The sequence below is a fragment of the Tsuneonella sp. HG249 genome, from assembly GCF_053819205.1.
Map to the genome: position 1 here is coordinate 2,056,064 of NZ_JBSOQY010000001.1, position 55,806 is coordinate 2,111,869.

Consider the following 55,806-nt stretch of genomic DNA (forward strand, 5'->3'; position numbering starts at 1 on the left):
CTTTGCGAAAGCGCACGGCTTCGGCGGCACCCCGGTCATCGTGCGGCCGTCCGACGGCGCCGTGCTCGAAGGCTATCGCCCTGCTGCCGCGCTCCGCGAGTTCCTCCGGGCCGCTCCCCGCCAGACCAGCAAAGGATGACCTTCATGTCCCCTTCCAAGCGCCTCATCGTCAGCGCCGGACTCGCGGCAGTGCTAACCGGCTGCACCACGTTCGGCACCAATGTCCAGGGCGACTTCAGCTGTCGCGCGCCCAAGGGCGGCTGCGCTCCCAGCCATGTGATCGACGCCCGCGCGACCTCCGAGCTGGAACGCAATGGCTCCTCGCAAGAACTCGCGCGTGTCCGGGCCGGGGTTGCGTCCGGCGATACGGGCCGAACCTCGGAGCGCACCCTTCGGATCGTGTTCCCGGCGCATGTCGACGAGGCCGGAACGCTTCATGACGAAGCTGTCGCCTGGGCGGTAGTCGAGAATCCCCGCTGGGCCGCGGAACTGCGCCGCAAGCCCGGCGAAGGGACGGCGCCGCCGCTGATGCGCCAGCTCAGCCGGCAGCTCAAGGACGCTCAGGCCGCCTCAGACCCGGCCGCGCAAAAGGCCAACGACGAGAGCGATGCCGCCGACCTGACTTCCCCGTTCTCGCTTGCTGCGCCTCCCGTCCCGGATTCCCCCGTTGCCTCGCCGCTGGTCCTCCCCTCCACGGCGCGCGAGGCCGTCGCCGGTGCCAAGGCACCGGCGGTCGAGGGGTTCGACATGTCCCCTCCCCTGCATGATCGGACCCCTCGGCCTGGCGGCGGCGAAAAGCCGCTGACGTTCCCAACCATCGAGGCGATCGAGGCCGCCAAGGCGGCGGCCAGCAAGACCTCCACGCCCGCGGCACCCGACAAGGAGCCCAAGTGATGGCCGAGCGGCTGAACACGATTCTGGACCGGGTGCTTCGCGGGCTGCTCGGCGATGCCGAGCACGCCGAGAAGCGGCGGCCTCCGCTGATGCTCGACATGCTGTCGGACTGGCTGCCCTACCGGGTCTACGATCCGGCGAGCCGGCTCTATTTCAACGCGCGCTCGAAGGGGTTCATCCTCTCGGTGACCCCGCTGATCGGCGCGGACGAGCGCACCGGCGAGATCCTCGGGGCCTTCTTCTCCGAGGGCCTGCCGCCCGGCGCCTGCCTCCAGGTGCTGCATCTCGCCTCCCCGCGCATCAGCCGGATCGTCGCGCCCTGGTTTGCTCCCCGCTACGTCCAGGGCGGGGTCTATGAGGCGATCGCCCGCCACCGGGCCAAGCGGCTCTATGGGCTCGTCTGGGAATCGGGCTCGGCGGGCGCGCCCTTTCATGCCCGGCACCACCAGGTGATCGTCTCGGTCGGCGTACCCGCGGCGAAGTCGGTGAGCAACGAGGAGCTTAAGCAGACCCGCGACGGGCTCATCGCCATGCTGAAGTCCCTCAACCTCGGCGTCGCGGAAGTGGGGCCGCAGCAACTCATCGCCATCCTCGACGACCTGAACTCGCCGACCACGGCGCCGCAGGACGACGCGGTTCCCTACAACGCCAACGACCCGATCGCGGCCCAGGCGATCCGTCACGACATCGAGCTCGTCGTCCACGAAGACCGGATGCACCTGCGCACCGAGCGCTTCCGCCCGACGGGCAGGACAAATGACGGCGTGCCCGAGATTGGCACCGTCTATCCCGACGCCTTCGACGTGCGGCATCTTTCCGTCCGGAACATGCCGCAGCGCTGGGCGCCGTGGGAATGCGCACGCCTTATCGGCGATCTGTTCACCGACAAGCTGCGCTTTCCCTGCCCGGCCGCGACGATGCTCTGCCTCGTCTACCCGGATCAGGAAGCAGCCAGCGCCAAGGCCGGTTTCAAGTTCATGCGCACGACGAGCCTCGCGGGCACCAAGAGCGCCCGCTTCCTGCCGCGCATCGGCGAGCAGGCCGCCGAATGGCAGCATGTCCAGGCCGAGCTCCAGGAAGGCCGCCGGCTCGTCCGCGTCTTCTATGGCATCACGGCCTATTCACCGCTTGGCGCCGGCGACCGGCACGAGCGGGCGATCAAGTCGATCTACAAAGCAGCGGGCTGGGATCTCGCCGACGAGCGTTACCTCCAGGTCCAGGGCCTGCTCGCGGCCATGCCGCTCACGCTCGCCGACGGGCTCGGCGCCGACATGGAGCGCCTGAAGCGGTTCAAGACGGTGCTCTCGACGACGGCCGCCAACATAGCGCCGATGCAAGGCGAATACCTGGGAAGCGCGCACCCGCACCTCTTGTTTGTCGGCCGCCGCGGTCAGCCCTTCTTCTGGTCGCCGTTCGAGAACGACGCCGGCAATCACAACGTAGCGATCTGCGGCAAGTCGGGCTCGGGCAAGTCGGTGCTCCTGCAGGAGATGTGTGCGGCGCTCCGCGGCGCGGGCGCGCAGGTCGTGGTGATCGACGACGGCCGCAGCTTCGAGCATTCGGTCAAGCTCCAGGGGGGCCGCTTCGTCGAGTTCACGATGAAGGCCGGCTTCTGTCTCAATCCCTTCTCGATGATCGATGCCGCGCGCGCCGCCGAGGACGAGGATTATCGCCTCGACTGCTTTGCCATGGTGAAGTCGATCGTCGGCCAGATGGCGCGCCACAGCGCGAAGCTCACCGACACCGAGCGCGGGCTCATCGACCGGGCGGTCAATGCTGTCTGGAGCGAGCATGGCATGGCGGCGACAATTACCGGCGTGGGGGAGGCTCTCGCAGGTCTCGGGAATGAGGCCGCAGCCGACCTCGCGACCTCGCTCGCTCCCTACATGACCGGGGGCACCTACGGCGCCTTCTTCGAGGGTCAGGCGAGCCTCGACCTTGATGCCGATTTCACCGTCTTCGAGATGTCCGACCTTGCCAGCCGCGAGGAGCTGAGGGCGGTCGTCCTTTCCGCAATCATGTTCATGACCAGCCAGGCGATGACGCGTTCGCCCCGTCAGGTCCGCAAGCTGCTGCTGATCGACGAGGCCTGGTCGATGCTCAAGGGCGGCTCGATGGGCGAGTTCGTCGAGACCTATGCCCGCACCTGCCGCAAGTACGGCGGCGCGCTGGCGACCGCGACCCAGTCGCTCAACGACTATTACAAGTCCGACGGAGCAACGGCGGCGCTCGAGAACAGCGACTGGATGCTGATCCTCCAGCAGAAGCCCGAGACGATCGCCGATTTCAAAGCCTCCAAGCGGCTCGACATGGACGACCGCACCGAGACGCTGATCCGCAGCCTGAAGCGGTCGGGCAGCGACTATTCGGAGGTCTTCATCAAGGGACCGGAAACCGAGGCGATCGGCCGGCTCGTGCTCGACGACTATTCAGCGACTTTGTTCTCGAGCTCACCCCAGACTTTCGCTGCGATCGATGCCGAGATCGCCCGCGGCCACCAGCTCGCCGATGCGATCGAGCGGATCGCGTTTGCAGGCCGCACCTGAATCCACCCTCCAATCAAGGACCACGACACCATGCCACTTCATCTCGTCAGCCCCTTCGATCAGGCGCAGGAGTCCCCGGAGGACGACGTCTTCGACCCGCCCCCGCCAGACAAAAACTGGCGCGGCCACCTCGCCGACACCTGCTACATTCTCGTCAAGGCGGGCGGTTTCCTCGCCTCGACGTATCTCATGACGCTCGGGCTGCCGCTCCTGTTCTTCCTGATGGTCTCGGGCGGCAACGTGGAGCTGTTCTTCGCGCAGATCGCCAATTTCGCCGACCGCTTCCTCGGTGCCGATGCTGAACGCCAGGTCGGCTTCGTCAACGACCTGAAGCTCGGCCTCATCGGCCTTGCAACGCTGGTCGCCTGCCTGCGGATGCCGCGCTTCCTGTGCGAGGTCGCCGAAGGACTCCGGGAGGAAAGGCTGTGAAGAACATATTGGCAACATCGGCCCTGTCGAAGCGCCGTTTCGGCAGCAATCTCACCGCAATCGCGCTCGGACTGAGCATGATCGCCTCCACGCTCTGGGGAGTCTGGGCGACCGACAAGCTTCTGGCCCTCGAAAGGCGCGAAGTCGTCACGGTCCAGCTGAGCCGCATCATGGGCGATTTCATCGAGGCCGAGGCGCGGGCGGGACGGTCGCCGGAGGAAACCCGCGAGCGTGTCCAGGTCTATCTCAAGGCCGTCGAGGACTCGGTCGAGCAATTGGGGCGCGAGGGCCGGACGGTCCTTGTCGCCGAAGCGGTGGTGGCCGGCAGCACGCCCGACCTCACCGAGACCGTGCGCGCCGACGTCGTGCGCCGCATGGGAGCCGTTCCCGATGCGCGCCGCTGACATCCTCACTCGTTCTCCGGCATGGGGGCGCCTCGTGCTCTGGGGCGGCCTCGGCGCCGTGGCGCTCGTGCTGAGCACGCTGGCCGCCTTCTCGCGCGAGCACGCGTTGATGATCAACGCGAGCCCGAGCCTGCCCTATTGGGCGATCTGGCTCGAGCGCGGCGCCGCTCCCAATCGCGGCGACATCATCCTGTTCGATCCGCCCACCTCGCCCCTGCTGGTGAAGCATTTCGGCAAGGAGCCCAGGCCGTTCGGCAAGCGGGTGAGCGGCCTGCCCGGCGATCTCGTCACCGAAAAGGATCGCGCCTTCTTCGTCAACGGCCGCCTGGCCGCGAAAGCGAAGCTCACGAGCCGCCTTGGTGAGCCGTTGGCGCTCGGCCCGACCGGCCGGGTTCCGCCCGGCTGCTACTTCGTCACCACGGCGCACAAGGACGGCTTCGACAGCCGCTATGCGGCGATCGGATGGATCTGCGCTCCCCGTATCCTTGGCGTGGGGAGGCCGATCCTGTGAAGCCCTTGCCCGCAATGATCGCGCTCCTTGTCGCCTGCCTGGGCGCGGCAACGCCGGCCTTCGCCCGCGATTACGGTCAGCAGGGCGCTGTCTGGCCGATCGTCGAGCCCGATCTCCTCGCGCAGATCCGGGCCCGCCTGACCCATCTCGAAAAAACCGGCGAGACGGCGCGGCTCAACGAGGAGCTGAAGCGCCGCACCATCGCGCGGGTCAACCGGCCGGAGCCCGTGTCCGGTGTTGCGTCCGCCGCGGCGACGCGCAGCTGGCGCTTCGATCCGACCATCACGGTCGAGCGCAACATTGCCGACGACAAGGGCCGGGTCATCATTACCGCGGGCACGCGCGTCAATCCGCTCGACACCGTTCCGCTGCGGGCGCCGCTCGTCTTCCTCGACGGTGACGATCCGGCGCAGCTTGCCTGGGCGGCGCGCCGCTTCGGCCCAACCCGTGCCAAGCTGATCCTCGTGCGCGGTGCGCCCCTCGAGCTGATGAAGGCCCGCCAGCGACGCTTCTATTTCGACCAGGGCGGCAGCCTTGTGAAACACTTCGGCATCCGCGCTGTCCCCGCGACCGTCGAGCAGCAGGGCCGCGCCCTCGTCGTCACCGAACACGCGATCGAGCGCAAGGAGCGCGCACCATCATGAGCAAGAGAAAGCACCTGCTGTCATGGATTTGCGGGGCGATGCTCCTCGTCAGCCTGAGCGTGGCGGCGAGCACGCCAGCCCAAGCCGCGGCCGGACCCGGCCGATGCACCGGCAAGTTCGTCAACCCGATCACCGACATCTGCTGGTCGTGCCTGTTCCCGATCTCGGTCGGGGCCCTGAAGATCTGGCCGTCGAGCCGGCCCGACACCGACAACCCAGACTCGCCGGTGTGCCTGTGCGGCCTGAGGCCCGGCATCGCGATGGGGTTCTGGGAGCCGGTGCGACTTGCCGACGTCAGCATGAAGCCGTGGTGCTTCGTCAATCTCGGCGGGATGAAGCTCGACCCCGGCTTCGACATCGGTTTCAAGACGATGGCCGGGCCATCCGCCGTCGGCGGTGCGACGCAGTACAATTCGCAGTGGCACGTCCACTGGTACGCCTATCCGCTGATCTACTGGATGGAGCTCGTCGCCGATTTCCTGTGCCTCGAATCCGGCTCGGTCGACATCCTCTACATCACCGAGATCGATCCGCTCTGGCAGGACAGCGAGCTCACCGCGATCATCAATCCGGAGGCCGTGCTGTTCGCCAATCCGCTGGCGCTCGCGGCCTGCGCCGCCGATTGCGTGGCGGCGACGGCGAAGCTGCCGACTGACGCGCTGTTCTGGTGTGCCGGCTGCCAGGGAACGATGTATCCGCTGAACGGCAACGTCTCGGCGACAATCGGCCATGTCCAGGCCTCGCGCCTCGCACTCGCCCGCTTCTCCTACAAGCTCCACCGCGAACTCGTCGCCTGGGGCACGATGGGCAGCAAGGGGCTGTGCGGCAAGTATCTGATGCCGGTGATGCGCAAGCAGCAATACCGCTTCCAGGCCACCAACCCCAATCCGCAGACGAAGGGCCGCTACGCGTGCGCGCCCATCGGTGCCTCCACCACCTTCATGTCGGCAGGCCAGGTCTATCCCGCCATCGGCGAGGACATGGGCTACCTGATCTGGCGCAAACGGAACTGCTGCGCGCTATGAAAACCATCCCCCATCTCGTTGTTATCGCAGCGCTCGCGAGCGCCGCCGCCTTCGCCGGCGCCGCGGCCCAGACCGCTGAGCAAGACCTCGACCTCGAGGCGATCCGCGCGCGTGCGGCCGAACAAGCGGGCGAAGCGGATGCACTGGCGGCCAGCGCGCGCGCCCGCGCCGAGCAGCTTGCGCGGGAGGCGAGGACCAGCGCGGCCGACGCTCAGGCGCACGGCAGGCGCTTCGCCAGCGAGGCTCCCAAAAGCGTCAGGCCCGATCCGGCGCAAGCTTTCGATTTTGACAGGATGGTCGCCGATGCCGGCACGATGGCGGGCGAAGGCATGGGCGAGGCCCCACGTTTCATCGCTTTTGCCAGCACGTCGATGCCTCCGGCCGCGCTTCGCACCATGATCGACCAAGTCACCCGCGCGGGCGGCGTGGTGGTGTTCCGCGGCCTGCCACAGAACAGCGCAAAGGCGCTGACCGCCGCACTGTCGAAGGTCGCGCGGCCGGGCGAGCCGCTGACAAGCGTCGGGATCGATCCGCGGCTGTTCCGTGCGTTCGGGATCGAGGCGGTTCCGACTTATGTCGTCGCCAGCAGCGACTTCGACCTGTGCGACGGCTTTGACTGCACGACGCAGGTTCCGCCGCACGACCGCATGACGGGTAATGTGAGCGCCGCGCACGCGCTTGAGACCTTTGCGCGTGGGGGCGGTCCCGGCGCGCTCCTCGCCGCCCAGCACCTCGCCCGACTTGAAAGGCCGGCTCAATGAAACGCCTTCTCATCCCCTTGTCCCTTGCCTGGGCCTGCCTGGCGCTCGGCGGCGTCTCCCATGCCCAGAGCACGACTGAAGCAGCCAAGGCCGAAGGCAAGGCGTTCGCGCGAGAAAAGGCCGCCGACGCGCAGAACGCGGCAACGGTTCGGCCTGATGCGGCCCGCGTTCCTAATTTCGGCGGCGTGCCGAGCCAGTCGGACTATTTCGATGATCCCGAACGCATGAGCCGGAACGCCGCGAGCCAGGCGACGTCCAATACCGGCTACCGGACCATGCGGGAGTCGATGGACCGGCGCGCGCGCTTTGCGCCCCAAGATCTCGATGCGGTAATCGCGCGCAGCAAAGCGCTGAGCGAAGATCCGCTCGCCTATACGAGCGGTATGGTGATCGGCGGGTCGCAGGGCCGGTGCGTGCCCCTGCCGCCAGGCACCGGCGGCGCCGGTCGGTACATGGCGACCTGCAACACAGGCTACACCGCGTCGCAGCAGACACGGAGCTGCACGGTCCCTCTTCGGACAGCGACGAAAGTCGTCACTGAGTACCTCTATTATTGTCCCCGCTTTGATCCGGAGTGTGCGACTTTCGACCTTCCATTCTGCCGCCGCAGCGGCAGCCATCCGGGTCCATGTCTACAGGGCTATAGGGATCAATGGGGATTTCGTTGCACCGAGCCTGGTGATCCCATCGCCGAATATACCTGCTCAGAGACCGTGCCAGGACAGCGCATTATCAGGACGTTGTCGGGCACCGAAGTCACGACGACCCGCGACGAGAGCCAGTGCGCAAGCCTTGCAGCCGACAGCAGCTGCCAGCAGGAAGGCGAAACCTGCACCGACAGCGATCCCCTCACGCGTGTCGTCAATAGCGTGGCGGTCACCCAGCCCTGCTGGGCCTGGTCGCGCAGCTACACCTGCACGCAGTTCACCGAAGCGCAGGATTGCCAGACGCTGGAAAACACGTCGGGCTGCACGCTCGTGCGCGAGGATTGCCTGACCGACGAGCCATGCCGTACCTGGGAGCGGGTCTACGACTGCCCGGTCCCCGATCAGCCGGCCAGCACCAACCAGTTCATCTGCGACGGGGATGTGTACTGCATCGACGGCTCGTGCGAGACGATCGAGCGCGAAGCCAATGACGAGTTCAAGGACGCAGTCGTCGCGCTCAACGCGATGAACCAGGCGAGGCGCGAGTTCGATCCCGACACGCTCACCCTGTTCCGGGGCACGCGCAACACCTGCTCTTCCAAGGTGTTCGGCGCGCTCAACTGCTGCAAGGGCAAAGGCTTCCCGCTCATTCCGGGGATCCAGCTGCTCGTGGCGCTAGGCTGCAGCCGCGAGGAGATGCTGCTTCACCAGCGCGATGCGCAGGGTCTGTGCGCCTATGTCGGAAGCTATTGCTCGGACAGCTTCCTCGGCGTCTGTCTGACCAAGAAGAAGGTCTATTGCTGCTTCGAGTCCAAGCTCTCGCGGATCCTGCAGGAGCAGGGCCGCCGACAGCTCAACAAGCCGTGGGGCAAGCCGAAGACCGAACAGTGCCTCGGCTTCACGATCGACGAGTTCGCCCGGCTCGATCTCTCGAAGATGGACTTCAGCGAAGTCTATGCCGAGTTCACCGATGCCGCGCGCCTGCCCGATGAGCTGCAGGCGGCCACCGAAATACAACAGAAAATCGAGGACTATTATGCCCGCGCACGCCAATAAGGCCGCTCGGCGGCTCCTGGCCGCCTGCTTCGCCTTGACCGCCGTCCCGCCGCTGTTCGCTACTCCGGCGCACGCGCAGGAGCCGCCGCTCGTCGCGACCGATGACGGCCAGGACAGCTTCTACTGCGCGGAACGGCGGCTCGGCTACTGGTTCTACTGCGCCAGGCCGAGGTCGGTCCAGCAGCCCGAACTCCCTGCCCCGCCGCCGGCGAGCGCGACGAGCCAGCTCGATGCGATCACCGCGCAGCTGCGGGAGCTGAAGGCGAAGGCGATCCTTGAACCGACGCCGGCCAATGTGACGGCCTATATTCGCTTCCAGCGCGAGCAGCTGGATCGGGCCTCGCTGTTCAGCGATGTCTGGCAGCGGGCAATCTGGCAGGACCCTGAGCTCGACTATACGCTGCGCCCGTATCGACGCTCGGCAAGCGGCAGTGGCAGGACGCTCGCAATGCGGACCGCAACGCCGCGATGGCGCAGCTGTCCGAGCGCTACGGGCTGTTCTACTTCTTCGCCCAGAGCTGCGGCGCATGCGAGGTCATGTCGCCGATCGTGCAAAGCGTCGCATCGACGTGGCACATAGCCGTGCGCGCGATCTCTACCGACGGCGGTCCTTCGCGCCACTTCCCCAACTACACCGTCGAGACGAACCAGCGCACGCGCATGGGCCTCGAGCCCAAGGTAACTCCGGCGGTCGTGCTCTGGGACGCGGTGACGCGCCGGGCCATTCCCATCGGGTACGGCGTGATGTCGGCCGATGAGCTCCAGGACCGCATCTACCTCCTCACATCGAAGGAAGCCGGACGTGACTATTAGAATGAAGCGCATGGTCGCCGCGCTGCTGGCGATCACCCTCCCCGTGGCTTCCGCGCAGGCGGGCGTCGGCAGCTCGATGGATGCTTTTCTCAAGGACGTGGGCGGCGCCTCCAACGTCAACGGGCCCACGGCTTTCGAGGGACAATCGGCCGGCTATTACAGCCTGGGGAACGTCTGGACGCGCTTTCCGCAGAAGACGACCAATATCGCGAACCTGCAATTGCCGCGGGCACGCGCGGGCTGCGGCGGCATCGATATCTTCGCCGGCTCCTTCAGCTTCATCAATGCGAGCGAGATCGTCGCGATGCTCAAGGCGGTCGCCAACAATGCGGTGGGATTCGCCTTCAGCCTGGCGATCGACACCGTCTGCCCGGAATGCTCGAAGATCATGCAGGAGTTCAGCCAGAAGGCTCAGCTCATGAACAATCTCAACATCAACAGCTGCGAGCTGGCGCAGGGCCTGGTCGGTGGCATTTGGCCGAAAGGCGACCTCGCCGACAAGGCGATCTGCGAGGCGATCGGCAACTCGGAAGGCATCTTCACCGATTATGCCGCGGCCAAGCATGGCTGTGGCACCAAAGGCCAGCGGGCCAGCACCACTGCCCAAGGCGACGGCGAATACGCCGACGTCAACCCCGCGGTGCCGCGCAACTACACCTGGACCATCCTCAAGAAGTCGGCCTTCTTCTCGCCGAACGGCACGTTCGACCGCGAGCTCGCCGAATATGCCATGACGCTGATCGGCACGATCATCTACGTGCCGCCCAAGGACGATCAGGCGGGCAAGTTCGTGCCATTCGCGGGCGATGCGTCCTCGACGTTGGTGACCGCGCTGCTCGATGGCACCCCCGGAAGCAGCGTGAAGGTCTTCGACTGCGACGAGGCCGATCAGTGCCTCAACCCCACGTTCAAGACACTGAGCGTTCCCGCATCCAAGGCGCTGCGCCCGCGTGTCGCCGCGCTGATTGCCGGCATGGTCCAGGCGATCCGCGATGACACGGCAATCACCGAGGCGCAGAAGGAGCTGCTGCAGGTCGCCTCGGTGCCGCTCTACAAGATCCTCACCGTCCAAGCCGCCTACGGGCGCGGAATGCCGGTCGACGATCGCGAGACACTGGCCGAGATAGCCAGCGTCGACCTCCTGTTCGCGGTCCTCGACCGGATCGTCAGCGAAGCGGGCCGTTCGATGTCGAGCTTCATCGGCGCGGACGAAGCCAAGATAGCGATGTGGCAGAACCAGGTGAACGTGGTGCGCCAGGCGCTCGCCGACCGCCAAACCAACACGCACCTCAAGGTCAATGCCATCATGCAGATCATCGAGAAGACGGCGTTCATCGAGAACGTCCTCGCCGCCTCGATGTCGCCGGGCATGGCTGCCTCGCTCGACTGGTCGCGCGGGGTCCAGACCCGCTCCCTCACCCACTGATCCGCGCGAGGACACGAGCCATGGTCGAGGTCTTCACGGTGGGCGGCGGCGACTATCTGGTCAACGTGTTCCAGGCCGTCGCCGCCTGGACCGGCAATGGCGGCTACAAGAGCCTGATCCAGGTGGTGCTGGTGATGGGCCTTGGCCTTTCCGCCTTGACGCTGGCGTTCAACCAGGACTGGCGCGCGTGGATCAACTGGTTCCTCGGCGCGACGCTGATCTACTCGTGCCTGATGGTGCCGCGGCTCGACGTCCATGTGACCGACCGGCTCAACCCGGGCCTCGCCCCCGCCAACGTCAGCAACGTGCCGCTGGGCCTTGCACTGATGGCGAGCTTTACCAGCCAGGTGGGAGATTACCTTACTGGCTCGGCCGAGGTGGTCTTCGGCCTGCCGGGCGACCTCAACTACTCGAAGAACGGCATTATCTACGGAGCGCGGCTCTACGACGCCACGCGCAGCTTGCGCATCTCCGACCCCGAATTTGCCGCCAATCTCGACGAGCATTTCCGGCAGTGTGTGTTCTACGACGTGCTGCTCGGCCGCTACTCCATGAAGGAGCTTGCCGAAACCAATGACATTTGGACGACGATCGCACCGGGCAGCCAGGCCCGCGCGCAGCGCTTCCTCACGCGCGATCCGTCATCCGGACAAGTGACGTCGAACATCGTCACCTGCCGCGAAGCCTACAGTGCGCTGAATGGCCAGTGGACGAGTCTGATCGACGGCATGGGAACGGTGTTCGGCCGCCAGCTCTACCCGAACCAGACGGCAGCGCTCGCCAAGGCCAAGCTCTTCGCCGACCTGCCGCTGGCGTACCAGTACCTTAGCGGCGTGTCGGCCAACGCGACCGACATCTTCAAACAGACCCTCACCATCAACGCGATGAGCCAGGCCATGCACTCGATGTCGGGCAGCAGCGGCGCCGGCAATGTGGATGTCTACGCCCAGACGCGCGCCGACATTCAGACCGAGCGGACCTACAGCTCGATCGCCAGCAATGCGATGAAATGGGTTCCCCTGCTCAACGTCGTGCTGACGGTCCTCTTCTACGCGCTGTTCCCGGTCCTCTTCCCCCTGTTTCTCATGCCGAAGACCGGCCCGCTCGCCTTGAAGGGCTATGTCACCGGCTTCTTCTATCTGGCCTCATGGGGTCCCCTCTTCGTGATCCTGCACATGATGCTGATGGTGAAGGGAGCGGCTGACATGACCGCGGTTGCGGGAACCAGCGGCCTCAGTCTCGCCAGCTTCACGGGCATGGCCGACGTCAACAGCGACATCGGCGTGCTGGCCGGCTACCTTATTGCCTCGGTGCCGTTCCTGGCCGGCGGCGTCGCCAAGGGCGCGATGGCGATCTCGCACCACGCGACGAGTTATCTCAACCCGAGCCAGAATGCCGCAGAGGAAGCGGCGCGCGAGGCGAGCACCGGCAATGTCGCGCTCGGCAATACCAGCTTCGAGAATTCGAGCGTGCTCACCCGGCAGTTCGCGCAGGGGACGATCGCCCCGAGCTTCACCTACGGCGCTGGCCAAACGAGGACTTTCAGCGACACCGGGTCGATGACTACGAGCTTTGGCGAGGCAAGTTACGACCAGCTCCCGAACTCGAGCTATCCCTTCACGCCTACGCTTGGCCAGGAGTTCACCTCGCGCCTCTCGACGATGGCATCGCAGGCCCGCTCCAACAGCGAGAGCTTTGCCAACATCGCCACGGAATCGACGACCAGCGCCGTCACCAAGTTCCGCGAGCTCCGAGATCAATTCAGCCGCGGCAGCTCCTTCGAGACCGCCACCGGCCAGTCCACCTCGGACAGCATCCAGACCGCATTCAGCGAGGTCGATCAGGCATCGACCAACCTGCAGCGCCAGTTCGGGCTGTCGCGCCGTGCGGCCGACGACATTACAACCGCGTGGTTTCTGAACGGGGAAGCATCCGCGGGAATGGGGGTGGGCGGCAAGACTAGCGTGTTTAGCGCAGGGGCCGGACTCAAGGGCGGCCGTAATCAGGCGTGGACAGATAGCGACATCGGCATTGCTTCGGAGGATCGCTCGCGGATCATGGGCAGTCTTCAGCAGTTGTCCGACAGCCGCAACTGGTCGAGCGCGCGAGATGGTTTCATCCGCACGGTCAGCACATCGTCCAGCTCCTCGATCTCCACCACCGCGAGCGGTATGAACGCTTCGCTGTCCGAAGCACAAAGCTACAGCCGTGAGGCGCGGCGCGCGGAGGAGCTCGCCAACCGGCTGGAAAGCCAGGCGTCGTTCTTTGAAGGCAATAGTGCCGCCGGAAGCCTCAATCTGTCCCAAGCCTATCGTGAATGGGGTCTCGTCGAGATCGAAAGCAATCGCGACTTTTATGGAAGCGTTCGCTTCGACGACGTGTCGTTCCAACTCAGCGGGGAGGGCCAGGCGCTGCAGGCCAAGTTCATCGAGAGCTACGCTGAACAGCTTCGGGGCGGGATCGAGGATCGCCTGGTGCTTGCGCCCGGACAGCCTGTGTCCCGACCGAACATTTCCGATGCCGAGGCAGTTCGAAGCCGAGCTTCGGTGGGAGGGAATATGCCTTCCACCGTGCCGAATGTGGATCCAAGCGGTATTCGCGAAGAGGTCGAACGCGTCCAGGCGGCTGGGCGTCAGCGGATCGGCGGAGCGCGAGAGCGCCTCGATACCGTCACTAGAGATGCGCGGGGGGCTAGTGCCGAGGCAGCCGACGATGTGAAGGAGTGGTAAGGTTCAGCCGCGCAGAACGTCCCAGTAGATCACGAATCCAGCAAAGATGACAAAGAGGATGAGCACGAGGATTCCCAGACGTCTCGCCCAGGGGTCGGCCCAGGTCTTTTTCCACCTGTACTCGATTAGGCGATTCTCGCGGATTGCTTGATCGATCTCGGAAAAGCCTTCCCAATGATTGGGAAGCGGTGTGCCTGTGCGATGACGGTCGAAATGGGTCATGATGGCGTTCATCTTGCTGCTCCTTGGAACATAGCAAAAACCTGACGGCGATGGGAGGGAATTCCGCTTTAGCTCGCTTCCCACTTCCATCGTGGCGAGCGCCCTCTCTCCTCTCGGTGGCAGGAAAGTGCGCCCATACTCGACCTTCAGCGACTCCCTTGCCGATTCCAGAACCAGCTGTTCATCAAGTTGAGAATTGTCCCAATTGGGGTGTCCGCTATTGGAATGAGAGCTTGGGCGGACCAGCGTTGTCGATGTTCACAGGCGATCAGCAGGCATCACGACAACAGCTCATACGTGAGCTCCGAGATGCGAATGCCGCCCGGAGACTCCTCGATCAAGCGCCGGATTTGACGGCGGGCCGCCGGAAAATGCAATCCTGGGTCGATCGCCAGAGCCTGAACAAGCCGCACCATCTCCTGGCCGAGGGCCGCAATCTCGCGATGAGTTGCGTCGGTCGGGTCATAACTTGGGATCGGAAGCTGCCAGATGTGCTTGTCGATGTGCCGCTCGTCCTTGCCGTAGGACATGTAAGGCCGCACCATCTCCGTCGTCGTCGCGCTGTTCAGAATGGCACAGAGGAAATCGGCCTCCTCCTCCTCGTGGAACGCGGCCCAATAGAGGCTCTTGCTTATGATCGCTCGCGGATTGCGCACCTTGGCCGCCGACAAGTGCATGCCCGATGCGTTGTAGATTACCCTAAACGGCGGAATCGGAAGCTGCCGGCTGAGCTTGCTCTGGTAATTGAGCTGTTCCATCAACGTGAGCCGCTCGCTCGTCCGATTTGCCTCCCAGACCCTTTCGGCCTGATCCCACCAGCTTTTCAGGCCAAGATGCAGCTCGATCTCGCGCGACGACAGTAGGCCATTGCTTGAGCAGGGGATCACCGCGCGCAGCGGGTCGAGCACGCGATAAGGCAGCAAGCTCTCGCCCGAAAAAACCGGGCGGACATATTCGGACTCCACAACACCCTCGACCGAGGGCAGATCCTTGTAGCGCTTGTCCTCGTAATTGCTGCGCGACGAGACCACCGCCATCCGACCCGCCGGCAAGCCGAGCGGTCCAGCGGGGCGCTCGTGCACCAGGAAGAGCAAGCGCGGCGCGAACGTCGCGCCCTGGCCAAATCGCACGTCAAACGCGGATTTTGCCGTTTTCCCGACGCGGCGGATGATGCCCGGCGCCCGCTCGAGAACCGGGTTCGCCTCCTCCCATGCAAGATTGGGTTGGGGTAGCCGCCCGCTCCACACGATCGTCTGGTCGCCCAGCGGAACCGGCTCCTTGGCGCGCCGGGCGAAGACTACACTGGCGCCGCGCGGGAAGAAATGGGGCCGGATGCGGCGTAGGTCCCAGGAGCCTTCGAAAGCGAGGCTGACTGCGCCCACCGGATCGGCATAGTTGGCGCGCCGGAAACCTTCATATTGCTCGCGATCGACAGCGGCGTTGGGCAACACCATGGCAACCCGGCCGCCCACCTTCAGATAGAGCTCGGTCGCGCGCACCACGAACAGTGCCGAAAGATCCTGATGCGTGGCCAGCTCACGCCCCGCCCACAGACCGCGGCGTTCGCTCATGGTCTTGAACGTCGCTTGCATTTCCTCGGGCATGTGCCGATAGGCGAGCCACGGTGGATTGCCGATCAGCAGGTCAACGCGATTGCTCTCGCGCGCGAGCCACATTGGCCGCGCCATGTTGCGCACATAATAGCCCCAGATGTGATCACGCCCTTCATGATGCAGGCGATGCATCGTGGCGAATGTCGCTTCGATCGTAGCCTGTTCTTCGGAGCGAATGCCGAACCGCGTGAAAACACTGGCCAGCGAAGGCGGGTTACCCGACTGACTCTGCGCCGCGCGCCGGGCGAGTTCTTCCACCAGGCGATCGAATTCGCGCGCATCGGCCAGCAGCCGATCAGGGAAGCGGAGTTCCGAGCCGAACAGCTCGCGCCCGTCATCGGCCTGGATAACAAGCGCGTCGTGGCTCCACAGGTTGAGATTCTGTTCGCGCCACTGGAGGGAATCGCCGAGATAGATCGGGATAAAGATCTCGCCGCGGTCGGGCGCCGTCAGCCGTTCCCGGCCGATGGCGAGCAGATACGTGACACGGGCGAACGTGACCGCAACCGGATGGAGATCCATGCCGATCACATGCTGCGTCAGACCATCGAGCGTGTCGGCGAGCGACATGCCCGACGCTGTTGCGTGCCGGAGATAGGCCGTAGCACACTGGAACAGGAACGTTCCGGACCCACAGGACGGATCAAGCGCGCGCGTGGTGAGCGGGTCCGTGTAGACTTCCTCGACCATCGCCCGCGCCAGCCAATCCGGTGTGTAATATTCGCCGAGCTCCTTGCGCGTATCGGGCCCGATAACCGACTCGTAGAGCACCTTGAGGACATCTTCCTGGACAGCGCTCCAGTCGAAACGGAGCAGCCGCTTGGCGAGCGTTCGGATGAAGCGCTCGCCTTCCTCGATCTCGATTACCCAATCGAAGAAATCCGCCTCGACGACGCCATGGACGCCGCTCTCGATGAACTTCTCGCCAGAGAGCAGGGACGCCGCGCTTAATTCTGCCACCGGTAGCCCCAATACGGCATGGGCGATGATCTCGGCCGTGTTGACGAGCAGGGTGTGTTCGATGAACAGCTCATCATCATCGCTGAATTGGCTGCCGAGTGCAGAGGTGAGCAAGCGGGACCAGAGCTCACGTTTTACCTTGATGGTCGGCAGGTCCCGGTTGGCCCCATAGAGTGCCGCCAGCGTCGCGCGGTCGAGCGCATAGGCAGTGCTGCCCGCACCCAGCCGGGCTTCAATCTCGCGTGCATTGGGCGTGATCCCGGTGGCGGTCGCCAACACGCCTTCCAGCCAGAAAACCAGCTTCCCCACGCAGTCGGCCGAACCATCGATCTCGAGTGCGGAGACCTGCTCAAGCGCCTCGCCGATGAGGTTGAAACAGATCCATTCCGCGCCGTCGGTCAGAACACCGACATACCGGCGGCCGCTTTCCCGCGCGCGATGCGCGACGTAGCCGGTCAGCTGCTCGATAGCGTCCTCGCGAACCCGGCCCCGCCGAAGATCGCGCTTCACCTCGATCACCGTCGAGCCGACCTCGATGTCAATACGCCGCCCCCCGCCCAAGGGTGCTTCGAGCGCAGCGATTTCGATATTGCCTTCGTCGAGCTCGAACGGTGCCGTCAGCAGGAACTGCCGAAGGTCCGATTGGACCTCTGCTTCGGGGCGAGCTTGGTCGCGACACGCGAGACGGGCAACTAGATCGTTCAGCAAACCACCCTACCTCGTCCCTCCATTACACAGCCGCCCGAGCGAACCCCGGCTTTTGTCGTATCGATCAGTTGGGTGTCCAGCACTTAGCGGGCCACGTCAAAGCCGTATCGCACCGTCACAAAGTCAGAGACCATCGCATTTCGGATCGCCGCTCAGACTGAATGGCGGATCAGCTAAGTTTTGGTCGCGAACGCATGCTGCATTGTACGCTGCGAAATAAACGTCGCCTCAGCATGGAATGCCGGCTTGTTGCGCAATCGGGGCCCATGCGGTACACTTCCGGCCTAGCTCGGTTCCCACCAGTAGCTCGAGCGATAGCATGTCTCGCTGACACCAGCGAACAGCATGCTGCGCTGCTCCCACATATCGACTCCTTTACTGAATTTGGACTCGTCGTTCAGGCGGTTGTAAACATCAGCCGAAATGAATGTGCAGTAAGGGTATTCCCGGGCGTCGGACATCTTTGCGGCGAAGCTCGGAGGACGACCAATCCATATCAAATCATTATTGTTTCTGATCCCAGCGCGGACGGCTCTGCTTGTGCCTACGTCAATGCCACAAGCCTGACGTATCTTGACATCGTTTTTCTTGACCGAATTGAAGCGCGCAGTTGCTTCCGGTTCAATCAGGTGACGCGTAGCCCATTGGATTTGCAGCGCAGCTTTGACTGCGCTGCTTCGCTTAGAATCGCCAATGAACACGCCCATGACCCGGTCGCCATCAAAACTTCGAATCTCACCACCGCGCGCCCGAATGATCCTCGTAGCGCAGTCCAAGTATGCACGAATGATTTTAGCAGTGGTGTCCCAAGGACATTGCTTCGCAATCATTCCTGAACCCGCTAGGTCCGCATAGATGAAAGCGGCGTCCAGCTTTACTGCACCGTCGGCCAACGAAATGTCCTCAGAGGTTGGTACTTTCTGCCCGTCTCTCTCCTTCAACGTCTTTCCGAGAATGCCTTGAACTGAGTTGGTCAGATCGTCTTTCAGAGCCATGCTGTTACCCGTTCAACACTGGCAGGTGAGTAGACCCCGAGAATTCCACCTGGATCGGGAATCGTGTGTACGGCTATCCTAACCACGAACAGAGGTTAACTTCCAAGAGAGAGAGAAAACCCCGTAAAAGTGAGTCGGAACGAGAACGACCGTCAGGAATGTGCTCGACGACCTATTGGAGGCGCCTAAATTGACGACGATCATTGAGCGGTTCCGCGGCGACGCCGGTCGGGCCAACCTGCTGGACGCGATGATTCAGCAGGCAATCGTCGGTGGTAATCACGAGCTCGCCGCCGAGATCGCGGATCGGCTTGAACTTGTGTCTTCGTCGGAAGGCGAGGAACTCATCACGCAGGACGCCGGTGATAACGACCTGTTCCTGATCATTTCGGGATCGTTCCGTATCATGATCAACGGTCGCAACGTCGCCGTACGTGGCCGGGGGGACCACGTCGGCGAGATGGCCGTGCTTGAGCCTACGCAGCGCCGCTCGGCAAGCGTGATCGCCAACGAACCATCAGTTGTGGGCAAGCTTTCGCATCGCGACGTGACGGATATTGCTTCGCGCTACCCCGAAATCTATCGCGCAATGGCCCGAACACTCGCGCGCCGATTGCTGGAACGGAACCGGCTGGTCGGGCAGCATCGTGAGACGATCAGGGTATTCATCATCTCATCGGCCGAGGCGTTGCCGATCGCGCGGATAATCCAGAACTCCTTCGAGCACGACCCGTTCAAGGTGATTTTATGGACCGACGGCGTCTTCAGAGCCACAAGCTACGCGCTGGAAGCCCTTGAGAGCGCGGTGGACGATTCCGATTTCGCGATCGCCGTCGCCCATAGTGACGACCTCACGCTTTTCCGGGGGCACGATTGGCCCAGCCCTCGTGACAATGTCGTGTTCGAACTCGGCCTCTTCATGGGAAGGCTCGGGCGAAAGCGGGCGATTCTGATGGAACCGCGCGAGGAGAAGGTGAAGCTGCCCAGCGACTTGAGCGGGATAACAACCATTCCGTACAGCTACGAGCCAGGCAAGGACGCCGCTTCAAGCATGGCTCCTGCGTGTAACCATCTGCGAGACCACATCAATGAATGGGGGCCCTTCAACGGCTAGCTGAAGCAAGGGGTATTTATCCACGACGCCGAAGAGGCCCGACATAGGCATCCGTCAGATGTTCTGCTAACGTTCCATTCTTTGGCCGATGCCCGCCTTCGGCAGCTCGAGGTCAGGATGGAGACCGCTTACCATGGCTTGGATTGAAGATCGCGCGCGGGATAGAATCCGCAGGTTCGTGGACAGTGTTCCGCAAGGCGACATCAAGGTTGAGGACTTCCGGACCTTTCTGACCGAGGCCCGGATGCAAAAAGGACCTTCCCTCGATGCATCGACCAAGGCCGCCCTGGTCGACATCCCTCGCAATCGCGCGATCACGACCGATGCGGTTCACACCTATGCCAACCTAGTCGACTTCAATGACGTGCTGACGGAGGCCGGACGAGAGACAGAGGCTAGCCACCGACGTGCATTGGGGTTTCTTCACGCGCATTACCGCGCCTGTGATGAGCTCATTGACGAGTTCGAAATGCAGCGGGTCGATTTCCATGGATCGAGGTTGCATGCCGTGGTGCTGGTTCCCGACGGACCAGAAAACGAAGGTGAGCGTGTCCGCGTCGCGGTTACCTTCGCGGCCGCTTTCCGCGAGATGGTCGAGCGCCTAGGCAATGATCATCCCATCTTCAAAACCGGCGTGTGCATCGGCATCGACAGCGGCCCCGCCGTCGCAATCGATTCAGGGCGGAGCGACGAGCGTGAGCCGCTCTTTGTTGGCAGCCCGGCCAACCACGCGGCCAAGCTGGCAGATGGCAATTCCGAAGGGCTGAATCTAAGCCCCCGAGCTGCTGCCGCTCTCGGTCGGAGTATCGACCCGCTCGCAAAGAGCGTGATCCTCTCAGAGGACGATGAACGCAGTTTTCTGGGTGACGAGATCATCACCGCGAACATGCAGCGGAGCGGCAACGCGAGGCTCGAGAAAGCTTACGCCTCTTTCGGAGAAAGCCTCGCTCTACAAAGCACAGACACCGGCGAGGCCGTTTTTAGGTTCCATCACAAGGAACCGCCGCTGAAGGATCTGGTCTATTCGGAGCATCCGCCAAGCAACGGCGTCCGCATGGACCTCGCCTCGATCTTTGCGGACGTCGACAACTTCACCGCTTACATCGACAACGCGATCGCGACCGGAAAGATCGCAGAGGCCGTAGCCAACCTTCACGTCATTCGCGCGGAGATGGGAGCCGTCTTGCGCGACGATTTCGGCGGCAGGAAGGTCCGATATATCGGCGACTGCATACATGGGCTGCTGGCCGAAGGCGACAGGACCGAAACCGACCAGATGGCGACCATGAAAGCGGCTGTCAGTGCGGCCGCCGGCTTGCGGTCGTCTTTCGAGCTCTGTCGGGAAATGCTGTCGGGAATGGACGATCTCGGGCTTGCTATCGGAATCGACTATGGGACCACTCCAATCTGCCGCCTCGGGCTTCGGGGCGCCGCGAGCGTTCGCGTGGCGGCGAGCCGGGCCACCTGCATTTCCGAAGCAGAGCAGAGGCGCTGCAACGGCACCGAGACCGCCATTGGGGAGAGTGCGTACAAGGCATCGCCGGCGAGAGTACGTGAGGCCTTCTCCAGCGATCGCGTGATTCCCAATCTGGATACTAATACGGCTGACTTGCTGCTGGGCACCATGCCCTCACCATATATCACCGGCGGCGCGGAACCGGACGCAGTGCGCGCTCACGAGCCTGAAGCGGCTGTTCCGATGCGAGCACATGATCGAAGGTGAAATCTGCTACCCGTTACCTGGCTGACGCCGCTCCAGCCTGGTTCTCCGTCGATGCGGTCGACAGGGAAGCACTGATCGGACGTGCCCGCGTTACCAAGACCCCGTGGGTCACAAGTGGCCTTCACTTGCGCATCTTCGGCGATCCCAAGCCGAAGGTGCGCGAGGAAGTGCCCGGCACCGACCTGCCAGCCCGCTGTCCCGAGCGTCATATACAGTGGGATGAGACGTTCTGTCTTGGACTGCGGTATTTCGACGTGCGTTCCGCGAGAGAGGCCGCGCAATGGTGGGAGCAGTTGCGCCAATTTCTTGCCTGCCAAGGAGTTGCCGAACGTACCCGCATCTGGCCCCCGGGACATGCGATCGATCACGGCGACGCTGGCAAGCATCACGAGCGAGCGTTGGCTCTGGCCGCCGAAGCGGGGGTGGAAGAAGAATATGCGGCCGCACGACTGGACGAGCCTAGTTGGCTGACCGATCCAAAGCTTCATCTCTTCGACAAGAAGGGTAAGCCGATCAATGGCCGGGCCGTCTGCCCGCGCGGCTGTCGCCGTCGTGCGCGAGGCCGCCAGGTCCAGATTCTTCGTACAGACTGCTCAAAGCGCGGGCTCTTGGTAGATCTTGGTTTTACGGAACGACTACGACGCAAGGCGCTCGCCGAATACTGGCAGCACGTCTTCAAGGAGGGAACGCGCTGCTGCAGAACGATGCGTTATTGCCCGCTTGGAGAGCATGAGGACAGGTCGAAAGCCGCGGGAGGGAAAAGTCCATGAATGACATCGACATAATCCAGCGCCAACTGGATCGAGTGCTTGGATTCTTTCCGCGCGTGGAGGCGAGAATCAACGGTCTCTTCGGGGTAAACACGCTCATCCTCGCCATAGGTGCTTTGAACGTCTCCGCGTCTGATCTAAAATTGTGGTTCGTTAGTGTTCCCGGTTTTTTCGCCTCGGCCGGTCTGTTGGCGTCCTACGCTTTCCTTTACCGGGCCAACTTTCCCGACGTGAGGGGTGGCCAAGGCAGTCTTGTGTACTTCGCCGAGATCGAGAAGAGGACCGAGGCGAACTATCAGGCTGAATTACTTGCTTGCAGCGACGAGCGATTCCGTGAGGACCTCGTCGGTCAGATCTGGCGCAATTCACAAATTCTGTGCGCGAAATTCGTCTTCGTGAGGAATGCCACCATCGCGACGACCCTATCGCTCCTGCCGTTCTTCATCTTCTTGGCCGTCACGGCATCCATCCACGTTCGGCTGCCGATACTGAATGGATAATTGCGGGAGGGACAATCTCCAGGCCAGCGGACTCAAGCTTTGGCGACCGATCGCTTGGATGAGCGCGTTTAGAGCCGGATGACGGCTCCCGGCCATTATGTGCCGCCGTTCTGAGCTTGCGTGAGGTAGCACCTTACTCGTTCCTGCGTCTTGCGCCGTAGTTTCCGGCCAGCGCGCAAGTCGTCCACGAAGCGCGGATCTCCCAACGCCATCCTTCCAAACCTGCTCGGCGGAACTCTGGTCCGCGCCAAATAGCTCTCTACCTGCTCCAGAAGCTCCATCGCACTCGACTCGCATCGCTCTTGCGTTCCTGTTATGTTCCTATTAGGAAGGCGTCCTAGAGTCTAGGATCGGATTTCCTAGACGCACGCAATGGGACCGTCAGCGATGGACGATGCACGCAAAGCCCTGGACGAGCTGATCCAGCAAAAGGGGTACAATTATTCCTCCGTTTCCCGCCTTCTCGGACGCAACGCGGCCTATATCCAGCAGTACATTCGCCGCGGGAGCCCGCGGAGCCTCGACGAGCAGGATCGTGCGGTCCTCGCCCGGTTCTTCGGGGTCGACGAGAAGGTCCTTGGCGCTCCTGAGCGCCGCTCGGGACCGGTCGTCGAACTCGTCCACGTGCCCGTGCTCAGCGTCGAGGCTTCCGCCGGTCACGGGGCGCTGGCCGAGATGGAATCCAAATGCGCTCAGTTCGGCTTCGATGAGAAATGGCTGCGACGGCTGACCGCCAGCAAGGCAGCGAGCCTTTCCATCATTGGCGTGCACGGAGACTCGATGGAGCCGACCCTGCACGACGGGGACGAAGTCATGGTTGACCTTGGCGACGGCCAATCGCGGCTGCGCGACGGCATTTACGTCCTTCGCATGGACGACGCGCTCAACGTGAAGCGGATCGCGATCGAGCCTCAGGGCCGCAGGATTTCCGTGGTGAGCGACAACCCGGCTTATCCGAGCTGGCGGGGCCTCGAGCGTCGCAGCATCAACATTGTCGGACGGGTGCTTTGGTTCGGCCGCGCGCTACAGTAGTCTCGCCACCGCATGCTGACCTTCCTTGCCGCCTCGATCGTTGCCGCCGGACAGACTTTCACCTGCAGCCCGACCCATGTCTGGGACGGCGACGGTCCCATTTGGTGCGCGGAAGGGCCGCACATCCGCATCGCAGGGATCGCCGCGCGCGAGATGGACGGCACCTGCCGGACCAACCAACCCTGCCCCGCCGCCTCGTCAACCGAAGCTCGTGACGCGCTCGTTCGCCTGCTCGGCGGTGCCCGCGGACGTATTTCGACAGGGCATGTTGTCGTCGAAGGTCCCAGGCTGACCTGCCGCTCGGAAGGCTCTGCCGGCGGAAACAGAACGGCGGCCTGGTGTCGTCTGCCCACGGGCGCAGACTTGTCGTGCACGATGATCCGCACGCGCACCGTCCTTCGGTGGGACCGCTACTGGAAAGGACCGGCGTGCCGATGAGTGCCGAGCTGCACCTGCGAGGCCTCCTTGAATGTGGACCTCACGGTCTCGTACTTCGGATCGGCGGCGGGGGCGCGTGGGAAGTTGAGACGCGCCGCCGAGCACGCCGTCTGGTCGGCCAGGAGGTTGAAGTCGTTGGGCACCGCGCCGGATTCAACAGTGTCTGCTGCGATCACATATGGCTCGCCGGACAGCCCCGCCCCCGGCCGTCGAAGATCAACATCGAGTATCTCCTGGCCGCGGGGCTCGTGGGCTATGGTTTTATTGCCATACTCGCCGGTCTCGTCGGCTATTTCCGCTGATGCTCAGCGAATGGGAGCTGTGGGCCTGCGCCAACCGGGTGCTGAAGACCCACGGCGAGAACGCTCCTTTCCATGTCGCCGAGCAGATCGGAGCCTTGGCGCTGACCGGCGATGCCGACGGCGTTCGCACCTGGCAGGGGATCGCAACGCGCATCGCACAGCTTTCCGGAAAAGACGGGCAAGCGCCGCCCCATTGATCGGGCGAGATGATTGGCCCGGCCGGAGCGCGGCTAAATCCCGATTTCGAACGGCTTGGTGAGCGATCGGTCGCGCTCGGGCGGCTCGCGTTCGGGAAGCGGCGCCCTGCCCTTCGATTGCCCTTTGGAGGCGGCGTCGCGCAGCAGGTCCACCGTCTCCAGAGCCGAACGCTTCATGCCCGGATTGCGCTCGACGGCGGCTTCAAGCTTCCCCGCATTGTCGACAAACAGTGTCAAGCCGTCCCGCAGCCGGGTGATCGTCACCAAGAACGTCTGCTGGTTCGACAGATTGCGCTCGCGGCTGTCCATGACCGCAATCCCGCGGTCGGAGGTCAATCCCTGCGCCATGTGCGCGTTGAGGGCGTAGGCGAGGTCGACCCGTTCGAGCATCGGATCGTCGCGCGAAAGCTGGTGCTCGGCCCCGAGCGAGGTCTTCACCGTCACGCGCCGATCGTCGATCGCGACGATGCGGACCTGGTCGGCATTGAGCAGCCCGCGCTTGTGGTCGGTCTCGGTCCAGCGGATCCGGTCGCCGGCGTGAATGTCGAGGACACGAACCTCGAACAGCCGCAGCGCATCCTGCTCGCCTTGCGGGCGGAGCTGACCGGGCCGGAACTCGAATCGACGGCCACGCTCGTTCTCGAGCGTCACCCGCTCCCGTGCGGCATCGCTCTCGACGACGCGATACTGGCCCTTGAGCAGCTTCTGCCCGCGCTGGCGCCGGTCGACCTCGACCACCATTCCCGGCGCATAGGTGCGGGCGTAACGCAGCTCCTCGCGGGTGACGTTGATGCGGGAAAGCGTGTTCAGGCTCATCTTCGCCGCCCCCAGCTCCCCGTTCGCGCGCAGCCCGGCCTGGACCGCCTCATTGACCTGACTGCGCAAGGCCCGGCCTGAAGCATAGATCGATGTCCGCTCGCGCTCCTCCGGTGACAGGGAGAGCCAGGCAGCCGCGGCTTGAACCGCTGCGCCGTCCGCTACCTCCACGACATGCCTCCCCAGATGCCGCAGCGCCTCATCGATGTGACCGCCCTGGGCCGCGTACTGAGCCTGGCGAAGCGCCTTTTCGCGGGCGCGCACGTTGATGTTCATGACTGCGGTCTCGACGCCGGCCTGCTGCATCACATCGAAGGGCTTGCCTGCGTCGACCGCCCCGAGCTGCTTGCGGTCGCCGATGCTGGCGAAGCGGTCGAGCTCGAGCAGGTTGGCGAGCCGGACCAGCTTTTCCTTGTCGGAATTGCCGACCATCGAAGCCTCGTCGAGCAGCACGACGGTGCCGCGCATGGCGGCCCTGGCTTCGGCGAGCTGGGCCGGATTGCCCCCTTCGAGGAGGTCGCGATACCGGCGCAGGAAGCGAGAGACAGCCATGGAGGGGATGCCGGTCTCGCGCTCGAGCATCTGCACCAGCGTGTTCTGCACCGCGAGGCCAAGCACCGCCCGTCCCTCCTCTCGCAGGATGTCGGCGACGGGCTTGAGGACCGTGCTCTTGCCGGCCCCCGCAATGCCCTGGATTGCCACGATCCGGTTGTGCGAGCCGAGTAGCAGGCGCCCGGCTCCTTCCTGGCCTGCATTCAACGTCATCCCATATTTTAGCTGCGCGAGCGCCTGAAGCCGCTCGCCGGCGACGTCCGGCGGCACGATGACGGGAGCGACCCCGCGACCGCTTTCGACGCCGGCGATGATGCGCTGCTCAAGACCGATCGCATCGCGGGTCGTCACAAGCTCGCGATCAGCCCCTTTACCCTTGAGAAGATGCCCCTTGCGCAGCAACTGATCAACGCGGTGCTCGATCTCAGGCATCGATGTCGGCAGGGCGAAGCCTAGCGCCGTTCGATAGATCTCGGTGCGCGAAAACGCCGCCTCGCGTTCGCCCAGATGGCGGATGGCCGAGGCGACCGCGTGCACGGCGGCGATCTGTTCTGCCGTCCGATTCCCCATATGCGCGGGCACGAGCGCATCGCCCTCGCGCAGGCCGAGACGCTCGGCAAAGGATGCGGCGAGCGAGCGTCCGCGCTCGACAAGCTCCCGCACCGTTCGGCCAAAACCCGGCACGTTTCCGAGGTCCTGGGCGGCCCGCGCATTGGCCTTGGCAATAACGGTCGCGGGATCAAAACCCAGCTTCGCCGCGGCCTCCTTCCACTGTTCGGCCAAGGCATCGCGGTCCTCAATCCTGCCCTTGTCGGCGCGCGTCATCAGGTTCGCGACGTTGCGCGCCGCCAGCCCCTTGCCTTCCATTGTAGCCAGTCGATCGAGGATTTCCGCGCGGCGCGAACTGAAGGCCTCGCGAATAGGCCGGGGCACGCCGACGGCTTCGAAATTGCCGTGCTTTCCGAACTCCCCGACCTGATAGCCGAGCTTCTCGACCGACAGGCGGAAGCGCGCCATGGTCATCGCATTGAGCAGCGTATTGTGCTCCCAGAGCTTGTCATTCCGCAGCGCCCGCCATTTACCGTCCGGCCCCTGCGTCACATTCGCAACGACCGCGTGGAGGTGCGCGTTCGGCTCCTGATTGCGGTTGGTGTCGTGCTGGAACAGGCCGATGACGAGGTTGCCGGTCGATACCACACGCTCCCTGCCCCTCACCTTCATCCGCGTCTCGGCGAGGTTCTTCTCGGCCCAGGTAAGCGTCTCCCTAACCGCTGCGGAATAGGCGTCGAGGATCCGCCGGTCCCCGCCCACCAGCGCGAGGAGCGACCAACTCTTGGGCATCGAGAAGGTAAGATCCGTGCCTGCGCGGTGCACACGGTTGTCGCTGCCGACGCGGCTTCCGTCCGGCAGCAGGCCCTTTAGCACGGCCTCGAACTGCCTGGCCTCGATCCGACCCTCGAGGCCGAGCTCCTGCGCTCCCCTGCCCAGCCATTCACCGGAGCGATCGGCATCGGCTCGCGTGTAGTAATTGTCGGCGGCGAAGTAGTTGGCGGCGCCGCCGGCCGTGCGGACATTGGCTACCGAGAGCATGGTCCACCCCTCGGCCGAGCGGCGCGTGCCTTCATGGTCAAAGCTCCAGATCGCCGAGATCGGGTCCCTCGCGCGTCGGCGTGTCGGGCTCGGGCATGCCATCCTCAAGCATCAGCTTCCGCGCCTCGGCATCGCTTTGCCGGTCCGCAGCATTATCGGAAGCGTGCGGCCGGCTTTCGGGCACCCCAACCCTCGGAGCATCCGGACGGCCTGGCTCTCTGGCATCCCTGGCGGGGTCGTTTTCGGTAGCCGCGGCATCGGCACGAAGGATGGCATCCTTGGGAAGCGGAACGACAGGAGCAATGCGCTCCGGGTGCGCCCGGATATCCTTCGCTTTCCCGTCCTTGAGCTCGGCCTCCGATGGCCTGCCGGCACCATCCGGCAGACCTGATCGAACGTCCTGCCCGGCCTGCATCCGGGGCTCGACACTGCCTTCAGGGTTGTGCGATTCAAGCGCCAGAACGCCCTGCTTGGGAACCACCGGCTTGCCCGCGCCATCGTCGTTGGCGGACGGATGCTCCGCCTTCAGCGGCGAGGGTTCGGGAGGCGATTGAGAAGGTGGCATCTGCACCGGCGGCGTCCCCGCCGATGGCCGATCCTTGGCCCTGCCGATGAAGGTTTCGGCGACCTTCGGGCGGCTCGTCGGCTTCAGCTTGACCGGTGCGGCGGGGAAGCCATCGGGGAACTTGATGTAGCCCGACAGCCTGGGCAGGTTCATCAGCTGGTCGGGCAGGAGCAGCGGCTCGATGTGCTTGCGCGGCGTCAGGCTGACCGCGTCGCGGGCATTGTTGTAGCCGTAGGTATAGGCCTCTTCCATGTCCCGGACCTGGCGGTGACCGATGAAGTCCGAACACCAGGTCGCAGTCTCCCGGTCGGCCGTGCCCAGTATTAGTTTGGTCCGGGCGAGCGACGACAAGGTCATCGCCATGTTCTCTCCATAGACTTCCTTGAGCTTGGCGTAGGCATGGAGCCCGAGGACGATCGCCCCGCCGAAATTGCGCGCAGTCTGGAGCCCTTTCTCGAGTGCGGGCAGACGATGAAGCGCCCCGAGCTCGTCGATGAAGAACCAGCATTTCAAGTCATGCGTTCGGGCCGTCGTCATCAACGTGTTCATCGCCATGTCGAGCCAGAGCGTGAGCAGCTGCGCGCAGACGCTCATGTCGACATAGCGCGCCGAAATGAACACGACCGAGCCCCTGCCGTCGTCTTCCTCGACCCACTGGCGAACCGAGAAGCGCGGGCCTGATGTGGACAGAAGCTTGAGTACCTTGGCGTTCACGTTGAACACCGCGCGGATCGATTCCGCCATCCGCGCCGCTTCCGGAGCGGTCAGCGGATCGGCGATCGTTCCCCGCATCATCGCATGGACCCGCGAAAGATCGGCGGTCATCAGCTCCCGCGCCAAGGCGTCGTTCGTGCCCCTGCCTTCGGCCACCAGCTTGAGGCAGAACTCGACGAAAAGAGCACGGGCGGCGATCACCCAGAACTGCGCTTCCCCGCCCCCGTCATGAGGCACCAGGGCTTCGGCGGCTGCCCAGAACTCGCCCTCGCTGCGACACTCGTCGAACAAGCTCCAGTGCGGGCAGCGGGCGTCGAGCGGGTTCAGGATCACGTCCCGCCGGCTGTCGTGGAAGTGCTCGATGAAGGCGCCAGTTAGATCGAAGACGACGCAGCGCTGCCCCTTTGCGCGAGCTTCTGCGATCATGTCCGACATGGCGACCGTCTTGCCCATGCCGGTCGTGCCGATGAGCATTGCGTGGCTCTGCTCGAGCCGCCAGGGATAGACGACGGTCGCGAGGTGCGAAGGCTGATACGGAAAGGCGGCGGCGAGTTCGCGCCGGCTGCACAACCGCCACTTCCAACCAAGGGCCTCGGTCAGCTCGCGGGTCCGCTCACGCCGGTTGTGCACGCGCAGCTCATCGACAAGTTCGGGAAGCGTGACGAGCAGCGCGCCTCGCTCGTGCTTGCGTTCCTTCGAGCGACCGCCGAAGCGCGCCGCGAACCAGTAGAAGAGCGCGAAAGCGGGCACCAGCAAGAGCGCCGATCGGGCCAACGCATCACCGAGCAGGGCGAGCATATGGTCCCACGCCCGCGCCACCGGCGGGAAGCTGGCGAGCGTTGCGACGGGGACCTGAATGGTCCCGCCGAACGCGGTTTCGAGTGCGATCTGCTTGCCGGGATCGAACTCCATGAAGCCGTAGATCGCTGCATAGATGCGCATCCCGACGAGGTAGGTCTCGTGGTCCGAAAGGCTTCCCGAAAGCGTCCACCACGAGGTCCACGCAATCACGATGCCCGCGACAATCAGCGGCCCTTTGAGGCCGGCCGCGAACATGAAGCTGAAGTGGCCGAGGAGCTGGCTGCCGCGGGTAAAATTGACGAGGTTGCGCTTCATGCGTCGCCTCCTTCGCCTGGCGTCGGAGCAAGACCCAATTCCCTGCACTTGCGGGCATAGGCCTGATGCGCGCGGTCACGCAGCGCGTGATCGGGATGCCCGGCGAGGAGTGCATCGATCCCCACCATAAGGAACACCGACTGACGCGAAATGCGCTGGATGGAGGTGTTCAGGCGCGAGGCGAGTTCATCCTCCGCGCAGGCATTGGCGAGCAGCGAGCGGACCCACTCGCTCATGCTGATCCCCTTGGCTCTGGCAGCCTTGCGGATGAGCGAGCTGAGCTCCTCGGAGATGTAGACCTGGAGGCAGATTGGCCGTGTCATGCACGGACTCCTTGTGGTCAGGAGCCCGGTTCACACTGCGAAAGGCAGGAGATGGTCTAAGTCAAAAACAAGAACAGGTCAAGAACATCCGCGCTGGCGCAATTCCGCCATTCGCGCTCTTCCTTCGGTCACTTCCACGGAAGAGCAGCGCTCCAAGTCAGATTTGACGGAGAAGCTGCCACCGGAGGTTCCTCCAGGTATCACCTTGTTTTATCTTACTCTTTTCCGGCGACTGGTCGCGTACGGTGTGCCCCTGTTCCCCGCTTCGGAGGATAGGACCAGTGAACGATCCTGAACCGGACTGGAGGATCATGCGACGTCCGACCGGGGGCAAACGATGGGCGCTAAGGCCGCTGACAAGGCCACGTCCGGGCGCCAGGTTAGGAGTACCGAGGCCAGCGCTTATCGCTCACACGACGGGGCGTTCCTGCATCTGTGCTGGTGTTTCGCGCGTGGGAGCCGAGCAAAAGAAAGGAGGAAGCCCTGAACGGGCTTCCTCCTCGCCGGCGTGGTCAGAATTCGTCGCTGAGCTTGCTCGGCACGGTGTCGACGACACGGTCCAGCATGGCCTTCGGCAGGGCGTCATAGTCGCCCTCGTCGACGGCAATGTATCCGCCCTCGCCGTCGATCAGAACGTACTGCGTGAAGTAGGAGTGAAAGGCTCGGGCATGGGCCTGATCAAGGGCGGCAACGAAGGCCGCCTGATCGGCCTGGAAACCGCCGCGGGCAATGTTCGATGAAGCGTACATGGGCTGTCCTCCTGAGTTTCGATGCGTCGCATCAGGAGCTCACGCGATGCGGGTGACGGTCCGGGTCAGGGACCGCGTGGAACACGCGGCCGCGAAGCGGCGATGGGGGAAACGATTTTTGTCGGGGCCTGCCCCGGCAAAAATGGTGGGGCCCCGTCGTCCTTGACGCGGACCCAAAGCCTGCATCAGACTTGGGCTATCTGCGAGAGAGACCTCTTCCAACGGTTGCGGGTACGCGCTGCCGCCGCCTCACAAACCATTTTCCTACACGCCGCGACGATGGCAGAATCAGCGTCGGAGGGGACCAACGGCCAGCGAAAGGATTCCATGATGGCCAGGTCCAAACCGAGCGCGCGGGATGCGCTCAAGAAGCTGCGCGAACAGCGCGAGGAGCTTGATGCCCGGGAAGCCCGGCTCCGCGAGGAAGCGGCCGCCGAGCTCAGCAAGGTGCTCGTCGAGTGCGGCGCCGAGACGATCGAACCGGCGCAACTTCGCCAGCTCGTTCGCGCATCGATGACGCTCGGGATCGACGAGACGTTGAAGCGCCTCGCCCCTGCCTGATGAGCAACGGGCGGCGGTGCGCGGGTTCGATGCCCCGCACCGCCGCCTAAGCCTGCGAGCAAAAGAAAAGGCCCCGATGGCGCGTACCACCGGGGCCTTGTCGTGGGAACAGATTGGTCAGTCGTCGTCGATGTCGGGAGCGCCTTCGTTGGCGGCCGAGCGGCCCTTCGAGAGGAAGTCGACCTTGTCGGCGATGATCTCGCAGCCGTAGCGCTTGGCGCCGCTCTGGTCCTCCCATTGGGTGTAGTGGATGCGCCCTTCGACCGTCACGAGCTGGCCCTTGGTGCAGTACTTGGCGACGTTCTGACCGAGCCCGTTGAAGCAGGTGACGCGGTGGAATTCGCTGTCCTTGGCGGTGTAGCCGTTCTCGTCCTTGTAGGTCTTGCCTTCCCTGCGGGCTGGCCGGTCGGTCACCACCGAGATCGAGGTGATGCTGGTTCCACCGTTGGTGGTGCGGGTTTCGGGGTCGCGGGCGATGCGGCCGACGAGGATAACGAGATTGGTCATGGGTCTTCTCCTGATCGAGCATCCGGGTCCATCCCGGCTGCAAACCCGACAGGAAGCGGCCCACGGCGAAGCGCACCGAAGGGGAACCTGGAACTGGTTCGGGTGGTGCGGGCAGCCGGGCAAAGCCCGGCAACACGGCCGGACCTGGTCCGGGTTGCGCGTCTCGACGAGGGTTGCTTCAGGGACAGGTTTGCATTGAAGCCGGGTTGGTCACGAATGCCCTGGGCAGGAACGCCATGCTCCCGTCACTGTCCCGAGCCGCCTGAACCAGGCGGGCACATTGCCCACCCGGAGGCAGCTTCAAATCACGATGCGCGACGGCCCTCCGGCGGAAGACAAACTGCCGGACGGAATTGCACCGGCATCGGCAACGCCATCGCCCGGTGCTGCAACCGCATCGTCGAAAGGGTGCCCCCTGAGCATCCAGGCCTGCGGTGTGATTAGGCGCGCCCAATCGGCAAACGAAGGGATCGAGCCCAAGTCCTCGCGGACGTGCTGCTCCCCGACAAGACGTACCGGAACCGTCCGGCCGTCGGCGTTGACGATGGTTGCTCCGAAGAGCGCTTCGAGCATGAATATCCCCTCGGCATGGTGCCGCAGTGCGCGGTGCCTGGGATCCGCAAGGATCGCCTCGGATTGATCGAACCACTGGTGAAGCGGGAGATAGTCTTCGACCACACCGCCCCATTTCCGGACCGAGGAGAGTGCGTGATAGTAACAATGCGCCATCTGCGGTCTCCTACAGCTCGGTCGAATGATCGTCGGTGGCGGTAAAGCGCAGGCTGCAATCGAGAATGACGTTGGCCTTCGCCGCCTCAATCATGAGCGCGCCGTACGCGCCGTCGTTGATCGCCCAGCCGGGATAGTGGCGTTCGAGCGCGAGATAGGTAAGTGATTCCAGCGCCCCAGCGAGCGTGGGATGTTCGGCTTCGTGATGCGCTTCCGCGTCCAGACCGCGGAAGGGCTCGACCGTGACCTCGGGGCATGGAACGGCAGCGCCAGCCACGTTGTAGCAGACGCATTCCTCGACCGCGCCGCTGTCGCCGCAGCCGTCGAAGCGTATCTCGACGCGAGCTATCCCGGTAGTCTGCAGCGCCGGAACAATCACGCCCTTGAGGTGCTGGATTTCGATATCGGTCTGCGCTGCACGCTCCGCCTTACGGACCGCGAATTCGGCGATTGATGCGCTAAAATCGACCATGAAATGTCCTCCTCTGCTGCGGCCGGACGTCGCTCGCCCGGCTCGGAGAGGCAGGCGCCCGCCTCTTCTCTGACGCAGCTGCGCCAGCGCCAGTCAGGCGCTGGCGCGAAGGCCGGACCGGCCCTCAGTCGCTGCCGCCGGAAGCGCTTTTGGGGCTTGTCCCGAGCCGGCCCCGGCGGTCGACGACGGTGATCCGCCGTACCTTGGCCTCGATGACCAGGCGTTCGAGGACGCCGTTGCCGGGAAAGGCAACGACGTAACGCGGGTCGAGCGAGAGCATGCGTTCGTTGCGCTTGAAGCCTGCCCGAGCTCCCAGCCTCATGTCGAGCGAGAAGCTTACCTGCGGCACTTGCCGCCGCTCGGCCCAGGACGAGGCTAGGCGGTCGACGCCCTTCGTGTCGCCGCCGTGGACGAGCACCATGTCGGGCACCCGGTCGCGGACCTTGTCGAGAGTCGCCCAGACGTTGTTCGCGAAGGTCAGAGCCTCCTCGTCGGTGGGGTGGCGGGTGCGTCCCCCGGCGAAGACAACCGGCGTCCCTTCGGGCATAGCGGCCCGGCGCTTGGCCTCGGCACGAGCGCGCAGGAAATCGCGTCCCTCGATAAGCGCCGAGGTCAGCATCGCGCTGTGATTGAAGCGGGAGCTGGAAACGGGCCTCCAGGACGAACCGAACTCGTTGATGTAGAGTGCGGCCGCAACCTCGCGCATCTCCTCGAGCGCCAGCATGGCGCTTTCGGCGCACTGCGCGCGTTCGATCTGGGTCTCGAGCTCGTGGGTTTGGACCTCCGAACCATCGGCGGTGGCGACGAGCGCTCGCACCTCGTCGGTTGCCCGGTCGAGAGCTGTTGATTTGCGTGCCGCCGAGCGGTGGAAGATGTTGACGAAGGCCCAGCCGAGATCCTCGGCATCGGCCTCGAGCGCGGTCCCCGAGATCATGGCGAAGAGGTCGGACCAGACCGCTTCGAGCGTCTGGACGACGGCTTGGCGCTCGGGAAAGTCGGTACTGGTGACCGGGGCCGGGCCGATCGAGAAGCCGGCGAGATCGAGCCCCGCGAGCTGGTCGGCGAATGACGTATGCATGAGCGTTTCCTCCTGACTGGCGTGACGCCGGCACCGCCCTTCATGGACTGCGCCAGCGAGAGCCCGTCAGGGCCAGCGGTCAGGCGGATGCCCGCACCGAAGGGGAACCCGCTTCGGCGGGCTGGCGCGGGCAGGCGCTGGCCGAAGGCCGCGCCAACACGGGCCTGCCGAAGCCGGGTTGCGGGAACCGCCGGCTGGCCCAGGGCCTCTCTCGCATGGCGCCAGCCCAGGAGCGGCTAACCGGGCCGGACCGGGCCGGGAGGATGTTCGCGAGTTGATCGCCAATCTGCCACGCGGTCATCAGGCGACGCGCCTGCGATAGACTCCCTCGCCGTTCGACATGTGACCGAGGCAATCGTAATCCCCGAACTCGGCGTCGAACTTCGGCGCGATCTGCGCGAGCCAGCGCTGCGCCCGAGGCGAACGGACGGTCCGCCGGTCCGCATCCCAATAGGAACCGTCGTTGCGCTCGACGATCCAGACCGCGACAAGGCCCCCGTAGACCGAGATGCTGAAGTCGGCGAACGCGTTGCGCGCAAGGATCCGATCTTCGCGGCCGCGCCAGCCGTCATGAGGCGCCAGTGACGGGAAGAGGTGTGTCGCCCGGTCCAGCACGTCATCGCGGAGCCACGCGTACTCGAATTCCCAATCGTCCTCCGTCTCGATCTCGAGCACGGTGAAAGCGACAACGGCACGAGCGGGATAGCTGACGGATCTGCCCATAACGACCTCCCTCAGGCTGCCAGCGAAACATCGCCGGGCTCTTCAGCCCCGGCGACCTCGCGGCCGGCAAGGTTCAGGAGCAGGCTCGATGCTTCTTCGGCCCTGGCGGCGGCGGTGAGGATCGCCCGGTCGTCGTCCCTGAGCAGCTTCAGCCAATGGTCGATGTAGCTGGCATGGCTGTCGAGGTGGGTGACGGGCAGCCCCAACTCGGCTCCGAGCATGGCGCTCGAAAGCTCGGCGATAAGCTCTTCGGCGGCATAGGCCGCCGAGCCGAAGCGGTTCCCGAGATCGCGCGCCAGACGGCTTGCATGGCCGGTCCAGTGCGACAGCTCATGTGCGAGCGTAGCGTAATAGTGGTCGAAGCCGGAGAACAGGTGCGCGCGCGGCATGGTGATGCGGTCAGCGATCGGCTCGTAATAGGCCTCGTCCCCCTGGTGCCGGAGCTCGGCCGGAATCCTAGCGAAGAAAGCATCGAGAGCCTGCTCCCGCCCTTCCGGCTCGACGAGTTCGAGGGAGGCGGCTGGGTGGAAGCGCGCGGGCAGGCCGTCGACCTGATCGGCGTTGAAGACCGGGTAGGCCTTGAGAACGCGCCTCGCCTCCTCGATGCTGTCGCCGCTGGCAGGCTCCTCCACCTGCCTGGTGTAGCTCTTGTATAAGATGGCGATGGTCGACTTCTCGCCCTTGCGGACCTGGCCGCCGAGCTTCTGCGCCTGATTGTAGGTCATCCAGAAGGGCGAGGCGTAGCCGCACATGTCGGCAATCATCCACAGCCAGAATACGTTCATACCCCGATAGGGCGTACTGCAGGCGCGCAAGGGGCGCGATACGGGCACGCCGCGCCATGGCTTGACCCAGGGCCTGGTGCCGGCTTCGAGCCGCGAGATGATTTCCTGGGTGATGCGGGCGGCGGGGGACTGGCCGCCGCTTGTCGAGTTGCGAAAGGACATGAGGGGTCTCCTGATCGGCCTGCCGGCGCGATCGCCGGATCAGACCGCAAAGCCAGAAGCCTCCTCCGCTCTCTTTCCAGAAAGGAAGCGGCCCCCTGCGGTAAGGCAGGGGACCGCTTCGCCCATACGAGTGGTCTGCCTGTCAGGAGGAGGTCAGGCAGCCAGCTCGCGGGGGACCTCGTGGGCACCGCTCGAGCCGTCCGAGGCCGCCTCTTCAGCGTCATCGAGCGTCGGAACGGCTTCGGGCTCGTTCTCAGCGGTGCTCGCGAAGCGCATCACCTCGGGCACCCAGGCGAGCGCGCGCTCACGCACTTCGGGCTCGGTGATGTAGGTCCCGGCGAAGATGCGCTCGGCGCTCATCGCGAGATCGGTCTTCTTGACCGAAGCGAAGCGCGAGGAAAGCTCCTTGCCGCCAACATCCGCGAGCGCATCGAGGATCACCTGCTTCGACACCCGGTCGAAGTAGTTGGCCGCGGTCGGCCGCCACCAACGTGCCGTGTCGATTCCGATTTGCTGGCCGAGATGATCCTGGAAGGCGATCCGCCGTTCACCGGCCATGTTGAGGCTGGCCTCGAGCGAGCGCGCGACGACGAAACCGAGCCAGGCGGCCCGAGCTTCCTCAGGCAGGGTCCGGAACCGATCGAACCGCGCGGCGACGTCCTCGCCGGCCCGCCAGGTCTCATCCAGGCCCGACTTGAGTTCCGCAAACGCTGCGCTCGCTGGCGCATCCTTTGCCTCGAAGCCGACAATGGGGCCGGCCGGGATGCCTCCCCGGATCGTCGTAGCTGACCGCGAGCGCCAATCGAGCGTGTCGGAATCGGCCAGCGTAAAGACCATGAGATCGAGCGCCAGGCCCGGATCGGACGCAATGTGAAGAGCGAGGATGTCGCGGCGCTGCATGGCGAGCTCGTCGACAAGCCGCTTCGATAGAGCCGAGCGACGTCTGCCGTCGCGCGCATCGCCCGGGACGATCTCGATTCCTTCGTTCTCGGCTCCGGCCTCGACCTGGCGTTCGCCGTAGAAGACCGGCTGCAGCACCGGCGTGCCGTCACGCGACAGCGTGAGGAGCATGCCGGCCTCGGCCTTGAGCTCGGGCGCGAGCACGGGCGGTCGATTGCGGATGTCCTGGCACTCGCGCTCGATCGCCTCGATCGCGACTTCAGCGGCGGCGACAGCCTCCTCGGCGCTCTCCTCGTCCTCGAGGATGGCTGCGTGCTCGTCGTAAGAGGCATCGAGCTCGTCTAGTCGGGCGAGCTCCGCCTCGGTCAGCGGCGCGGGCTCGGCGGGAAGCCGAACCAGCCCTTCGACGAGATCGTGGCTGGCGTAGGGATCGAGCGTGGGCTTGACCCAGGCGAGCCCCTGCTCTGCGGCGAACGCCGCGGCCCGCTCTTCCATCCGGGCCTGAGCCAGGCTCTCGAGCAGGGCAACATCAGCCCAGGATTCGCTGTCGTCGTCGTCGAACAGCTCGCGCTCAATGCGTCCGCCGGCCGCGACATAGGCGTCACGCCCCACAAGCCGGGCCCGCGGATCGCTGCCCCGGACCGTGCCCGAAAGCACCATGCGGCGGATGCTGTCGGGATTGGGAGCGTAGTATGCCGAGGAGATCTGCTCGAAGACGCGGGCCTGAACCTCCTGATCCGAGGTCGCGCCGAATGCCTTGGCCATATCGAGCGTGATCTCACCGGAAGCGAGAGCATCGAAGACGACCGGTGCGAGCCTGGCGAGGCGCAGCCGGCCTTCGACGAAGCGAACCGTGAGCCCGAAGCGGCGTGCAACGTCCTCGCTCGAGGCTCCGCCTTCGACGAGCGAGGCAAAAGCCTGCGCTTCGTCGGCCGGGTTCATTGCCAGGCGGTGGAAGTTCTCCGCAAGGCTGGTCTCGACCGCTGCTTCAGCGACTTGCTCTAGGACCAGGCACGTGACCGCATGGTCGCGCCGCAGGACCTTATCCTCAGCCAAAGCCAGCATGGCGCGGCGGCGGCGCTCGCCGGCCTCGACCTCGAACTTGCCCTTGGCCGCGGGCCGCACGATGAGGTTCTGCAGAAGGCCGTGCGCGGCGATGCTGGCCTTGAGCTCGGCATCGGCAGCTGCATCAGCGTGCCGACGGACATTGCGGGGCGACTGAACAAGCTTGTTCAGAGGGATCGTCTTGATCATGGGACTGTCTCCTGATTGCGAGCCCGGCGCGTCGACCATCGACGCCCTGTGGCTCAATCAGGGCACAGCCCCCTCCCCTCTACCGGGCTAATTGACCCAATGTGACTGACAGCGGACTGTCCAGTCACGGCGGTAACGCGAGAGAAAGAGGACGTTAACTCGCGGTATCTAGTCTTGCGACAGCGGAACAGGGTTGACGATGTCGTTCACTGACGAAGAGAAGCGCCTCTGGCACGAAGAGAAAGGGAAGCGGGAGTACCGGCCGGTGCCCGTCTATCGCTCAGAGCCGATCGCCGTTTGCGTGCATTGCCAAAATCCGTTCGGTATCAACGAGGGCGTGGTCACCCCCGATGTCGCGCTCTGTGATGTCTGCAGCGGCGATTAGTGGCCGGTATCGGGCTCACTTCACCGCCACGTCTGCTCTGAGCACCTGCTTTGAAACGCCAGTCCCGATCATCAGCTCATGGGTTGAACCGCTCTGTAAGAGCACGGGCGTGACTCCGAACCTCTCCCGTCGAGGGCCAGTCGGCGAACCATTCGCGGTAACTCGCGTAGCAGAATTCCACGTCATCGCCTTCGACGGCGGACGCGAACTTCCTGATCTCTGCGCGATGGCGAGCACGATCCTCAGCCGCTATGGCCTGTCCGTCGCGCTCGGCGGGCTCGGCAAACAGGTAAAACAAAAGCGGCCGCTTTCGGAGCCGGCTTGCATCTGTAATCAGGCCGTAGGCATGTTTGACGAGCTGAGCGCTGTCGAGGTGCTGAAAGCTGATGTCTCCTGACCGTAGCTCGTCGCGGACCCGGCAATAGCCCCGCATATGCTCGCCCCACACCGGCCTGTCGTAGGCAGTGGATAGCGAAGCCTGCTTTTTGTCCCGAAACGGCTCGAAGCGCTTCGACTCGATACCAACCAGGTGGGTCTGGGTGACTGCTGCAGCGTCCAGCCACGGGTGGCGTCCGCCAGGCCAAGGAAAGCGGGCGCAATATTCTACTTCGACGCTCTCGACAGCACCGGCATGCGCTGTTCCCGGCAGCGGCGGAAGCAACCCCGGACGTTCTATGAACCAGCCGAATGCATTGACCGCCAGCGCAGCCGAACTTTCTGAGTGAGCCAGTTTGCCAGAAGCGACCTCGTTGCCGCCGGCAGCTTCGAGCCGGCCCAGAATATGCTGCCTAGGCACTCCGGGCAGGAAGACATCATCCATGATGCAGGCCGTCATGTAGCGGCTGCCGCTTCGACAGCAAGTCCAGGAGCGTGGCGTCATCGGGCAACGGCGAATGCGAAAGTTCACCGGGCAAGACGTCGAACCCAAAAGACAAGCTGACCCCGCACCTCTCTCCCAGCGACCGTACGCTGTTATGAAGTGTAGCCCCCAGGTTCTTGAGATCGAACGGGGCATAGTATGGTGCGGGCGCCAGTACCCGAAGGTCGAGGTGCTCAGCTTCGAGCAACACCGATGGGCGCGCCGGCGGGTCCGCGCGCGCGAGCAGCCAGGCGCTCGCATAACCCAACAGCTCCACCGCCGCGTAGAGCGGGGTATCGCTTGCGATCTTGAGTTCGATAAACTCGAAGCGGCGGACGCTGTTCCTGTGGACGAGGTCGATGGCGCGTCGTCCGTCAGATGCCCCTTGGATCAGGCCTGAGGCGACGGGAATCTGGTTGGCCCAATCGCTGCGACCGGCCCGTGCGCATGCTCCTGCGATGCCGCGCTCGAGCACTACTTCCGGGCTTCGGTTCTCTACCCCGATCTGTGGTTGGAGCGCCCATCGCCAGTTCTGAGCTGAGCGCTCCTTGTTGTCGCCCGCACGACCGGCAGTCCAGTTCGCGGATATGACCCGATGCACCAATTCGGCCAGATCGACGGCAGATTGGTGTCCGAGCGATTTCAGGGCTGATCGGTGCCGCAGGCGCGCGATCCCGAGCGCTTCGCAAGCTGCCGCCTCCACCCCGTCGATCAAGGATGTTGGAGGGGAGGAGGACGTCATGCTGAAGATGTATGACGAGTGGAGCGGCGCAAGCCAACGTCGTCGGCAAGACTGCTTCTATTTGCGTCCTTTGGCGTTACGGTGATGCGGGGGGTTATCGTGAACGGGAAAGAACTGATCGACCAGGTGCGCCGCTCGATTGCGGTTGTCGGCTCGGCGCCGCCGACGGATCGCGCCCTCGCCGACTATCTCGGGATCAGCATAACGGGGCTTGCGAATTGGCGCGCGCGCGAGGTGATCACCGCACGCCAGATGGCCGGTCTGCTTGCGTCGGTCGCGAAGGCATCGAAGCGCCGGAGTGAGTCCGAGGCGATCACGCCCATCGTCGAGTTTTTCCAGATCCAGCGCACAAAAGTTGGAAATGGCGATACCTGTCGCATCTTTGATGCCGGCAAGGGCGACGATGAGCACCCTTATCTCTCAGGCCTGAAGCGCGAGCTCGAGGGCCACCGCGGCGTCTACATCTTCTACGACAGTCGCGGCCGCGCTTTATATGCGGGGAAGACCAAGGCACAATCGCTCTGGAAGGAGATCAACCTGGCCTACAACCGCGACCGCGATCCTAACCTGCAGCGCATCCTGCGCGTTCAGCACCCGGAGCGGCGCCAGGACTTCCGTACCTCCGACGAGATGCGTCGCCAGATCAGGCCCATCAATGTTCGGCTTCATGAGCTTGCCGAGTACGTCAGCGCCTATCAGGTCGTGGACGGAATGATCGGCGATATCGAGTCTCTATTGATCCGTGCCTTCCCGAACGACCTGCTCAACAAGAAGATCGAAAACCTCACTTGGGGATGAGCCGAAGCTACCGTGCCGCCTATCTCTCGGCACGATGTTTACGAATCTTCCTCATCAATCCTCTCGCCCAAGGCGACGCTGATGCTATGTCATGGTGGTGCAGTTCACGCGCCCCTCACTAGAAGCTGCCGGCTTCGTCGGCTGGGTTCCATTCCCGGCGATCAGGGCAAGCGGTTGTCCTTCGTCGGGCGGGGTCTATGTGATCACCTACAGCGGCGACAATCCGGCGACGTTCGCGGAGCGAAGCTGCGGGGGTTGGTTTAAGGGCAAAGACCCGACGGTGCCGAACGAGGCGCTCGCCGCTAACTGGGTCGATGGTGCCGAGGTCGTCTATATTGGAAAGGCGGACAAGCTAAAGCGCCGCCTCACTCAGTTCGCTGACTTCGGCACGGGTAAGGCTATCGGTCATTGGGGTGGACGGCTGATCTGGCAGTTGACGAGCATCGACCAGCTACTCGTCGCGTGGAAGGAAACCCCGGGACGGGTGCCCGTCGAGGTCGAGGCGAAGCTAATCGCATCTTTTCGACAGATCTATGGCAAGCCGCCGTTCGCCAACGATCCGCACAGACTCGGAGCATAGCTTCCAATCGTCCCGCGCAGGCCACTACTGACACTTGCTCGCAGCCGGTTCAGTCAACGTCCACCACCCGGAAGACCTCCCCGGTTCCTGAATCGCGCACAAGGTCGACGTGCTCGCCGTCCCAGTGGTAGTCGAGATGCCGGCCCTGGACCGGCGCCGAAGCACAATCAGGGTAGAAGAGGCCAACGCATTCGCCGCCGGGATGCCGGATGCTGGGATATACCACCCCGTCCGAGCCAGCGCCCTTGAGGCTCTTCGCCAACTCTTGCGATGCCTTGTGGGTGTCCGGATCGAGGGCCGGATGGCCATGCCGCTCAGGTCCTCTGAGATCGTGCAGATCGGCATGGACCGAAAGCACGATCTCGCGGAACTGCGACGTCCAACCAGCTTCCTCGGCGGTCCTGGCCATGAAGCGCTCATGATGATGGATCGTCTCGAACAGGGCCGTCTCGAAGACATTGCCGGCATAGAGGACCCCAAAGGTTCCGTCGGTGAAGCGGCTCGGCCTGTCCGTGCTCACATGCGTGAAAGGCGCCATCAAATAGGACGCGCCTTTGCCGCCGACCCGACGCTCGACCGGAACGAGATCGAGATTGCCGAGGCTCGCCATGACGCGGGGGTTGGTCTTCTGCTCCGCGGAGATCAGCAGCGGCCAGTCAGCTGGATCGGCGATGTCCTCGAACAGATCGATCGGCGGAAAGGCGCTGCGGATGATCCTGACAGCACCTTTCCACTCAACGCGCGAAACCGGAATCTCCTCCGACGTCACCAACCACCGCGCTCGGCATCGAGATAGCGGCGCACCCGCATGATGTCGGTAAGCTCGCCGCCGAGCATCACATCAAGAGCGCTTGCTTCGGCAAAGGCGGTGTTTCGGGTCCGTATCCAGGCATAGCCCCGCTGCGGCTCGGAAAAGATGATCCTGAGCGCCTTGTGGATGCCCATCAGGTTGGAGAGGCGCGCTCGGCCATCGCGCGAGATCCGCCCCGGCCCTTCAGCTTTCCAGCGCCGGTAGGACCGGACCGGCATGTCGAGCAAAGTCGCTGCCTGCTCGTCGGTCAGTTCCCATTTGGCAAAGAGATTGAGTGCTGCCCGGAACATGGCAGCCGCTTCCTGCTGAGTTACAGGATCGGGACGGAATGCCTCGGGAACGGTAGCGACGGGCTCAAGCGCAAGCATGCTGTGTCTCCATATGGCATCATATAGCCAAATCAAGGCCATTTGGCAATGTCGTTCGATCGGAGCTTCGCAATAATGCTCGAAGCGTCCGCGAGCGGCACGAACAGCCGGGTTTGGTAGCGGATGATCTCGGTGAAGCAGCCTTTTGCCTTGTACCAGTCAAGGCGGGCCGCGCTCCACCCGGTCAGCTCGAGCCGCTGCCCACCGTTGACGAGGCTGCGCTTGATCGTGAGTTCCTCTCTGCCCCTCACTTCCATGGGACGGCCGGTCGCCAGAACCGCCTGCACGATGTCATCCGTTGAGATGGTGTGACCATGCTCCAGCCCAAGAGCGCGCAAGATCTCGGCAACACAGTGAACCGGAACCTCGCGGCCGAGCAGCGAACGGCCATCGCTCGCGCATATCCGGCTCACTCGAACGTGATCAGTTGGAAGTTTGTCCCAGACCGGCAGCAGCAAGCCGGTCGCGAGGTGGAGGCGCTCGTGCTTGAGGCTCGATGCCGCCTCGTCGACTTCTTCCTGCCACAGGCGCCGGAATTCCCCGACGTCGACCGGCTCCCAACTGCTCTCGTCCAACTGATCGACGGTTAGATATCCCCGCTTCAGCGGACGATGCAGTTCGAAACGTGCAATCCGCGCTCCTTCGTCGGTCAGCAGGCTGCGCGCCGGCACCAGGAGCCCGACACGGCCCGAACGGCCGTTGCGCAGCGGGCGGTGCCGCGGGCCCTCGATGCCGTAGTGTTCGTCGAGCCTCGCCAGCGTCAGGGGCTTGAGCGCTCGGGCGATCTCCAGTTCAAGCAGGTGCGTCGTTGCGCCCGAGAGGGCGTCGGTGCGAAGCAAAGTATCGGAGAGGACCTCGAAGCTCTCGACCGCGATCGTTTCGACGCCGAGATCGAGCGTGCCGGCCTGTCGTGCGGCATCGACCCGCGCTTCGACCAGCGCCAGAAACTCATCGAAAATCGCGTTCTGCAAGGCGATCGGCAGCGCGAGTATTCGGTTGAGCCAGCGCTGGATGGTGGGAAGGTCGTCGATCATGCCGCCGTCGACCCCCTCGATCCGGAGGCCGGTCAGCTCCTGGAACTTGGCCAGACCCACCGCTTCGAGCTTGCCCATGAAAAGCAGGCCGAACCAGCGATTGAGCGCCTCCTTGGCGTAGACGCTTTCGAGATTGTCGGCCGGATCGAACAAGTTCTGCCCGCCCGTCTGGCGCTGCCCGCGGGTAAGGGCGCCAAGGCTGTCGAGGCGACGGGCGATGGTCGAGATGAAACGCCGCTCGCCGCGAACGTCGGTGGTCACGGGGCGGAACAGCGGCGCCGAGGCCTGGTTGGTGCGGTTCGTGCGCCCCAGCCCCTGGATCGCGGCATCGGCGCGCCAGCCGGGCTCGAGCAGGAAGTGAACGCGCCGGGCTTGGTTCCTGGCAGAGAGGTCGGCGTGATAGCTGCGGCCCGTGCCCCCGGCGTCGGAGAAGACCAGGATGCGCTTGCCGCCGTCCATGAAGGCCTGGGTCTCGGCGACGTTTGAGCGTGGACTGCGCGGCTGGAGCTTCTGTCGTCCGTCCGGGCCGATGATCAGCCGCCGGCTCCGTCCGGTCACCTCGGCGACCTGCTCGACACCGAACCGCTCAATGATCGCATCCAGCGCCGTGGCGATCGGCGGCAGAGCGCAGAGCTGCTCGATCATCCGGTCCCGTGCCGCGAGGGCCGAACGGCACAGCACCGGACGGCCCTCGTCGTCGACCATCGGCTCGGAGCGAGGATTGCCGTTCTCGTCGGTGAACACCGCCATCAGGCGGACCGGGAAGCTCTTCGCAAGATAATCGATTACGTATTCGCGCGGGGAAAGGTCGATCTCAAGCGCTTCGCGTTCCTCGTCCGACAGCTCCGCCAGACGCCGGTCGAGCATGGCTTCAGCCGTGGAGACCAGCTGGACCACGACAGCGTTACCATCGGCCAGCGCCCCCTCGATCGCGGGCAGCATGCTCGGCAGCTTCATCGACAACAGTAGCTGGGCGAAGAAGCGCTGCTTCGTGCCTTCGAAGATCGACAATGCAGCGGACTTGGCGCCGCTGTTGAGCGTGTCGCCGCTGTCCGCGTCGACAATCCGCGTCGCTTCGAGCGCTTCCCGCAGGTTGGCGTGAATGACCGCCCAAGCTTCCGCATACGCATCGTAGACCGCGATCTGCTCAGGCGTAAGCTTGTGCTCGAGGATCTCGTACTCGACGCCGGCAAAGGACAGCGCGCGGGCCGTGTAGAGCCCGAGCGACTTCAGGTCGCGCGCAACCAGCTCCATCGCTGCGATTCCGCCCTCGCGGATGTCGCTCACGAACGCTTCGCGGTTTGCGAACGCCGTCTCCGGACCCCAGAGGCCAAGACGTGTCGCATAGGCGAGATTGTTGACGTCGGACGCACCGGTTGCCGAGGCATAGAGGACGCGGGCGCGCGGCAGCAGGTTTTGTAGGCGAACGCCGGCGACGCCCTGCTCGGAGCCTTTGACCTTGCCGCGCGAGCCCTCGCCGCCTGCGGCATTGGCCATCGCGTGAGCCTCGTCGAACACGATCACGCCCTCGAAGTCATGACCGGCCCATTTGAGGATCTGGTCGAGGCGGGTGGCATCGGTCTTGCCCGAGCGCAGCGTCGGATAAGTGACGAACAGGATACCCTCGCGCATGGTCACCTCCTGGCCGAGCCTCCACTGGCCCAGCGGCTGGATGTCGATTGGAAGCCCGCCGAGCGCCGACCAGTCGCGGCGCGCGTCCTCGAGCAGCGCCTCATTCTTCGAGATCCAGATGTGGCGCTGCTCGCCACGGAGCCAACGATCGAGGATCACGCCGGCGACCTGGCGCCCCTTCCCGGCCCCGGTGCCGTCGCCGAGGAAATAGCCCATACGATAAGAGGCGCCCTCCGGGCTCGGCGCAAGCGAACAGCCCTTATCCTGCGGGATATAGCGGCCGGGGAGGTCGCGCGCGTGGGCGCTGATTGCGTAGATCAGCGTCTCGGCTTGGGCAGCCGAGAGCAGACCTCGAGCAATCACCCCTGCCGGAAGCTGCGGAACTTCGGTCGGAATCGGCGCGGTGATCGAGCCCATCGCGACCGATTCCACCAGCGGCGTTGGATGCTCCGTCGTGCCCTGTATCGCGATCCGGCTCGGCCGATAGGGCAAGTAGTGCCCGACCTGCTCGGCGATGGGAGCCGGGACGTCGAGCGCCTCGTAGACACACGGCTCGCTGGAAATCGCCGCCGCCGTGGGCTTGAGCGTCACCGGGCGCGGCCTGGTCGCCTGACCCGCGAGCCGGAATGGAGCAAGCCCGGACAAGGGGCCGGGTGGCTTCGGCGAAGTTGGCAGCGGCCGTGCCGGTAGCGCGTCGACCAGTTCGCAGAGCGCGCGGAAGTCGCAGGCGCGAGTCACGACCGGCTCTGCTCCTCCTTCGGTCTTGTCGAGCACCAGCAGGCGCGTGGTGATCGAAGTGCCGTGCCTCGCGAAAGCACGCTCCATCGTGACATTGAGGCGCAGCGCGACCGGTTCTCGGATGGCGGCGAGGAACCGATGCACGTCGAACCACTCGGGCATGATGGCAGCCATCCGGCCGCCAGCGGCGAGACGCTTCCAGGCCGAACGCAAGTGCCGTGCGCCCGTGTGCCCGTCGTGCCCGCGCTCGATGCCTTCCGAATAGGGCGGGTTGACGAGGACCGCGCTCGGCACCTGAAGCGGGTTGAGCAGCTCGTCGATGAGCTCGCCGTCGTGACCGCTCACCTCGGCGTCGGGGAACAGGAGGCCGAGGCATTCGCGGCGCAGCGGCGATATCTCGTTGAGGATCAGGCGCGCCTCCGCTTTCGCCGCCCAGATCGCCAGCATGCCGGTGCCGGCCGACGGTTCGAGGACGGTTTCGCCCATACGAAGCGCGCAGGCGCGTGCCAGAAGCCAGGCGATACGCGGCGGCGTCGCAAATTGCTGCAGCTCGATCTGCTTCTCGCAGCGCACGGTATGGCTCGGCAGCAGTACCTCGGGCCGGGCGAACGCTGCGTCAGCAGCAGCGGCTGGCGACGCCGGAGTCAGACCAGCGCTATCGCGCAGCCACAGAACTTGGGCGAGTTCGAGCGCCGCGTGGGCATCGCGCACCGACCAGCGGCCATCGGCATCGGTCCCGCCAAATTCATCGCTGAGGACGGCATTGAGCCGCGCGCGACAGATCACCTTGTCTGCCTCGATGAGCCCAGCAAGCTCGCGGGCTGCGGACAAGACCGGCGGCTCGCTGCAATCGGGAAAGGCAAAGGCGGGGGATGAGCGTGACATGGGACCTCCTGACGAGGCCGATCACGAGTTCTGGCCTCGCGGAGACCAAGGCGCTCCTCCCCTCTGACCCCGATCAGGTCACGGCCAGTGCCCCGTTCATCAGGACATCGTTCCAGTCCTCGTCGAGGGTAATGGGCCTCATGGCCGCGATGCGCCGGCCAGCGCAGGCGTAGGCTTCGCGGGCGCGCTCCTCGGCAAGGTCGCCGCCTGCATCGTTGTCCAGGAAAAGGTGAAGCTCGCGCACGCTCTCCGGAATCGACACGAGACCGAAGCGCTCGTTTCCCAGCGTAGCCCAGCAAGGCACGCCGAACAGCTGCATCGCCGAGAGCGCCGATTCAATTCCCTCAGCAAGGCCGAGACGCCCTTCCCTTGGCCCGGACAGCCGCACGGCGCCCCGTCCGAGGCTTCCCAAGGCGCGCTTGGGCGCCTCCATTGGAGCAAGCCGACATGTCTCAGAATCGAGAAAGGTGCGGTGAACGGCGATCACGCCAAGATCGGTGCGGACGGCCGCCAGCATCGCCGGGAGAAATCGGACAGCGCCGCGCGGACCAAGCGGCGTTCGACCATGAAAGCGCAGTTCCGAGGAGGTCTGCCGGATACCCCTGTTGTGAAGATATTGCTCGGCAGCGCTGTCGAGGAGCGTCGCCGCAGCTTGCCATAATCGGCAGGCGTTCCGGTCAGCGGACTCCTCCACAATGCGCTCGGGCAGCGGATCGCCGGAGCCGTCAAATAGCTCCCTCGCGCGTATGCCCCGGCGGCCGAGTTCCGCGATGATCTCATCGTTCGAGCAGCCGGCAAAGCAGTGGAACAGAATGGCGCGCCGGCCGAGGCTAACGCTCAGCGACGGCGTGCGATCGTCGTGCGCAGGACAACGGCACATCCCGCGGTTGCGACGCCATACTCCGCCAAGGTTGTCGACAATCTCCCGCGCGCGGCGCTCGAGACGCTCTGAATGACCGGTTCGGGGCATGATTCTCTCCAGCTGCATGCCTCTCCAGCGCAGCCTCCTCTCCGCGCCCGCGCCAATGCGTTTTCCTACAAACTCTGTTCTCTATATGTTCTCCTTCGATTCGGCCAGAAAAGGAATCGAGAGAGATGTTTCTGCGCGTTGCATCCGTCGCTGCCGGGATAGCGCTCGCTACGTCAGCCCACGCTCAGGGAACCCCACCCACTAGCCACGTGAGCAGTCCCCCTGCCGAGAATCACGACGGCTATCGCCTCGCTCAGACTGCTGACGGCTTCCAGCTCGTAGAGCACGGCATCTGGGAAGCGTCGCATGTACCTGCGGTGCCAGCTTCCGACAGCACCACAACTCCGGGAACCAGGCAGCGCGATCGCGGGCGACCGAGCACGACCACCGGTCCAAACGGCCTTCGTCGCGCGGCGTACCTTCCACATGTCTATGCTGCCGAAGCTCAATTCGGCCTACCGGCCGGATTGCTGGACGCGCTGATCTGGACGGAATCTCGATACAACCCGTTTGCCATCAGCAAAGCCGGCGCTGCCGGCCTGGGACAGCTGATGCCTGGAACGGCAAGGGAGCTAGGGGTTGCCAATCGCTTCGACCCCTTGGCCAACCTGTCCGGCGCCGCCAGATATCTGCGACAGATGCTCGACAGGTTCGGAACGGTGCACATGGCGCTCGCCGCTTACAATGCGGGCCCCGGTGCCGTTGAACGCGCTGGCGGAATTCCGTTAAATGGCGAGACGCCAGCCTATGTACGCAACGTCATCAAACGTTGGCGATTTTGATCTCGTGCGGCCTCCATTGAACCGCGGCAGAAAGCGCGTCACCGGCACCCTTGAGCTTGGGCCGCGCGGATTATTCATCGTTACCGAAGCAGGGGACCGCTGGGTACTCGATCTCGAAGAATCCCTGCGACCCTCGGTGGGTCAGCTGGTCACGGCGGAGGGCTCGCTGGTCGGATACGATCGTCTGAGCGTCGACTGGATAGGTGAGGCTTGATACGATACGGGCCGCGGGCTTCAGGCAGCCCGCTTTCTCGCCCTCTTGATGTCGATCACTTTCCCGGTGAGAACAAAGTCGGCCCAGTCCTGCATCATCCGGCGGCGTGGAACGATATATTCCGCTGAGTTGTAGGCGCCTCGCACTTCGTTTTCTTCCGAGTGCGCAAGCTGCATTTCCACCCAGTCCTCGTGATACTTTCTGACCCACACAGGCGGCTTGCCAAACTCCACCAACTGCTCGTTGGCCCAAGTGCTGGCCAGGCCCCGAAATCCATGCACGGTTTGCCTGCTGTGACAGCCCAGCCGGTAAAGCGCATAGATCATCGTGTTCTCGGACAACGGCTTCTCCGGAGTTGATCCAGGGAAAAGATAGTCGCCCGTGCTCGCTCGGATCATCCGCTTCGCAATCTCGGCGGCTTGCACCGACAATGGCACGAGATGCTCTCGCCCCATCTTCATCCGCTCAGGAGGGATCCGCCAGAGGGGCCCCTTGCCATCGAGGTCCTCGAATTCGGATTTGACCGCAAACCGCAGCTCTTTCGTCCGCACCCATGTCAACAAGGCAAAAAGAACCGCATCTCGGGTAATCGACGATCGACGCTCACCCTCCTCCTGATACCCCCGCACCTTGTCGACGAGCGCCGGCAGTTCCTTCAGGGGCACCCGGCTCATGTGCTTGACGCGGCGACGGGGCTTCAAGGCCCCGCGCAAGTTGGCGGTCGGATCCGCAGACGCCAAGCCGCAGGCGATCGCGAACTGGAAAACTTGCCCGACGCCCTGTTTTGCGCGGCGACTGATATCGAGCGCGCCGCGGGCCTCAATCTTGCGCACCATCTCGAGAACATCCGGCGGCGCGATTTCGTGCATCAGCTTGTCGCCAAGGACAGGGAACACGTCTCGCTCGAGACGCGACCAAACGCGGGCTGCGTGTGCTGGATCAAGCGCCGATGCCCGATTGTCGTGCCAACGCTCGGCGACAGAACGGAATGTCTCTGCGTTTTCCGGGCTCATTTCGAGCTTGTTCTTCATCGGGTCCTTGCGCTCGACGAGCAACCCTTTCGCCGCGGTCCGCTTCTCACGGGCAGCCGCTATGCCAACGTCGGGATAGGCACCGAACGAGAGCAGCTTCTCTTTGCCCCCATATCGGTACTTCATCCGCCAGAGCTTCGCGCCCTTGGGCTGGACCAGAAGGAACAGGCCTTCCCCGTCCGCAAGCTTGTACGCCCGCTCGCGAGGCTTGGCATTCTTGGCTTGAAGTTCCGTCAGAGGCATTGGGGGTATCGCTCCTTTCCGACACCTGGCGAAAATACCCCCAAAATACCCCCACACCAAATCTGGCTGCATGCGGAAACAAGCGGCAGCGTGCGGACGCGAATCACCCGCAAGAGTTTGGGTTTCTTTGATTTTTTGGAAAAATGCGGACGCTTCTGGAAGCGTCCGGAATGTGGGGTGGTAGCGGAGGAGGGACTCGAACCCCCGACACGCGGATTATGATTCCGCTGCTCTAACCGGCTGAGCTACTCCGCCCCATGAGGCAAGGCGGCGCATTTAGGTGCGTGGGGCTAGGCGGTCAACCGCGGAATGGCCACTGCCTGACGAACTCCCAGGGACCGCCGCGATAGCGGTGCAGCGCGAGGCCGGCGAAGGCGAAATCGCGCGGCTCGATACTTGCCGCCAGCTCCTGCTGCAGCGCCTTTGCGACGCTGGGAGCGACCTTGTTCTGGATGGTGATGTGAAAGCGGGGGCGATGCTCATCCTGCGGCGTAAGCAGGCCGTGGAAGCGATCCGCGAGCCGCTCCCACAGCGCCAGCATCGCCGGGCTCTCGAGCCGCAGCGCGGTGCCGCGACCTAGGTTCAGCAGGCCCACCAGCCGGGCGGGAACAGGCTTCGCCTTGGCTTCTGCCGCCAGCGCGTCGCGTAGCTCATCCTCCATGCTCGGCGGTAACGCATGGAACAAGGTGACGTGCGCTTTTAGCTGGTTGCGTTCCGGCGGAAAGTGCAGCTGCCGCAACTGATCGGACCGCGATTGCAACGCCTCTGGCAGCTCGGCGGTGACGATCAGCGGAGCCGCGCCGCCAGTGATCAATCGAGCTCCCCGCGCGCCCTGCGGATAGCGAACCACTTGCGCACGTTGGCGTTATGCTCGGCCAACGTGGCCGCGAACACGTGGCCGCCGGTGCCGTCGGCAACCATGAACAGCGCGTCCGTCGGCGCCGGATCGAGCACCGCGGCGATGCTCTCGCGGCCGGGGTTGGTGATGGGCCCGTTCGGCAACCCGCTCATCGTGTAGGTGTTGTAACCGTTTACCGCGGCAATCTCGCTCTGGCGGATACGCCGGCCCAGCGGCTTGCCCTTTGTGATCGGGTAGATGATCGTCGGATCCGCCTGCAGCGGCATTCCTTGCTTCACCCGGTTGGAGTAAAGGCCCGCGACCATGCGCCGTTCACGCGCGACGCCGGTTTCCTTCTCCAAGATCGAGGCGAGCGTGACGGCTTCCTGAGGGGTCGAGACGGCGATGCCGGCTTTGCGCTTCGACCAGGCTTCCGCGAGATAGTTCTTCATCGCCGCCCGCATCCGCGCCAGAACCGCTGTGCGCGCCTCCCCCCGTTCGAAGTCGTAGGTGTCGGGCAGAACCGAGCCTTCCTCCGGCACGGGGATCGGGCCGGTCAGCAAGGGCTCGGCCATGAGCTTCTCGTAGACCATGATCGATGGCAGCCCTTCGGGCACAGTAACGAACCGGCGGATGACTTGCCCATGCTGGAGGGTGTCGAGGATCGTCGCCGGGCTGGCGCCGGCCGGCAGCGCGAACTCGCCGCGCTGCACCGGATCGCCGCTGCCGAGAATTTTGGCACGCAGCAGGAAGCTCTCAGCCGACCCTATCAGGCCTTCATCCCCGAGCTTGCGGGCGACACTGGTGAGCGTCGCGCCATCGGGCACCGTGAATGCAGTCGTCTTTTCGACGTTCGCCGAACCATACCAGCCCCAGGCGAACCAGCCGAACGCCAACGCCGCGACGACCGCGAGCGCAATTACCGCCTTGCGCAACTCAGTCGACCTTCTTGAAGATCACGCTCGCGTTGGTGCCGCCGAAGCCGAAGCTGTTGCTGAGCGCGGCATTCACTTCGCGCTTCTTGGCATGATGCGGGACGAGGTCGACCCCCTCGGTCCCCTCGTCGGGATCGTCGAGATTGAGGGTGGGCGGCACGATCTGGTCGCGGATCGCGAGTACGCAGAAGATGCCCTCCACGGCGCCGGCCCCGCCGAGGAGGTGGCCGATCGCGCTCTTCGTGCTGCTCATCGACGCGCCGGACAGATCGTCGCCCAGCACACGCTTGACCGCCGCCAGCTCGATGGTGTCCGCCATCGTGCTCGTGCCGTGGGCATTGATGTAGTCGATGTCTCCCGGCCCCATCCCTGCCTTGCGCAGCGCCATTTTCATGGCGAGTTCGGCGCCCCTGCCCTCCGGGTGCGGCGCTGTGACGTGGTAGGCATCGCCCGAGAGACCATAGCCGACGACTTCGGCATAGATCTTGGCGCCGCGCGCCTTGGCGTGCTCGTATTCCTCGAGCACCATTACCCCGGCGCCTTCGCCCATCACGAACCCGTCGCGGCCCTTGTCGTAGGGGCGGCTCGCCCTCTCGGGGTCATCGTTCATGCTCATGTTGAGTGCCTTGGCCTGGGCGAAGCCGGCGAGGCCGAGGGGGTTGATCGTCGATTCCGCACCGCCGGCGAGCATGATGTCGGCATCGCCGTCCTTGATCATGCGCGCCGCGTCGCCGATCGAGTGCGCGCCGGTCGAACAGGCCGTTACCACCGAGTGGTTCGGGCCCATCAACCCGTACTTTATCGATACCTGGCCGCTCGTGAGGTTGATCAGTCGCCCGTGGACGAAGTGCGGAGAGACGCGACCGGGGCCTTTCTCGGCCAGCACGAGCGATTCGCTTTCGATGCCCGGTAGGCCGCCAATGCCGGATCCGATGGAAACACCGGTGCGCTCCTTTAGATCCTGATCCATGTCCTCCAGGCCGGCATCCTCCAGTGCCTGCCCGGCGGCGTCGATGGCGTAGACGATGAACGGATCGACCTGTCGCTGGACCTTGAAGTCCACGCGCTTGCTTGGGTCGAAACCCCACTCGTGGTCCTTGTCCTTCACCTCGCCGGCGATCTTCGCTTTGTGGTCGCTGACATCGAAGCGCGTGATCTTGGCGATACCGCTCTTGCCCGCGATGAGATTCTGCCAGGTCGTCTCGACATCGGCCCCGAGGGGGGTGACGAGGCCCAGTCCGGTTACGACCACTCGACGCATGCTAATCTCCGTAAAAACAACAGGCCCGAACCCCGCCAAGGGTCGAGCCTGACACGGGCCCCATCAAAGTATTACTCTGATAGGGGCCCATGATGCCCCGCCGACTGCCGTCAGGCGAGCGCGGCGGGATGGGCAATCAGCCCTTGTGCTCTTCGATGTACTTGGTGGCATCGCCTACCGTTGCGATCTTTTCCGCCGCATCGTCGGGGATTTCGACGCCGAACTCTTCCTCAAAAGCCATGACGAGCTCGACGATATCGAGGCTGTCCGCGCCCAGATCATCGATGAAGCTGGCGTCCTGAGTGACTTTGTCGGCCTCGACGCCGAGATGTTCGACGACGATCTTCTGCACGCGTTCGGCGGTATCGCTCATGAGTGTTCCCTCTTGGAAATGGGGTTCCGATTGGCTTTCGCCCTAATGAACGCTGTCAAAGCTGGCAAGTGCCCCGCTCCGGACGATATCAGCACTAACGGCGGCCGCCGGAGATGGCGGCCGCCGTTCATGGTTTCCGGAATTTATACCGCTGGCACCGGCTGCGACGTGCTCATTTGCTCGTTCGACTGAGTCGACTGGCCGCTGCCCTGGCCGGCGGGCTCAGTGGGCTTGAGCGACTGATCTGCCTTCTCGACCAGCTCATCCTTCTTCTCCCGCGCCATGTCGCCAAGCTGGTGGGCCTTGTCCGTGGCGGCATCAAGGGCTTTGGCGCCCATCTGGCCAAGCTGTTCTTCCTCGGTTCGCGTAATCGGCGCGGCAGCACCGGCAAGCGCGCCGACCAAAGCGGCAACGATACCTCCGACCAGCGGACTGCTCTCGTAGAAATTTCCGGTCTTTCTCGCCGCGTTGCTGGCCGCACCGCTTGCGGAGCTGCCCCAGTTAGCGGCCTTCTCCATCATGTCGTGGCGCCGCTGACGGAGAGCCTCGGTGGCATGATCGAGGCGCTGGCGGAAGCCGCCTTCGTCTTCGTCGTGCCGTTGCTCGATCATGAGATAGTTCGACCGCGCGAGGTCGCGCCGGCGCCGGAAGGCCGCGTCGTCCTCGTCCGGCAGGCGCTCGACCCGGCTCATGTGCTCGACGTATCCCCGATGGTGATCGTCCCACGCGCCGCCAGTGAAGCTTGAGCTCGTTCCCGTCGATTGCTTGCCGCCTCCCAACGAGGGCTTGATAGACGAGACCTTCGCGTCGCTGTCGCTGACGAGCCATATGCCGCCGAGCGCGATCATCGCCAGCGCGAGAGGATTTCGCCGGGCACCATCGACCAGATACTGGGCGTCGACGCCCTTCTCGTCAGCCTTGTCGAGCAGGCCATTCAACAGATTACGAGGAGTGAGCTGGTCGCCGATCTTGTCAACCGTGCGGCTCATTTCTGCTTGCGTGCTGCGGATTTCGCGCTCGATCTCGGCTGGATCGCGCTGGTCGGTATTCATGTCAGATGCGGTCATGGGTGCCTCCGGTGTTCGGGTGCGTGCCGGTCAGCACGTCGGGGGTGTGGGCAACGGTGCGAATGCTCCGCTCGGGCTTTAGGTTCGCAGATGCGGTCTTCGCCTTGGCGCTCGAATAGAGCACGGCGGCGAGGATCAGCAGCGCAACGCCGACTATGATCAGGCCTAGCGGCAGGTTGTCGATCGCATCGCCAAGCCAGAAGCCCAGCCCGGTGGCGGTGACACCCAGGCCGGTGAGCCCGATCACCGCAGCGCCGGCGTAAGCGGCGATGGCCTGCTTGATGTCGGTGGCCGCCTCGCGGACTTCCGCTTGCATCAGGGCAACTTGCTCCTGCGCGAGGTGCGCACCCTGGCTGGTGAGTTGGCCCAGTAGGTCAACCACGTTTTCGGCGCCCGCCGGGGCGGATGTCGTTGCGCGCTTGGGCCGCGAAGCCGGCGCGGCTGGACGCATTTCGGTTACGCTATCGTTCATGACGTAAACTCCGGTGTGGTGGCCGTGCCGTAAATCGGCGTATCGGCCGAGGCATAGCCAGGGGTGGAGTCCGTAGGCTGGCCGGCGAATTGCTGGCTGTCGCCGGTGTCGCCCGAGCCGGTGGCTTGGTGGCTCTTGTATTCGCTGCCAGCGCGCAAGAAGCGTGCGGCGGCGAAGCCGGCGGCCGCGGAGGCGGCGAGAAACGCCATTGGGTTCTGACGCGCAAACTGGCTGACGTTGCGGCGGAGATCGTCGACGTTCTTGCCTTCGATCGAGCTGGCGAGATTCTCGATCTGGCGCGCCGTCGTCTCGAATGCCTTGGTCAGCCAGTCGGGGGCGCCGTCGTCTTCGCGCAACGCGCTGACTGCGCGATCGATAGCTGACGTGGCGCTGCGGGCGGCGCCCGTGACGGCTTGTTTCTGGCCTTCGGCGGCTTGGTCGATGCGCTGCTTTGCGGTATCGGCGAGGCGCGCGGCATCGCCCGACACTTCTTCACGAAGCGGGGTCGATTGCGAGCCGGACGAGTTGTTGAAAGTAGGCGTTGTCGCCTCGGTCATGGCAGGCTCTCCTTTGAGCGGGGGTCTGCCCACCAAAGGAAGCGCGAACTCCGACGTTCCGCCGGATGAACCACGCTGCGATAAACGGCGATATTATAGCGCCGAACTGTGAAGTATTACGGTATGTTAGCGCCCGCCGGCGAGCTCTAGCCGGCCCGCTCGTCCGTCATCACGTT

55 protein-coding genes, 1 tRNA gene and 1 pseudogene (2 of these 57 only partly in view) are annotated in these 55,806 nt (G+C 64.3%); 27 read left to right on the top strand and 30 right to left on the bottom strand.

Annotated features, from left to right (window positions below):
* The 13 genes and pseudogenes from ACWPM1_RS10300 to ACWPM1_RS10360 all read left to right on the top strand — a co-directional run.
* Positions 1-139: the final stretch of a DsbC family protein gene (locus ACWPM1_RS10300; RefSeq protein ID WP_455694742.1), read on the top strand. The gene continues 728 nt to the left of window position 1, outside the view; 139 of the gene's 867 nt are visible here — the last part of the coding sequence; the start codon falls outside the window, past its left edge; it ends in the stop codon at positions 137-139.
* 5 nt (positions 140-144) lie between these two features.
* Entirely contained in the window at positions 145-894 is a 750-nt protein-coding gene (locus tag ACWPM1_RS10305; protein WP_455694743.1) for a conjugal transfer protein TraV, read from the top strand.
* Positions 894-3,440, top strand: coding sequence for a type IV secretion system protein TraC (gene traC, locus ACWPM1_RS10310; RefSeq protein ID WP_455694744.1), 2,547 nt, complete (start codon positions 894-896; stop codon positions 3,438-3,440). Before ACWPM1_RS10305 ends, traC begins: the two co-directional genes overlap by 1 nt.
* Positions 3,441-3,470: 30 nt before the next feature.
* Positions 3,471-3,869 carry a hypothetical protein gene (locus ACWPM1_RS10315; protein WP_455694745.1) on the top strand — a complete coding sequence of 133 codons (399 nt, stop codon included), beginning with the start codon at positions 3,471-3,473 and terminating at the stop codon, positions 3,867-3,869.
* The gene (locus tag ACWPM1_RS10320) at positions 3,866-4,273 is read left to right on the top strand and encodes a TrbI F-type domain-containing protein (RefSeq protein WP_455694746.1); all 408 of its coding nucleotides are present in this window, start codon (positions 3,866-3,868) and stop codon (positions 4,271-4,273) included. The genes ACWPM1_RS10315 and ACWPM1_RS10320 overlap by 4 nt, the downstream gene beginning before the upstream one ends.
* On the top strand, positions 4,260-4,784 hold the full coding sequence (locus tag ACWPM1_RS10325; protein WP_455694747.1) for a S26 family signal peptidase: 525 nt from the start codon (positions 4,260-4,262) through the stop codon (positions 4,782-4,784). Before ACWPM1_RS10320 ends, ACWPM1_RS10325 begins: the two co-directional genes overlap by 14 nt.
* 14 nt (positions 4,785-4,798) lie before the next feature.
* A complete protein-coding gene (traW, locus tag ACWPM1_RS10330; protein WP_455694748.1) occupies positions 4,799-5,428 on the top strand; it encodes a type-F conjugative transfer system protein TraW in 630 nt (209 codons plus the stop codon).
* A 38-nt stretch (positions 5,429-5,466) separates the two neighbouring features.
* Positions 5,467-6,453: a conjugal transfer pilus assembly protein TraU gene (traU, locus tag ACWPM1_RS10335; RefSeq protein ID WP_455695158.1), complete on the top strand. Its 987-nt coding sequence runs from the start codon at positions 5,467-5,469 to the stop codon at positions 6,451-6,453.
* The gene (trbC, locus tag ACWPM1_RS10340; RefSeq protein ID WP_455694749.1) at positions 6,450-7,214 is read left to right on the top strand and encodes a type-F conjugative transfer system pilin assembly protein TrbC; all 765 of its coding nucleotides are present in this window, start codon (positions 6,450-6,452) and stop codon (positions 7,212-7,214) included. The genes traU and trbC overlap by 4 nt, the downstream gene beginning before the upstream one ends.
* Positions 7,211-8,917, top strand: a complete 1,707-nt coding sequence (locus tag ACWPM1_RS10345; RefSeq protein WP_455694750.1) for a conjugal transfer protein TraN — start codon at positions 7,211-7,213, stop codon at positions 8,915-8,917. The genes trbC and ACWPM1_RS10345 overlap by 4 nt, the downstream gene beginning before the upstream one ends.
* A pseudogene (locus ACWPM1_RS10350) lies at positions 8,898-9,730 on the top strand (conjugal transfer protein TraF). The gene ACWPM1_RS10345 and the pseudogene ACWPM1_RS10350 overlap by 20 nt, the downstream one beginning before the upstream one ends.
* Before the next feature lies 1 nt (position 9,731).
* On the top strand, positions 9,732-11,156 hold the full coding sequence (locus tag ACWPM1_RS10355) for a conjugal transfer protein TraH (protein ID WP_455695159.1): 1,425 nt from the start codon (positions 9,732-9,734) through the stop codon (positions 11,154-11,156).
* A 20-nt stretch (positions 11,157-11,176) separates the two neighbouring features.
* Positions 11,177-13,885 carry a conjugal transfer protein TraG N-terminal domain-containing protein gene (locus ACWPM1_RS10360; RefSeq protein ID WP_455694751.1) on the top strand — a complete coding sequence of 903 codons (2,709 nt, stop codon included), beginning with the start codon at positions 11,177-11,179 and terminating at the stop codon, positions 13,883-13,885.
* A 3-nt stretch (positions 13,886-13,888) separates the two neighbouring features.
* Here ACWPM1_RS10360 and ACWPM1_RS10365 read toward each other — a convergent pair whose 3' ends face one another.
* From ACWPM1_RS10365 to ACWPM1_RS10375, 3 genes are all read right to left on the bottom strand, one after another.
* Complete coding sequence (locus ACWPM1_RS10365) at positions 13,889-14,119, bottom strand: hypothetical protein (protein WP_455694752.1); 231 nt, start codon at positions 14,117-14,119, stop codon at positions 13,889-13,891.
* Between the two features lie 266 nt (positions 14,120-14,385).
* On the bottom strand, positions 14,386-17,388 hold the full coding sequence (locus ACWPM1_RS10370) for an N-6 DNA methylase (RefSeq protein ID WP_455694753.1): 3,003 nt from the start codon (positions 17,386-17,388) through the stop codon (positions 14,386-14,388).
* Between the two features lie 284 nt (positions 17,389-17,672).
* Positions 17,673-18,383 carry an adenylate/guanylate cyclase domain-containing protein gene (locus tag ACWPM1_RS10375; RefSeq protein ID WP_455694754.1) on the bottom strand — a complete coding sequence of 237 codons (711 nt, stop codon included), beginning with the start codon at positions 18,381-18,383 and terminating at the stop codon, positions 17,673-17,675.
* A gap of 190 nt (positions 18,384-18,573) precedes the next feature.
* On the opposite strand from ACWPM1_RS10375, the gene ACWPM1_RS10380 reads away from it, so the two are divergent.
* From ACWPM1_RS10380 to ACWPM1_RS10415, 8 genes are all read left to right on the top strand, one after another.
* Positions 18,574-19,497, top strand: coding sequence for a TIR domain-containing protein (locus tag ACWPM1_RS10380; RefSeq protein WP_455694755.1), 924 nt, complete (start codon positions 18,574-18,576; stop codon positions 19,495-19,497).
* A gap of 178 nt (positions 19,498-19,675) precedes the next feature.
* On the top strand, positions 19,676-21,220 hold the full coding sequence (locus ACWPM1_RS10385; RefSeq protein ID WP_455694756.1) for a hypothetical protein: 1,545 nt from the start codon (positions 19,676-19,678) through the stop codon (positions 21,218-21,220).
* Positions 21,217-21,990 (top strand): E2 domain-containing protein, encoded by a 774-nt coding sequence (locus ACWPM1_RS10390; protein ID WP_455694757.1) that lies wholly within the window; start codon positions 21,217-21,219, stop codon positions 21,988-21,990. Before ACWPM1_RS10385 ends, ACWPM1_RS10390 begins: the two co-directional genes overlap by 4 nt.
* Positions 21,987-22,490 (top strand): Pycsar system effector family protein, encoded by a 504-nt coding sequence (locus tag ACWPM1_RS10395; RefSeq protein ID WP_455694758.1) that lies wholly within the window; start codon positions 21,987-21,989, stop codon positions 22,488-22,490. Before ACWPM1_RS10390 ends, ACWPM1_RS10395 begins: the two co-directional genes overlap by 4 nt.
* 387 nt (positions 22,491-22,877) lie before the next feature.
* Positions 22,878-23,522 carry a S24 family peptidase gene (locus ACWPM1_RS10400; protein ID WP_455694759.1) on the top strand — a complete coding sequence of 215 codons (645 nt, stop codon included), beginning with the start codon at positions 22,878-22,880 and terminating at the stop codon, positions 23,520-23,522.
* A gap of 12 nt (positions 23,523-23,534) precedes the next feature.
* The gene (locus tag ACWPM1_RS10405) at positions 23,535-23,960 is read left to right on the top strand and encodes a thermonuclease family protein (RefSeq protein ID WP_455694760.1); all 426 of its coding nucleotides are present in this window, start codon (positions 23,535-23,537) and stop codon (positions 23,958-23,960) included.
* On the top strand, positions 23,957-24,262 hold the full coding sequence (locus ACWPM1_RS10410; protein WP_455694761.1) for a DUF5818 domain-containing protein: 306 nt from the start codon (positions 23,957-23,959) through the stop codon (positions 24,260-24,262). Before ACWPM1_RS10405 ends, ACWPM1_RS10410 begins: the two co-directional genes overlap by 4 nt.
* Entirely contained in the window at positions 24,262-24,459 is a 198-nt protein-coding gene (locus tag ACWPM1_RS10415; RefSeq protein ID WP_455694762.1) for a DUF6961 family protein, read from the top strand. The genes ACWPM1_RS10410 and ACWPM1_RS10415 overlap by 1 nt, the downstream gene beginning before the upstream one ends.
* 33 nt (positions 24,460-24,492) lie before the next feature.
* Here ACWPM1_RS10415 and mobF read toward each other — a convergent pair whose 3' ends face one another.
* The 4 genes from mobF to ACWPM1_RS10435 form a co-directional block, all read right to left on the bottom strand.
* Complete coding sequence (gene mobF / locus ACWPM1_RS10420) at positions 24,493-27,417, bottom strand: MobF family relaxase (protein ID WP_455694763.1); 2,925 nt, start codon at positions 27,415-27,417, stop codon at positions 24,493-24,495.
* A 37-nt stretch (positions 27,418-27,454) separates the two neighbouring features.
* Positions 27,455-29,812 (bottom strand): type IV secretion system DNA-binding domain-containing protein, encoded by a 2,358-nt coding sequence (locus ACWPM1_RS10425; RefSeq protein WP_455694765.1) that lies wholly within the window; start codon positions 29,810-29,812, stop codon positions 27,455-27,457.
* Entirely contained in the window at positions 29,809-30,135 is a 327-nt protein-coding gene (locus ACWPM1_RS10430) for a hypothetical protein (protein WP_455694766.1), read from the bottom strand. Before ACWPM1_RS10430 ends, ACWPM1_RS10425 begins: the two co-directional genes overlap by 4 nt.
* Before the next feature lie 512 nt (positions 30,136-30,647).
* A complete protein-coding gene (locus ACWPM1_RS10435; protein ID WP_455694767.1) occupies positions 30,648-30,884 on the bottom strand; it encodes a hypothetical protein in 237 nt (78 codons plus the stop codon).
* A 330-nt stretch (positions 30,885-31,214) separates the two neighbouring features.
* On the opposite strand from ACWPM1_RS10435, the gene ACWPM1_RS10440 reads away from it, so the two are divergent.
* Positions 31,215-31,445, top strand: a complete 231-nt coding sequence (locus tag ACWPM1_RS10440) for a DUF6437 family protein (RefSeq protein ID WP_455694768.1) — start codon at positions 31,215-31,217, stop codon at positions 31,443-31,445.
* 117 nt (positions 31,446-31,562) lie between these two features.
* Here ACWPM1_RS10440 and ACWPM1_RS10445 read toward each other — a convergent pair whose 3' ends face one another.
* The 7 genes from ACWPM1_RS10445 to ACWPM1_RS10475 form a co-directional block, all read right to left on the bottom strand.
* Positions 31,563-31,952 carry a single-stranded DNA-binding protein gene (locus tag ACWPM1_RS10445; protein WP_455694769.1) on the bottom strand — a complete coding sequence of 130 codons (390 nt, stop codon included), beginning with the start codon at positions 31,950-31,952 and terminating at the stop codon, positions 31,563-31,565.
* Positions 31,953-32,252: 300 nt separating this feature from the next.
* Positions 32,253-32,681: a DUF6915 family protein gene (locus ACWPM1_RS10450; RefSeq protein WP_455694770.1), complete on the bottom strand. Its 429-nt coding sequence runs from the start codon at positions 32,679-32,681 to the stop codon at positions 32,253-32,255.
* Positions 32,682-32,691: 10 nt separating this feature from the next.
* Positions 32,692-33,153 carry a DUF6878 family protein gene (locus tag ACWPM1_RS10455; protein WP_455694771.1) on the bottom strand — a complete coding sequence of 154 codons (462 nt, stop codon included), beginning with the start codon at positions 33,151-33,153 and terminating at the stop codon, positions 32,692-32,694.
* Positions 33,154-33,277: 124 nt separating this feature from the next.
* Positions 33,278-34,231: a DUF2493 domain-containing protein gene (locus ACWPM1_RS10460; protein WP_455694772.1), complete on the bottom strand. Its 954-nt coding sequence runs from the start codon at positions 34,229-34,231 to the stop codon at positions 33,278-33,280.
* 300 nt (positions 34,232-34,531) lie between these two features.
* Positions 34,532-34,954: a hypothetical protein gene (locus tag ACWPM1_RS10465; protein WP_455694773.1), complete on the bottom strand. Its 423-nt coding sequence runs from the start codon at positions 34,952-34,954 to the stop codon at positions 34,532-34,534.
* 11 nt (positions 34,955-34,965) lie between these two features.
* On the bottom strand, positions 34,966-35,901 hold the full coding sequence (locus tag ACWPM1_RS10470; RefSeq protein ID WP_455694774.1) for an ArdC family protein: 936 nt from the start codon (positions 35,899-35,901) through the stop codon (positions 34,966-34,968).
* A gap of 153 nt (positions 35,902-36,054) precedes the next feature.
* A complete protein-coding gene (locus ACWPM1_RS10475; RefSeq protein ID WP_455694775.1) occupies positions 36,055-38,055 on the bottom strand; it encodes a ParB/RepB/Spo0J family partition protein in 2,001 nt (666 codons plus the stop codon).
* Between the two features lie 199 nt (positions 38,056-38,254).
* On the opposite strand from ACWPM1_RS10475, the gene ACWPM1_RS10480 reads away from it, so the two are divergent.
* Positions 38,255-38,440 carry a hypothetical protein gene (locus tag ACWPM1_RS10480; protein ID WP_455694776.1) on the top strand — a complete coding sequence of 62 codons (186 nt, stop codon included), beginning with the start codon at positions 38,255-38,257 and terminating at the stop codon, positions 38,438-38,440.
* A 76-nt stretch (positions 38,441-38,516) separates the two neighbouring features.
* Here the strand turns inward: ACWPM1_RS10480 and ACWPM1_RS10485 are convergent, their stop codons facing one another.
* Together ACWPM1_RS10485 and ACWPM1_RS10490 are read right to left on the bottom strand one after the other, a co-directional pair.
* Positions 38,517-39,275, bottom strand: coding sequence for a PGN_0703 family putative restriction endonuclease (locus ACWPM1_RS10485; RefSeq protein ID WP_455694777.1), 759 nt, complete (start codon positions 39,273-39,275; stop codon positions 38,517-38,519).
* Positions 39,253-40,041, bottom strand: coding sequence for a hypothetical protein (locus ACWPM1_RS10490; protein WP_455694778.1), 789 nt, complete (start codon positions 40,039-40,041; stop codon positions 39,253-39,255). The genes ACWPM1_RS10485 and ACWPM1_RS10490 overlap by 23 nt, the downstream gene beginning before the upstream one ends.
* 99 nt (positions 40,042-40,140) lie before the next feature.
* Here ACWPM1_RS10490 and ACWPM1_RS10495 point away from each other — a divergent pair, with 99 nt between their 5' ends.
* Together ACWPM1_RS10495 and ACWPM1_RS10500 are read left to right on the top strand one after the other, a co-directional pair.
* Positions 40,141-40,839 (top strand): hypothetical protein, encoded by a 699-nt coding sequence (locus ACWPM1_RS10495; protein WP_455694779.1) that lies wholly within the window; start codon positions 40,141-40,143, stop codon positions 40,837-40,839.
* A 91-nt stretch (positions 40,840-40,930) separates the two neighbouring features.
* Positions 40,931-41,419, top strand: a complete 489-nt coding sequence (locus ACWPM1_RS10500; protein ID WP_455694780.1) for a hypothetical protein — start codon at positions 40,931-40,933, stop codon at positions 41,417-41,419.
* A 49-nt stretch (positions 41,420-41,468) separates the two neighbouring features.
* Here ACWPM1_RS10500 and ACWPM1_RS10505 read toward each other — a convergent pair whose 3' ends face one another.
* The 4 genes from ACWPM1_RS10505 to ACWPM1_RS10520 form a co-directional block, all read right to left on the bottom strand.
* The gene (locus ACWPM1_RS10505) at positions 41,469-42,188 is read right to left on the bottom strand and encodes an RES family NAD+ phosphorylase (protein WP_455694781.1); all 720 of its coding nucleotides are present in this window, start codon (positions 42,186-42,188) and stop codon (positions 41,469-41,471) included.
* Positions 42,185-42,598, bottom strand: coding sequence for an MbcA/ParS/Xre antitoxin family protein (locus ACWPM1_RS10510; protein WP_455694782.1), 414 nt, complete (start codon positions 42,596-42,598; stop codon positions 42,185-42,187). Before ACWPM1_RS10510 ends, ACWPM1_RS10505 begins: the two co-directional genes overlap by 4 nt.
* A 32-nt stretch (positions 42,599-42,630) precedes the next feature.
* A complete protein-coding gene (locus ACWPM1_RS10515; protein ID WP_455694783.1) occupies positions 42,631-46,887 on the bottom strand; it encodes a strawberry notch-like NTP hydrolase domain-containing protein in 4,257 nt (1,418 codons plus the stop codon).
* Positions 46,888-46,960: 73 nt separating this feature from the next.
* Positions 46,961-47,875 carry a DUF7146 domain-containing protein gene (locus ACWPM1_RS10520; RefSeq protein WP_455694784.1) on the bottom strand — a complete coding sequence of 305 codons (915 nt, stop codon included), beginning with the start codon at positions 47,873-47,875 and terminating at the stop codon, positions 46,961-46,963.
* Between the two features lie 107 nt (positions 47,876-47,982).
* Between ACWPM1_RS10520 and ACWPM1_RS10525 the strand changes: the two genes are divergently transcribed.
* Positions 47,983-48,639 carry a lytic transglycosylase domain-containing protein gene (locus tag ACWPM1_RS10525; RefSeq protein ID WP_455694785.1) on the top strand — a complete coding sequence of 219 codons (657 nt, stop codon included), beginning with the start codon at positions 47,983-47,985 and terminating at the stop codon, positions 48,637-48,639.
* 16 nt (positions 48,640-48,655) lie between these two features.
* Positions 48,656-48,853: a DUF5818 domain-containing protein gene (locus tag ACWPM1_RS10530; RefSeq protein WP_455694786.1), complete on the top strand. Its 198-nt coding sequence runs from the start codon at positions 48,656-48,658 to the stop codon at positions 48,851-48,853.
* Positions 48,854-48,873: 20 nt separating this feature from the next.
* On the opposite strand, the gene ACWPM1_RS10535 is transcribed toward ACWPM1_RS10530, so the two are convergent.
* The 10 genes from ACWPM1_RS10535 to ACWPM1_RS10580 all read right to left on the bottom strand — a co-directional run.
* Positions 48,874-50,127, bottom strand: coding sequence for a tyrosine-type recombinase/integrase (locus tag ACWPM1_RS10535; protein WP_455694787.1), 1,254 nt, complete (start codon positions 50,125-50,127; stop codon positions 48,874-48,876).
* 178 nt (positions 50,128-50,305) lie between these two features.
* A tRNA-Met gene (locus ACWPM1_RS10540) sits at positions 50,306-50,382 on the bottom strand.
* Positions 50,383-50,425: 43 nt separating this feature from the next.
* Positions 50,426-50,941 (bottom strand): 2'-5' RNA ligase family protein, encoded by a 516-nt coding sequence (locus ACWPM1_RS10545; protein ID WP_455694788.1) that lies wholly within the window; start codon positions 50,939-50,941, stop codon positions 50,426-50,428.
* The gene (gene mltG / locus ACWPM1_RS10550; RefSeq protein ID WP_455694789.1) at positions 50,938-51,900 is read right to left on the bottom strand and encodes an endolytic transglycosylase MltG; all 963 of its coding nucleotides are present in this window, start codon (positions 51,898-51,900) and stop codon (positions 50,938-50,940) included. Before mltG ends, ACWPM1_RS10545 begins: the two co-directional genes overlap by 4 nt.
* Position 51,901: 1 nt before the next feature.
* Positions 51,902-53,161 carry a beta-ketoacyl-ACP synthase II gene (fabF, locus tag ACWPM1_RS10555; protein WP_455694790.1) on the bottom strand — a complete coding sequence of 420 codons (1,260 nt, stop codon included), beginning with the start codon at positions 53,159-53,161 and terminating at the stop codon, positions 51,902-51,904.
* A gap of 136 nt (positions 53,162-53,297) precedes the next feature.
* Positions 53,298-53,534, bottom strand: a complete 237-nt coding sequence (locus ACWPM1_RS10560; RefSeq protein ID WP_455694791.1) for an acyl carrier protein — start codon at positions 53,532-53,534, stop codon at positions 53,298-53,300.
* A gap of 143 nt (positions 53,535-53,677) precedes the next feature.
* Positions 53,678-54,601: a DUF3618 domain-containing protein gene (locus ACWPM1_RS10565; protein ID WP_455694792.1), complete on the bottom strand. Its 924-nt coding sequence runs from the start codon at positions 54,599-54,601 to the stop codon at positions 53,678-53,680.
* The gene (locus ACWPM1_RS10570; protein ID WP_455694793.1) at positions 54,588-55,073 is read right to left on the bottom strand and encodes a phage holin family protein; all 486 of its coding nucleotides are present in this window, start codon (positions 55,071-55,073) and stop codon (positions 54,588-54,590) included. The genes ACWPM1_RS10565 and ACWPM1_RS10570 overlap by 14 nt, the downstream gene beginning before the upstream one ends.
* The gene (locus tag ACWPM1_RS10575) at positions 55,070-55,630 is read right to left on the bottom strand and encodes a hypothetical protein (protein WP_455694794.1); all 561 of its coding nucleotides are present in this window, start codon (positions 55,628-55,630) and stop codon (positions 55,070-55,072) included. The genes ACWPM1_RS10570 and ACWPM1_RS10575 overlap by 4 nt, the downstream gene beginning before the upstream one ends.
* A gap of 146 nt (positions 55,631-55,776) precedes the next feature.
* A protein-coding gene (locus ACWPM1_RS10580) for a hypothetical protein (protein ID WP_455694795.1) crosses the window boundary here: on the bottom strand, positions 55,777-55,806 show its 3' portion. 672 nt of this gene lie beyond the right edge of the window; only the last 30 of its 702 coding nucleotides appear in the window; its start codon lies beyond the right edge, outside the window — the gene reads right to left on this strand; its stop codon occupies positions 55,777-55,779.

Excerpts from the sequence above, each read along its gene's own strand:
- ACWPM1_RS10305 (WP_455694743.1), top strand. The coding sequence starts at position 145 with ATGTCCCCTTCCAAGCGCCTCATCGTCAGCGCCGGACTCGCGGCAGTG.
- traC (WP_455694744.1), top strand. The coding sequence starts at position 894 with ATGGCCGAGCGGCTGAACACGATTCTGGACCGGGTGCTTCGCGGGCTG.
- ACWPM1_RS10315 (WP_455694745.1), top strand. The coding sequence starts at position 3,471 with ATGCCACTTCATCTCGTCAGCCCCTTCGATCAGGCGCAGGAGTCCCCG.
- ACWPM1_RS10325 (WP_455694747.1), top strand. The coding sequence starts at position 4,260 with ATGCGCGCCGCTGACATCCTCACTCGTTCTCCGGCATGGGGGCGCCTC.
- traW (WP_455694748.1), top strand. The coding sequence starts at position 4,799 with ATGATCGCGCTCCTTGTCGCCTGCCTGGGCGCGGCAACGCCGGCCTTC.
- traU (WP_455695158.1), top strand. The coding sequence starts at position 5,467 with ATGCTCCTCGTCAGCCTGAGCGTGGCGGCGAGCACGCCAGCCCAAGCC.
- trbC (WP_455694749.1), top strand. The coding sequence starts at position 6,450 with ATGAAAACCATCCCCCATCTCGTTGTTATCGCAGCGCTCGCGAGCGCC.
- ACWPM1_RS10345 (WP_455694750.1), top strand. The coding sequence starts at position 7,211 with ATGAAACGCCTTCTCATCCCCTTGTCCCTTGCCTGGGCCTGCCTGGCG.
- ACWPM1_RS10355 (WP_455695159.1), top strand. The coding sequence starts at position 9,732 with ATGAAGCGCATGGTCGCCGCGCTGCTGGCGATCACCCTCCCCGTGGCT.
- ACWPM1_RS10360 (WP_455694751.1), top strand. The coding sequence starts at position 11,177 with ATGGTCGAGGTCTTCACGGTGGGCGGCGGCGACTATCTGGTCAACGTG.
- ACWPM1_RS10365 (WP_455694752.1), bottom strand. The coding sequence starts at position 14,119 with ATGAACGCCATCATGACCCATTTCGACCGTCATCGCACAGGCACACCG.
- ACWPM1_RS10375 (WP_455694754.1), bottom strand. The coding sequence starts at position 18,383 with ATGGCTCTGAAAGACGATCTGACCAACTCAGTTCAAGGCATTCTCGGA.
- ACWPM1_RS10395 (WP_455694758.1), top strand. The coding sequence starts at position 21,987 with ATGAATGACATCGACATAATCCAGCGCCAACTGGATCGAGTGCTTGGA.
- ACWPM1_RS10400 (WP_455694759.1), top strand. The coding sequence starts at position 22,878 with ATGGACGATGCACGCAAAGCCCTGGACGAGCTGATCCAGCAAAAGGGG.
- ACWPM1_RS10405 (WP_455694760.1), top strand. The coding sequence starts at position 23,535 with ATGCTGACCTTCCTTGCCGCCTCGATCGTTGCCGCCGGACAGACTTTC.
- ACWPM1_RS10410 (WP_455694761.1), top strand. The coding sequence starts at position 23,957 with ATGAGTGCCGAGCTGCACCTGCGAGGCCTCCTTGAATGTGGACCTCAC.
- ACWPM1_RS10415 (WP_455694762.1), top strand. The coding sequence starts at position 24,262 with ATGCTCAGCGAATGGGAGCTGTGGGCCTGCGCCAACCGGGTGCTGAAG.
- mobF (WP_455694763.1), bottom strand. The coding sequence starts at position 27,417 with ATGCTCTCGGTAGCCAATGTCCGCACGGCCGGCGGCGCCGCCAACTAC.
- ACWPM1_RS10425 (WP_455694765.1), bottom strand. The coding sequence starts at position 29,812 with ATGAAGCGCAACCTCGTCAATTTTACCCGCGGCAGCCAGCTCCTCGGC.
- ACWPM1_RS10430 (WP_455694766.1), bottom strand. The coding sequence starts at position 30,135 with ATGACACGGCCAATCTGCCTCCAGGTCTACATCTCCGAGGAGCTCAGC.
- ACWPM1_RS10435 (WP_455694767.1), bottom strand. The coding sequence starts at position 30,884 with ATGTACGCTTCATCGAACATTGCCCGCGGCGGTTTCCAGGCCGATCAG.
- ACWPM1_RS10440 (WP_455694768.1), top strand. The coding sequence starts at position 31,215 with ATGGCCAGGTCCAAACCGAGCGCGCGGGATGCGCTCAAGAAGCTGCGC.
- ACWPM1_RS10445 (WP_455694769.1), bottom strand. The coding sequence starts at position 31,952 with ATGACCAATCTCGTTATCCTCGTCGGCCGCATCGCCCGCGACCCCGAA.
- ACWPM1_RS10450 (WP_455694770.1), bottom strand. The coding sequence starts at position 32,681 with ATGGCGCATTGTTACTATCACGCACTCTCCTCGGTCCGGAAATGGGGC.
- ACWPM1_RS10455 (WP_455694771.1), bottom strand. The coding sequence starts at position 33,153 with ATGGTCGATTTTAGCGCATCAATCGCCGAATTCGCGGTCCGTAAGGCG.
- ACWPM1_RS10460 (WP_455694772.1), bottom strand. The coding sequence starts at position 34,231 with ATGCATACGTCATTCGCCGACCAGCTCGCGGGGCTCGATCTCGCCGGC.
- ACWPM1_RS10465 (WP_455694773.1), bottom strand. The coding sequence starts at position 34,954 with ATGGGCAGATCCGTCAGCTATCCCGCTCGTGCCGTTGTCGCTTTCACC.
- ACWPM1_RS10470 (WP_455694774.1), bottom strand. The coding sequence starts at position 35,901 with ATGTCCTTTCGCAACTCGACAAGCGGCGGCCAGTCCCCCGCCGCCCGC.
- ACWPM1_RS10475 (WP_455694775.1), bottom strand. The coding sequence starts at position 38,055 with ATGATCAAGACGATCCCTCTGAACAAGCTTGTTCAGTCGCCCCGCAAT.
- ACWPM1_RS10480 (WP_455694776.1), top strand. The coding sequence starts at position 38,255 with ATGTCGTTCACTGACGAAGAGAAGCGCCTCTGGCACGAAGAGAAAGGG.
- ACWPM1_RS10485 (WP_455694777.1), bottom strand. The coding sequence starts at position 39,275 with ATGACGGCCTGCATCATGGATGATGTCTTCCTGCCCGGAGTGCCTAGG.
- ACWPM1_RS10490 (WP_455694778.1), bottom strand. The coding sequence starts at position 40,041 with ATGACGTCCTCCTCCCCTCCAACATCCTTGATCGACGGGGTGGAGGCG.
- ACWPM1_RS10500 (WP_455694780.1), top strand. The coding sequence starts at position 40,931 with ATGGTGGTGCAGTTCACGCGCCCCTCACTAGAAGCTGCCGGCTTCGTC.
- ACWPM1_RS10510 (WP_455694782.1), bottom strand. The coding sequence starts at position 42,598 with ATGCTTGCGCTTGAGCCCGTCGCTACCGTTCCCGAGGCATTCCGTCCC.
- ACWPM1_RS10515 (WP_455694783.1), bottom strand. The coding sequence starts at position 46,887 with ATGTCACGCTCATCCCCCGCCTTTGCCTTTCCCGATTGCAGCGAGCCG.
- ACWPM1_RS10520 (WP_455694784.1), bottom strand. The coding sequence starts at position 47,875 with ATGCAGCTGGAGAGAATCATGCCCCGAACCGGTCATTCAGAGCGTCTC.
- ACWPM1_RS10525 (WP_455694785.1), top strand. The coding sequence starts at position 47,983 with ATGTTTCTGCGCGTTGCATCCGTCGCTGCCGGGATAGCGCTCGCTACG.
- ACWPM1_RS10535 (WP_455694787.1), bottom strand. The coding sequence starts at position 50,127 with ATGCCTCTGACGGAACTTCAAGCCAAGAATGCCAAGCCTCGCGAGCGG.
- fabF (WP_455694790.1), bottom strand. The coding sequence starts at position 53,161 with ATGCGTCGAGTGGTCGTAACCGGACTGGGCCTCGTCACCCCCCTCGGG.
- ACWPM1_RS10560 (WP_455694791.1), bottom strand. The coding sequence starts at position 53,534 with ATGAGCGATACCGCCGAACGCGTGCAGAAGATCGTCGTCGAACATCTC.
- ACWPM1_RS10565 (WP_455694792.1), bottom strand. The coding sequence starts at position 54,601 with ATGACCGCATCTGACATGAATACCGACCAGCGCGATCCAGCCGAGATC.
- ACWPM1_RS10570 (WP_455694793.1), bottom strand. The coding sequence starts at position 55,073 with ATGAACGATAGCGTAACCGAAATGCGTCCAGCCGCGCCGGCTTCGCGG.
- ACWPM1_RS10575 (WP_455694794.1), bottom strand. The coding sequence starts at position 55,630 with ATGACCGAGGCGACAACGCCTACTTTCAACAACTCGTCCGGCTCGCAA.